Genomic DNA, 45416 nt, shown 5'->3' with positions numbered 1-45416 from the left:
GCCTCGATCTGCATCGTCACCAGCCCGGAGAAGGCCGCCGAGTACGGGCTGCGTCCGCTTCTCGCTCATACCTGGTGAGCGAGAGCGCCGTTCGTGCGTCTCAGGCCAGCCGGGTCATGTGCACCGAGACGTCGAGCGCCTCGGCGCTGCCGCCGGAGTAGATGCCCTTGAGCGGGGAGACGTCGGCGTAGTCGCGGCCGACGGCGACCCACACGTGCCGGTGCCCGATCGGGATGCCGTTGGTCGGGTCGAAGCCCCACCAGCCCCCGGTGCGCGCCTCGATCCACGCGTGCGACTGCCCGGACACCGTCTCGCCGACCGCGACCTCCTGGCGCGGCAGCAGGTACCCCGAGACGTAGCGGGCCGGGATCCCCATCTCGCGCAACAGGACCAGGGTCAGGTGCGCGTAGTCCTGGCAGACCCCCTTGCCCGCCTGCCAGGCCTCGGTGGCCGAGGTGTGCACGCCCGTCGTCCCCGCCTGGTAGGTCATGGTGTCGCGGACCCGCTCGCAGGCGGCGAGCGCGGCGTCGACGGGGTCCTTGCCGCGCTTGAGGGTCCTCGCGATCCGGGCCAGCTCCGCGTCCCGCCCGACGTACTCGGTGAACTCGAGCATCTCGGTGTACCGGTCGCGCACGGCCTCCGACGCCAGGTCCTCCCAGGTCGCCTCGCGGACCGGCTCGCCGGCGTCGCCCGTCTCGACCACCGAGGTCCCGGTGACCAGCAGCTCCGTGTGCGGCGCGTGCAGGTCGAAGGCCGTGACCTGGGTGCCCCAGTAGTCCTCGTAGCGGTACGCGCGGGTCGCCGGCACCGTCTCGACGCGGCTCACGATCACGTTCTGGTGGGTGTCGCTGCGCGGGGTCAGCCGCACCTCGTTGTAGGTCTCGAGCACCGGCGAGCTGTACTTGTAGCCCGTCTCGTGCACCACGCGGATGCGCCAGCCCATCGTCAGACCACCTCCGGCGCGGTCCACGCGACCCAGGGGGCGGCGTGGAAGAACTGCAGCGATACGGCCTCGCCGACCTTCTGGATCGTCTCCTGCAGGGACAGGAGCTGTGCGGGCAGGTCGTCGAGCAGCTCCTCGGGGCGGAGGAACTCCAGCTCGCTGCGCGCCCTGCCGAGCAGCCGCAGGGCCTCGGCCTTCGCGCCGACCCGCGTCGTCGGCCGCTGGTCCAGCTGCTGCAGGCAGGTCTCGGCCTCGCGCAGCGAGTAGAAGACCGACCGCGGGAAGAGCCGGTCCATCAGCATGAACTGCGCGACCCGCACGGCGTCGACGGCGCCGCGGTACGTGCGCAGGTAGGTGTCCTGGGCGCCGGCCGAGCGCAGCACCGACAGCCAGCCCGGCGAGCCCATCCGGTCCGACACACGGGACAGCAGCAGCCGCACCACCATGTCGACCCGCTCGACCGAGCGGCCGAGCAGGTAGAAGCGCCACGAGTCGTCCCGGCTCATCGTGGACGCGGCCAGCCCCGAGAACATCGCCGCCCGGTCCTCGATGTAGCTGAAGAAGGCGTGCGGCCCCACCCAGCGCGCGTAGCGCTGCCGCTCGGGCAGGGCGTTCCAGGTGGCGTTGAGGCACTCGAACATCTCCGACGACACGACCTCGCGCGCGCCGCGGGCGTTCTCCCGGGCGCTGGAGATCGACGAGACGATCGAGCCGAGGGTCTCGGTGGAGTAGCCGAGCACCTCGGTGAGGGAGAAGGCGTCGAGCGGTTCGTCCGTGCCGGGGTCGACGCCCATGACGCCGAGCAGCCGGCGGGCGACCACGTCGACGTCGATCGTGGCGTCCTCGAGCAGCTGGTGGACCGAGACGTCGAGGATCCGGGCGGTGTCGTCGGCGCGCTCGACGTAGCGGCCGATCCAGTACAGCGACTCGGCGTTGCGGGCGAGCATCAGCCCAGCACCTCCGTCCGACGCAGCAGCTGCTCCTGGCGCATCCCGCCGAGCTCCTGGACCTGGCGGCCCTGCTGCTGTTGCTGCTGCTGTTGCTGCTGGCCGAGGGTCAGCTCGGGACCCTGCTCGGCGGCGGGGCCGCGGGCCGGGGCGGACGACGCGATCCCGCGCTCCCCCAGCTCCCGCTCGGCCTCGCTCGACCGGCTCGCCGCCAGCACCCAGGTGTCCTTGGAGCCGCCGCCCTGGCTGGAGTTCACCACGAGGCTGCCCTTCGGCAGGGCCACCCGGGTGAGGCCGCCCGGCAGGACGAAGACGTCCTCGCCGTCGTTGACCGCGAAGGGCCGCAGGTCGACGTGCCGCGGCACCAGCCGGTCGTCGACCTTCGTCGGGACCGTGGACAGCTGCACGACGGGCTGGGCGATCCACCCGCGGGGGTCGTCCCGGATCGCCTTGCGCGCCTTCTGCAGCTCCTTGGCCGTGGCGTTCGGGCCGAAGAGGATGCCGTAGCCGCCCGAGCCCTCGACCGGCTTGAGCACCAGCTCGTCGAGCTCGTCGAGGACGTGCCCGCGCTCCTCGTCCAGCCAGCACCGGAAGGTCGTGACGTTCGGGATGACCGGCTTCTCGTCGAGGTAGTACTTGATCATCTGCGGGACGTAGGTGTAGACGAGCTTGTCGTCGCCCACGCCGTTGCCCACCGCGTTGGCGATCACCACGTTGCCCGCGCGGGCGGCGTTCATGATCCCCGCGACACCCAGCACGCTCGTCGGCGTGAACTGCAGGGGATCGAGGAAGTCGTCGTCGATCCGCCGGTACACGACGTCGACCTGCTGCTCGCCCTCGGTCGTGCGCATGTAGAGGACGTTGTCGCGGCAGAACAGGTCCCGGCCCTCGACGAGCTCGACGCCCATCTGCCGGGCGAGCAGCGAGTGCTCGAAGTAGGCGGAGTTGTAGACGCCCGGGGTGAGCACGACGACCGTCGGGTCGGCGACGTTGGGCGCCGCGGCCGCGCGCAGGGCGTGCAGCAGGTGGGTCGAGTAGTCGGCGACCGCGCGGACCCGCTGGCGCGTGAACAGGTCGGGGAAGACCCGCGCCATGGTGCGCCGGTTCTCCATCACGTAGGACACGCCGGAGGGGTTGCGGAGGTTGTCCTCCAGCACCCGGAACGTGCCCTCCTGGTCGCGGACGAGGTCGATGCCGGCGACGTGGATGCGCACCCCGTTGGGCGGGTTCAGCAGGTGCGCGGCGCGCTTGAAGTGCTCGCAGCTGGTGATCAGCCGGCGCGGGAGCACGCCGTCGCGGACGATCTGCGCGTCGTTGTAGACGTCGGCGAGGAAGGCCTCGAGGGCCTTCACCCGCTGCACGATCCCGCGCTGCAGCCGGCTCCACTCGCTCGCGCTGATCACCCGCGGCACGATGTCCAGCGGGAACGGGCGCTCCTTGCCCGAGAGGCTGAACGTGATGCCCTGGTCCATGTACGCCCGGTCGAGCGCCTCCGAGCGCGCGGCCAGGTCGGCGGCGGCGGTCGGGGCGATCGCGTCGTGCAGGTGCCGGTACGGGGCGCGGACGCTGCCGTCGGCGTTGAACATCTCGTCGAACGCGTCGGGATTGGGCCGGTCCGGCTCCAGGTACCCGTCGAACAGGGCGGAGCCGTCCACGCGGCCGGCCCCGTTGGTCCCCGCACCGGCTGTGGCAGCGGCCCCGTCGTCCTGTGCGGGTTTCCCGCCCGCCCGTGCTGGTCTGCGGTCCACTGCTCGGCTCACGGGGGTCATCTTGACCGTTTCGCCTGGCCGGAGCCAGACGGAGCGGTGCTACGTCCGCGTTACGGACACGACCGGCCCCGATCCGTCGCGGAGCGGCGCGTTCCGCCCGCCGAGAGGGTGTTCGCGGTGCGATCCCGGGTCCGTGGGCCCGCGGAGCGCGGGCCCGTGCAGGGCCGTCCGCGCCGGGTTGTAGCATGGACGACCGAGTGCTCGGCGTGCTCGCTCGCATCGGTGGAGAACCGGTCGGGGTCGCCTGAGCCCCCCGATACGTACCAGCACCAGGAAGACTCGAGGCACACCAGCGTGGCGAACATCAAGTCCCAGATCAAGCGGGTCAAGACCAACGAGAAGCGCCGTCAGCGCAACAAGTCGGTCAAGTCGTCGGTCAAGACCGCGATCCGCAAGTTCCGCGAGGCCGCCGAGGCCGGCGAGACCGAGAAGGCCGTCGAACTGCAGCGCGCCGCCGCTCGCGCCCTCGACAAGGCCGCCAGCAAGGGCGTCATCCACAAGAACCAGGCCGCCAACCGCAAGTCGGCCATCGCCAGGCGCGTCGCCAAGATCGGCGCCTGAGTCCTCGGGCGCGGTCGCGCGCCCGGTGAAGCTCCCGGGTCCGCCCGGTCGAGCGTTCCCGTCGACGGCACTGTCCTTTCCCGTGGGGCAGTGCCGTCGACGTGTTCTCGGATGATGGCGAGGCTGTGGGCGTCATGGCTCCACGACGCGTCGGAGGGGCGCGGCTCCGGGTGACGTGTGTCAGCGGGTGCCGCGGGCGTCGACGACCGCGAGGACCGCGCGCTCCAGGGCGTAGGCGGGGTCGGCGGCCGCACCCTTGACGTCGGCGTTGACCTGCGCGGTCGCGGCGATCGCGGTCGCGAGGCCCGCCGGCCGCCAGGCCCGCACCTGCCCCTGCGCCTTGCGGATCTTCCAGGGCGGCATGCCGAGGCTGCCCGCCAGGCGGTTGGGATCGCCCCGGCCGGCCGCACCGACCTTGGCGAGGGTGCGCACGGCGTCGGCCAGTGCGTCGGCCACCAGGACCGGCGCGACCCCCAGCACGAGCGCCCAGCGCAACGCCTCCAACGCGCCCGCCCGGTCCCCCGCGACCGCCTTGTCCGCCACCGCGAAGCCCGACGACTCCGCCCGGCCCCGGTGATACCGGCGCACGGCCTGGCCGTCGACCTGCCCGCCCGTGTCGGAGACCAGCTGGTTCGTGGCCGAGGCCAGCTCCCGCAGGTCCGAGCCGACCGCCTCGAGCAGCACGCTCACGGCCTCGGCGGTGATCGAGCCGCCGGCCCGCCGAACCTCGGCGCGCACGAAGTCGGCGCGCTCCTCGGCGCGGGTCAGCCGGTCGCACTTGGTGACGGCCGCGCCGGCCTTCCGCAGGTCGTCGGCCAGCTGCTTGCCGCGGGCCCCGCCCGCGTGCACCGCGACCAGCACGATCCCGTCGGCCGGCTCGGCCACGTAGGCCATGATCGCGGCGACCAGGTCCTTGCCCGCCTCGTGCGCCCCCTGGATCACCACGACCCGGCCCTCCGCGAACAGCGAGGGGCTCAGGTGCCCGACCAGCTCGCCCGGGGTGAGCTCGGCGGGTCGGAACCGGCGGATGTCGGCCTCGGGGTCGACCGCCCGGGCGGCACGGAGGATCTCGCTCACGGCCCGCTCGACCAGCAGCTCCTCTTCTCCCACGATGAGCTGCACGGGGGCGGGCGGCTTCGTGGCCGGCATGGCCGGGCTCCTCTCGCACGCGTCGCGCGGTGCCGCGCACCGGGGCCCACCTGCCGGGTCCGCGAGCCATCGTCGCGCACGGCACCGACAGTCCGTGACACGGCTCCCAGATGGTGAGTCCGGCTGGCCCGGAGCGGGGCCGGTGCCGTAACGTGCCTGTCATCCGGATCAATCCGGCCGCCGCGCTCGCTCCACGCACGAAGCCTGCACGGCACAACTGCATATGGCTCATCCAGAGGGGCAGAGGGAACGGCCCGACGAAGCCCCGGCAACCGGCGTCGAACGACGATCCGCGCAGCGCACCGCTCGGTGCGCGCACGTCGACGAACCAGGTGCCAATTCCGGCCCGCGCCAGCGGGACAGATGAGGAGATCTGATGACTCTCACTGCAGACACCCCTGCCAGCACCACCCTCGACCTCGGCTCCGCCCGCGCGCTGTCCTGTCGCGAGTGCGGCCACCAGACGCCGCTCGCCGCGGAGTTCGCCTGTCCGCAGTGTTTCGGCCCGCTCGAGATCGCCTACGACTTCCCGCAGGTCACGCGGGAGTCGATCGAGTCCGGTCCCAAGTCGATCTGGCGCTACAAGGACCTCCTCCCCGTCCCGGCGAACGTCCAGTCCTTCCCGAACACCGAGCCCGGCTTCACCCGCTTGATCCAGGCGGACCGGCTCGCCGCCGAGCTCGGGCTCCGCAAGCTCTGGGTGAAGGACGACACCGGCAACCCCACCCACTCCTTCAAGGACCGGGTCGTGGCCGTCGCCCTCGCCGCCGCCCGCGAGCTGGGTTTCTCCGTCCTCTGCTGCCCCTCCACCGGCAACCTGGCCAACGCCGTCGCCGCGGCGGCCGCCCGCGCCGGCTGGGACTCGGTCGTGCTGATCCCCTCCTCGCTCGAGCAGGCGAAGATCACCACCACCGCGGTCTACGGCGGCACCCTGCTCGCCGTCGACGGCAACTACGACGACGTGAACCGCCTCGCCACCGAGCTCGCCGCGGAGCACGAGGAGTGGGCGTTCGTGAACGTGAACGTCCGCCCGTACTACGCCGAGGGCTCGAAGACCCTGGGCTACGAGGTCGCCGAGCAGCTCGGCTGGCGCCTGCCCGACCAGATCGTCGTCCCGGTCGCCTCCGGCTCGCAGCTGACCAAGGTCGACAAGGGCTTCGGCGAGTTCGTGAAGCTCGGGCTCGTCGACGAGAAGCCCTACAAGATCTTCGGTGCCCAGGCCACCGGCTGCTCGCCCGTCGCCTCGGCCTTCGAGGAGGGCCACGACTTCATCCAGCCGGTCCGGCCGGACACCATCGCCCGCTCGCTGGCGATCGGCAACCCCGCCGACGGCCCCTACGTCCTCGACTCCGTGCGCCGCACCGGCGGCGCCGTCGGCCACGTGACCGACGAGGAGGTCGTCGAGGGCATCCGGCTGCTCGCCCGCACCGAGGGCGTGTTCGCCGAGACCGCGGGCGGCGTCACCGTCGCGACCGCGAAGAAGCTCATCGAGGCCGGCACGATCGACCCCGACGCCGAGACCGTCCTGCTGATCACCGGCGACGGGCTGAAGACGCTCGACGCCGTGTCGGCCCACGCCCGCCCGACCGCCACGGTGCCGTCGACCAGCAAGGCCGTCCGCGAGGCGCTCGAGGGCCGCTGACCCGGCACGCCAGGACCACGACCGGGCCCGGAGGACATGTTCCTCCGGGCCCGTCGTCGTTCCGGAGGCCCGGCGCCGGTTACGGCGGCCCGCGCGGGAGCGCCGGGGGCCCGGGAGCGGGTCCCCGCGCGCGACGAGTTCGTCGTCGCGCGTGAAGGCCACGTCGCCCGACTGGTCGGTCCGTCGCACGACGGCCCCCGACGTCGTCAGGAGGTCCAGCAGGCCCGGGTTCGGGTGCCGGTAGGAGTTGCCCGCACCCACGCTGACCAGGGCGACCCGCGGCGCGACGGCCCGCAGGAAGTCCGGGCTGGTCGAGCGGGAGCCGTGGTGGGGCACCTTGAGCACCTCCGCCCGCAGGTCCGCGCCGCTGTGCAGGAGGTCGGCCTGGGCGTCGAGCTCCACGTCGCCGGCCAGCAGGATGCGGCCGGCCGGTGTGGTCGCGCGGAGCACCACGGACGTGTTGTTCACGGCGGTGCCGTCCTCGCCGTCGACGTACTCCGGCGCGCGGTCCGGGGCCAGGACGTCGAGCGTGAGGGCAGGCCAGGCGAGGCGCCGACCCGCGGTCAGCTCGAGGACGGGCGCGCCGACCTCCGCGGCCTGCTGCGCGATCCGACGCAGGGCCCCGGCCGGCTCGTGCGCCGGTCCCAGCGCGACCCCGCCTGCCGCCCGACCGCGCAGCGCGCCCGCGAGACCGCCCATGTGATCGGCGTGCAGGTGCGTGACCACCACGAGCGCCAGCGCGTCGACGCCGAGCCGGCGCAGACAGGCGTCCGTGGGGCCGTCGTCGGGGCCGACGTCGACGAGGACCGCCTGACCAGGAACGCCGGTGGCAAGGACGAGCGCGTCGCCCTGACCGACGTCGCAGGCGACCACCACCCAGTCCGGGGGTGGCCAGCCGGGGCGGATCACGCGGGTGGGCACCAGGACCAACGCCAGCCCGATCACAACCGCGAGGACGAGCAGCCGGGAGCGGCGGAACCGGAGGAGCACCACCAGCGCCAGCAGCACACCCGCGAGCAGGACGGCGCCGCCCACACCGGCGGGCCAGGGCAGCACCGCTCCGGGGATCGCCGCGGCGCGGTCGGCCACCAGCACGAGCCACGCGACCGCGGGCCCGGCGAGCCACGCGCACGCGGTGGCCAGCCCGGGCGCCGGCGGTGAGAGCACGGCGGCGAGCACACCGAGGACCGTCGCCGGCGCGACCGCCGGTACCACCAGCAGGTTCGCCAGCACGGTCACGAGGCCGAGCTGGCCGCTCAGACCGGCGATGAGTGGAGCCGTGGCGACGCACGCGGCCGCCGGGACCGCGAGCAGCTCGGCGGCACCCTGCGGCACACCGCGCCGCTGCAGCGCGGCGGACCATCCCGGGGCGATCAGGACGAGGGCCGCCGTGGCGAGGACGGACAGGGCGAACCCGATGTCGACCGCGAGCGCCGGATCGACGACCAGCAGCACCAGCACGGCCGCGGCCACCGCCGGGACCGCCGATCGGCCGCGTCCGAGCGCGAGCGCCAGCAGCACGATGCCGCCCATGACCGCGGCCCGCACGACGCTGGGCGAGGGCCGGGCGAGCACCACGAAGCCGAGGACGGCGGCCCCGGCCAGCACCGCGGCGAGGCGAGGGTCGGCCCGGAACAGGCGGAGCAGGCCGAGCACGGCTCCACCGACGATCGCGAGGTTCGCGCCGGAGACCGCGGTGAGGTGGGTGAGCCCGGCGGCCCGGAAGTCCTCCTCCACCTCGGTCGTCTGCTCGCGGGTGTCGCCGACCGCGAGGCCGGGCAGCAGCCCGGCGGAGTCCTCCGGCAACACGTCGGCGGCCCGCCGCAGGCCGTCCCGGAGTGATCCGGCGGCGGTCTGCCACCACGGCGGTGGGGTCGCCGTCGTCGGGGATCCACGCACCCGCAGCACCGCGATGGTGAGGTCGGCACGCTGGGCGGGCAGGAGCAGGCCTTCGGCGGTGACCGTCTGGCCCGGGAGGAGGCCGCTCCACCCCTCTGCGGGCGCCAGCAGCAGGACGCGCCCGCCGGTGTGCCACTCCCCCGCACCGACCGTCGCGGTCTCCAGGTCGGCCTCGACCAGCATCCGGTCGGCTCCGAAGTCCGCGCCGTAGGCGGGGCCGCGCAGGGGTCGTGGGTCGTCCGTGAGCGTGATCCGCAGGACCGCGGCCGAACCGCGCTCGGCGGCGGCGCGCAGCGGGTGGTCGTGGACGTGGAGAGCGTGCAGACCCGCGAGCAGCCCCACGGCCAGGGCACACTCGGAGGCGGCCAGCATCGCGGACCGGGTGCGACCCGGCGCTCGACGAGTCGTCGTGACGAGCGTGGCCAGGGCGACGGTGCAGGCGGCCAGCGCGGCGAGCGGCCCTCCGAGTACCGCGCAGAGCACTGCCGCCCACGCGGCGAGGGCCGCCGGGACCAGGCGCAGGTCCGGCCGGGCCCGTGGTTCCTCGGCGACCGCCCGGCGCTCCTCGCGGGACCTCATACGGTCACCAGCTCCCGGAGCTGGGCGAACCGTCGCTCGCCGATGCCCTCCACCTCGCGCAGCTGGTCGACGCGGGCGAAGCGGCCGTTGCGGGTGCGCCAGTCGAGGATCCGCTGGGCCGTGACCGGCCCGACGCCCGGCAGCCCGTCCAGCTGATCGACGGTCGCGCGGTTGAGGTCGATCTTCCCGGCGGGAGCCGCACCGGCAGCGTCGCCGCCGGTGGGTGCAGGACCGCCTCCGGTACCGCCTGCGTCGGGAGCGGCCGGGACACCGACCGCGACCTGCTCGCCGTCGGCGACGCGGCGCGCGAGGTTGAGGCTCGTGAGGTCGGTGCCGGGCACCGCACCGCCCGCGGCCTCGAGCACGTCGGCCACGCGGGAGCCGTCCGGGACGCGGACGAGACCCGGGCGACGGACCTTTCCCGAGACACTCACGACGAGTTCGGTCGGCGCTGCCGTGGGCAGTGTGGAGGAAGCGGGGCTCGACCCGACCGCCGTGTTCAGCGAGACCGCCGGCAGCGGGGGTACCTGCTCCGCGCGAGGTCGTGCGCTCCACACCCCCACGGCCGCCACCACGGCCGCCACCGCCGCGACCAGGACCAGTGCGAGTGCTCCTGCCCGGCCTGGGTCGAGTCGCGAGCCACGCCACGCGGTCGGGACCCAGCGCGAGGCGACGCGGGTGAGCCGGCTCGGTCGGCTGCCGGGACTCCTCGAACCCTGCTCCTCGCCGGGGAGATCGTCGCGGTACTCGCCGTGGAGGTCGTCGGGGTACTCGTCGGTCGGTGCGAGGTGGGTGTCCGCCGGCTCGTCGACCTCGGCGAGCAGAGCGGCGAAGTGGGGGTTGCCCGAGGCGAAGGGGGTCGGCTCGTCGCGGGTTCGATCCGCCGGTGCGCCGGGCGACAGGGGCAGCGGAAGGGTGGGTGGGTCGTCGGCGGCAGGGTCGGGGCCCAGAGGTATGGCCGGTCGGAAGACCTGAGGAAGTGGGCGGGGGCGAGGGGCGTGCGCAGGCGGCGTCCTCGGTGCCGGGATCTCCTCGCCGCCCCGCTCCCTCACCGGGTAGGGGCGGCCCACGGGTGTCCCGAGCACCGCGGACAGCCGCGCCGCGGATCGGGTGTTCGGGGAGCTCCGTGCCACCCCCGCGACGCTAGGGCCGCCGACACCCCTTTCCCGGACGACTGCGTCGGCTGTGGACGGAGAGGGCGGGATGGGGACAAGGTCACGCACCCGGGCCTTGCGTGCGCCGGTTCGGTCGGGGGTGTCGTGCACGATGAGGCGGGATACGTCGGCGCCGAGGCCGGGCGCGGATGGCTGCGCGGCGTCGGCGGACGAGCCCGGATGCAGCAGTGCGGGGCGCACCATCTCCGGCTGCGTCTGCCCACCGGGACAGCTGGTCGCTGCACCTCACAGCCGCCCTGCCGTCATGTACCGCAGGTGAGGACCACGCTGCGTCGGCGCACGACACGAGCGGCTCTGAGCGATGGCCGTCAGACAAGATCGCCGGTGGTGGAGCATCCCGGCCACCACTGGCCGCCGGCCACCGCAAACGGCGGTCATGCTCATGGCCGGCATCGCAACCCGGACCGTGGCGCTCCGAGCCGCCTCCCGAGATCACCAGCCGCGGGGCATCCCGGCCGCAGGTGGCCGCCACATACCGCAGACGATGATCACGATGAGTCAGCGGAAGCGTGAGCGGGCCTCCCTGCGTCGGACACCGCCCAAGATCGGCGATAGCGCTACTGCACGGCTGCCAGCTGCGCCGTCCTGCTCCGTACATGGTGATCATGTGGCAGCGGAGGGCGCAGACCGGGCGTGCGAAAGTAGAGCGAGATCAGTAGCTGCGGTCGGCCGTCGAGGGCCGCTACCTACCTCGGCCGGCGATCGTGGAAGTGCGCCGCCTATCCCTTCGGCACCACCACGACACCCAGGGCGCCGTTGCCGACGTGGGCGCCGATGACGGCGCTGATCTCGGAGACCACCGGGCGGGGGGAGGCGGGGAGCCGTTCGGCGAGGCGGTCCGCCAGCTCCTCGGCGCGCTCGGGGACGCCGAGGTGGTGCACCGCGAGGTCGGCCTCGGCGCCGGCGGCGGCGACCGCGTGCTCGACGAGCCTCTGGATGGCGCGGGCGGAGGTCCGAACCTTCTCCAGGGCGGTGATCCGGCCGTCGACCAGGTGGAGCAGCGGTTTGACGGCGAGGACGGTGCCCAGCACCGCGGCCGCCGTCCCGATCCGGCCGCCCCGGCGGAGCCGGTCGAGCTCGTCCACGCAGAAGATCACCCGGCACCGGGCGGCCACGGCCGCGGCGGCGGCCTCGACGTCCGCAGGCTCCGCGCCCTCGGCCGCGGCGCGGTCGGCGGCGAGGACCGCGAACCCCAGGCCCATCCCCAACGCCCTGGAGTCGACGACCCGGACCCGGCCGGGGTCGACCTCCTCGGCCGCGAGTCGCGCCGCGTCCCACGTGCCCGACAGCTCGCGGGACAGGTGCACGGAGACGACCGCGGACGCTCCGGCGGCGAGCAGGTCTCGGTAGGTCTCGGCGAACGCCTCCGGGGTGGGGCGCGAGGTCTGGACGTCCAGCCTGCGGTCGGCGATCGCCGCGCTCAGCTCGCCGGGGCCGATGTCGACGCCGTCGCGCACCACGCGGTCTCCCAGCCGCACCTCGAGGGGCACGACGCGCACGGAGCCGGCCAGCGAGGACGGCAGGTCGGCGGTCGAGTCGGTCACCACCGCCACGCGGCCCGCCACCTCCTCGGCGCCGGCCCGGGCCGCTGCGTCCACAGGCGCCTCGGCGCCGTCGGGCGCGGCGCCGTCCGCGCCCTCGGGGTCGGTCGCGCGGTCGGCTCGCTCGGTCACGGCGGCGGACCGCGGGTCGAGTGCGGAATCGGGCACGGGGCCGAACCTAGAACCTCTCCAGTCGATCTCCAACCGGCTGCGCCGGTCGTCGCTTCCCGGCCGCTCACCACCCGCAGGATCGATCGCCACCCGCGAAGCCGACCGCCACTGCGACGCCGGCCGCCGCCCGCACAGTCGATCGCACCCTGCAAAGTCGATCGTCGCCGACGGGACGGATCTCGTTACACAGCAGACCGGGCTCCGCGGAGTCGATCGCCGAGCCCGTCGACGCCCGCGGCGCCACCGATCACGACTCCGCAGCGGCAGGACCGGGCGCCCCGACGACCTTCTCCCCCAGCTCACGCGACCCCGTGCCGTCGGAACCGGGCACCCGGGCCAACTCCCCCCGCACCAGCTCGGCGAGCGTCTCCCCCACCCGCCGGTGCGCCTCCCAGCCCCAGTGCATCCCGTCGGGGTTGCCGCGCCCGCCCAGGACGTGCCCCGCGACCAGCGTGGGGGCGTCGAGCACCCGCACGCCGTGCGCGTCGGCCCAGATCCGGGTCGCCCGCTCGGCCGCCGCCCGCCCGGCGTGCACCCCGCCGTAGACGGCGGCGCGGTGCACCGAGGGCAGCATCGCGACGACCGGGATCCCGGGGCGCAGTGCCGTCACGGCCGCGCGGCAGCGCTCCAGGTAGGAGACCGTGAGCCGCGGGGGCAGCGCGACCGGCCCACCGCCGGGGAGCGCCGCGAACGCCCGCGACAGCCACGGCTGGGCGCGCAGGTAGCCGTCGCGCACCCGCCCGCGCACGGACGCGGGCCGCAGGACCGGGATCAGCTCCCGCACCGCCGTCGGCAACGGCGAGGGCAGCGCGTCCATCCCGCCCACCCCGAGCACCACCGCGTCGATCCGCGGCATCGCCGCCCACACCCGCGGGTCGTGGGTCAGCGCGTGCCAGGCATGCCGCGCCGTCCAGCCGATCCCGGCGACGAGCTCGACCCGCCCGCCGAGCGCCGCCGCGGCGACCTGCGGCCAGATCCGTGGGTGGTCGGCGGGTTCGGCCCGTTCGGGGCCGTGGAAGGCGAGCGAGTCCGCGAGGACGAGCAGCTCAGGAGGTGACACCGATGTTGTACCCGGACAGCCGCCAGCGCGGGTGGTCCGCGCGCCGCGCGACGACCGCCCACTTGCAGTTGCCCATGCCGCCGATGATCGGCCAGACGGCCTCGGGCAGGTCCAGCAGCCCGGACACCAGGCCGCCGATCATCCCGCCGTGCGCCACGATCAGCAGGGACTGTGCGCCGGGCTCCTCGGCCAGGTCGACGTCGATCTCCTCGACGACCGGCAGCGACCGCCGGACGACGTCGACGCGGGACTCCCCGCCCGGGGGCGTCCACCGCGGGTCGCCGCGCCACTCCGCGATCTGTCCCGGGAAGTCGACCTCGACCTCGTCGACCCTGCGGCCCTGCCACTCCCCCAGGTGCGTCTCGCGCAGCCGCTTGTCGAGCTTGACCGGCAGCCCGAGGACGTCGGCGATCGTGTTCGCCGTGTCGACGGCGCGGGCCAGGTCGGAGCTGACGACCCGGTCGAAGGGCATGGCGCCGAGCACCGGGGCGGCCCGCAGCGCCTGCTCACGGCCCTCCTCGGTGAGCTGGGAGTCGATGTGGCCCTGCATGCGGCCGGCGACGTTGTAGTCCGTCTGCCCGTGCCGCAGGAGCACGACCCGCCGCAGTGTCACTCCGACTCCTCGGCCGGGGTGGTACGGGCCTCGGGGAAGTCGAGGGCCGGGCAGTCCTTCCACAGCCGGTCCAGCCCGTAGAACCCACGCTCGTCCGTGTGCTGGACGTGCACGACGACGTCCGTGTAGTCCAGCAGGACCCACCGGCCCTCGCGGGTGCCCTCGCGGCGGGTCGGCTTCACGCCGTGCTCGCGGAGCTTCTCCTCCACCCCGTCGACGATCGCCTGGACCTGCCGCTCGTTGGGCGCCGAGGCGAGGACGAAGCAGTCGGTGATCACGAGCTGCCCCGACACGTCGAGCACGACGATGTCCTGGGCGAGCTTGTCCGCGGCGGCGGCCACCGCCACCCGGGCGATCTCCACCGCCTCTGCCGTTGCCGCCACGCGGCGCCTCCCTCCGCGACAGCCGGACCTCGGCCTCGCCGCCTCAGTGTCGCAGGCCGCGCCGGCCGGGTCCGGTTCAGGCCGGTATACCGGTCCCCGCGGGTGCGTCCGGGGTGTAGAGCCGGCGCTTCGAGATGTACTGGACCACCCCGTCCGGCACGAGGTACCAGACCGGTCGGCCGGCGGCGACGCGGTCCCGGCAGTCCGTCGACGAGATGGCCATGGCCGGCACCTCGACGAGCGTGACCGCGCCCTTCGGCAGGTGCGCGTCGGCCAGCTCGTAGCCGGGCCGGGTCACGCCGACGAAGTGCGCCAGCGTGAACAGCTCCTCGACCTTGTGCCAGGACAGGATCTGGGACAGGGCGTCCGCGCCGGTGATGAAGTACAGCTCGGCGTCGGGCATCGCGGCGTGGATGTCCGCCAGGGTGTCGGCGGTGTAGGTCGGGCCGCCGCGGTCGATGTCCACCCGGCTCGTCATGAACCGCGGGTTCGACGCCGTCGCGATCACCGTCATCAGGTACCGGTCCTCGGGCGGGCTGACCGCCTTCGCCGACTTCTGCCACGGCTGTCCGGTCGGCACGAAGAGGACCTCGTCGAGCGCGAACCGGTCGGCGACCTCGCTGGCCGCCACCAGGTGGCCGTGGTGGACGGGGTCGAACGTCCCGCCCATCACCCCGATCTTGCGCTGCATCGCGGCAGGATATCCCGCCCCGGAGACCGCGAACGGACGAACCGCCGTCTCAGCCGGCGGGCTGAGCAGCGGCGACCCGGCCGCGGGCCCGCTCGCACCGCTCGGCGTAGGCGACGGCCGCGGCGGAGTGCGCCTCGGCGACCTCCGCCGCATCACCCGTGCTGAGCAGGTCGAACTGCAGCCCGCGCCAGAGGGCGACGATCTCGCGGGCGACCGTGCCGGCCTCCGGGTCCGGCACGCCCTCGGCCCGCAGCCGCCCCGCGACCAGGTTGGTCCAGTCGTGCCCGACCCGCGCGAGGAACTCGTCGAACCGGCCCGGCTGGTGCAGCGCCACGCCGTAGACCTCGAAGAACAGCCGGTGGAACGGGTGGTTCTCGCGGGCGGCGATACCCGTCCACACGGCGTCGAGGCGCTCGCGGAGGGGGCCGGTGCCGTCGAGCGCGGACAGCGCGCCGGCGAAGGTCGGGAACCGCAGGGAGGCCGCCGTCAGCGCCTGCGCGATCAACTGTTCCTTGGACCCGAAGTAGTACAGCAGCATCCGGTTGTTGGTGCCGATGGCCGTGCCGAGCCGGCGCAGCGTCAGCTCTGCGATGCCGTGCTCGACGACGTAGTCCGCGATCAGCCCGAGCAGCCGGTCCCGCTCGGACTCCGGTGCCGCCATGGCGTCACCGTACTCATCGAGAAACGGCACGGGCCCGCCAGTAGGGAAGGCCACGGCCTAGCCGGATGCGTACGACGGGTCAGGGGCGCTCGTAGGCGTGCCGGAACTGCACGCTGATCCGCGCGGAGGCCGACCGCACCTTCGGCACGCTGTGCTGCCACCTCCGCTGGCAGGTCCCGCCCATCACCAGCAGGTCGCCGGGCCCGGGGAGGAACCCGACGGACGCGCCGCCGCCGTGCGGCCGCAGCCGGAAGGGCCGCACCCCGCCCAGCGAGATCAACCCGACGAGCGCGGTGTCCATCTCGCGCGCCACCCGGTCCCCGTGCCACGCCACGCTGTCCGCCCCGTCGCGGTAGAGGTTGGCCCCGACCTGCGTGAACTCCTCGCCGTAGCGCCCGCTCAGCAGGTGCGCGGCCTCGGCGAAGACCGGCTCCGGGAGCCCCTGGTCGACGGTCCAGCGGTGCGTGAGCCGCGGTTCGGGCAGCACCCGCTCGTACATCCAGATGTCCCGCTGCGCCCATGGCGTGCTCCGCAGCAGCCGCGCGAACAGCTCGTCCGCCCCGCGCAGCCAGCCGGGGACAAGGTCCACCCACGCCCCGTCGCCGAGCTCGTGCCGGACCAGCCCGTGGAAGTCCGGGTCGACCTCGACGGCCGGCGCGCCCTCGTCGAACAACGACGGCTGCCACACCAGGTCCACTCCCATGGGCCCGACGCTACCCTCTCTCGAACATCAGTTCGAGTATTTCGCCCGATCGGCCGTCCCACGCGATCCGGGGCAGCCGCCGTGCGAGGGTCGAGACACCGCGAAGGGAGACCGCCCTGCCGCCCGTCCCGCTGTCCGTCTGGACACCTCGCCGATCGTCGCCGAGTCGACGGCCGCCGAGGCGCTGCACCGCACCGTCAACCTCGCCCGCCTCGCCGACGACCTGGGCTACCGCCGCTACTGGGTGCCGGAGCACCACGGGATGCGGGGCGTCGCGTGCGCGGCGACCGCGGTCGTCGTCGGACGGATCGGTCGTACGAGATCTGAGCGACCCTTTGATCCCATCATCCGGAACATCTTTCTCAATCACTGGTACCGCAGCGTACGGTCCACCCATGCCCACCACCACCGCCTCCCGCCGCCGCTGGGTGGTGCTCGCGATCGGCGTCCTCGCCCAGACATCGGCCTGCGCGTTCGTCTACGGCGTCCCGTTCCTGGTGCCGGGCCTGCGCGACGCGATGGGTCTGTCGCTGGCCGCCGCGGGCATCTACGTGGCCGCGCCGACCACCGGGCTGCTGCTCACGCTGATCGCGTGGGGCGCGGCCGCGGACCGGTTCGGCGAGCGGAAGGTGATGGCGTCGGGGTTGCTGCTGGCGGGGTTGGTGATCGGCACGGTCGCGCTGCTGCCCCGCCCCGGACACGCCGCCGTGCTGGGCCTGCTGGCCGTGGGCGGGGCGGCGTCGGCCAGCGTGTTCGCCGCGAACGGCCGCATGATCATGGGCTGGTTCCCGCGCACCGAACGCGGCCTGGCGATGGGGATCCGGCAGACCGCACAGCCGCTCGGCGTCGCTCTGGCCGGGCTGGTCCTGCCGAGCCTGGCGGAGCGGACCGGCGCGATCGGCGCGCTGATCGTCCCCGCCGCGCTCTGCCTGCTCTCGGCCCTGCTGGTGGTCGCGTTCGCGCCGGATCCGGCGCGGCCGCCGCGGACCGAGGGCGGCCGCGAGGGCTCGCCCTACGGGGCGCCGGTGCTGTGGCGGGTGCACGCGGCGAGCGCCCTGCTGGTCGTCCCCCAGTTCGCGATCAGCGCCTTCGCCACGGAGTACCTGGTGCGCCAGCAGGGCTGGAGCGCCACGGCGGCCGGCGCGTTCGTCGCGGTGATCCAGATCGCGGGTGCGCTCTCGAGGATCGGCTCCGGCGTGTGGTCGGACCGGGTCGGGTCGCGGCTGCGGCCGATGCGCCAGCTCGCGGGGGGCGCGACGCTCGTCCTGCTCGTCTTCGCCCTCGGCGACGCGGTCGCGCCGTGGCTGGCCGTCGCGGCGCTGGCCGTCGGCGGGATCGTCACCGTCGCCGACAACGGGCTGGCGTTCACCGCGGTCGCCGAGATCGCCGGGGCGACCTGGTCCGGGCGGGCCCTCGGCATCCAGAACACCGGACAGAACGTCGTCTCGTCGCTGACCCCGGTCGCGCTCGGCGCGGTCGTCGGGGCGGCGGGCTACGCGCTCGGGTTCGCGGTGGCCGCGGCGGCGCCGCTGGCCGCGATCGCCCTCACCCCGGTGCGGGACGAGCCCGAACCCAGCTGGTGAGTCAGCCGACGCCGGCGTCGAGGGCCGCGGCGAGGAAGCGCAGCTCGGGCCGCAGGTCCAGACGCGCCGGCGACTCCTCGTCGGCGTGCCGGTAGACCGAGTGCCGGTAGCTCAGCGTCGACGCCAGCAGCCGCGCCGCGCTGTCGACGCCGCTCCCGTCGCCCTCCCGCGCCGCCAGCAGCACCGCCCGGATCTCCTCGACGAACCGGTCGAACCGGCCGTGCAGCGCGTCGCGCACCGCGGGGTGGGTGTCGGCCTCGCGCCAGAGCAGGTGGGAGAGCACGGCTGAGGACTCGAGCCGCTCGTCGAGCACCGCGACGAGCCGGCAGAGGCTCTCCGTGACGTCGCCGGGCACGACCACCGCCGCCCGGTCCACGGTCTCCTCCGGCAGCCGCCCGACCAGCGCGGAGAGCAGGTCGACCTTCTTCGCGAAGTAGTAGTGCACCAGGCCCTTCGGCACGTCGGCGCGCTCGGCGATCCTCGAGGTGGGCGTCGCGTCGAACCCCCGCTCGGCGAAGAGCTCCTCCGCCGCGGCGAGGATGCGCTCGCGAGCCGGTTCCGGTGCGGTCATCGCGTCCCATCCTGCACGGACGAGGGGCCGCGACCCCAACGGGTCGCGGCCCCTCGTCCGTCGATCGGTCAGTGGGTTCCGGCCAGCCCGCGGTGGGCGCTGGTGGCCGCAGGCAGGGCGCTCGCGGCGACCAGCACCGCGAGGACACCGGCGACCCACGAGGTCCACGCGGCCCCGGTGAGGTCGCTGTAGCCCATCACCCACGGGGCGATGAACAGCAGCACACCGAGCACGCCGTGCCCGTACTCGCTCGCCACCGAACCCGGTGCGGCGAGCGACCACAGGGCGGTCAGGGCGAGCACCACGCCGAGGACGACGAGCGTCCACGCCGCGGCCGCGTCCGTGGCCACCACGACGGGCGACAGGGCGGCCAGGACGCCGATCACCAGGGCGACCCAGTCCTGCCACCGTGTCCACGCCTTCGCGGTCATCACGATCACTTCCCTCCAGGAGACTATCCCGATGCCTCCGGTCTACGCCTTGACTGGCCGCCCGGTCAACTTCGTCGGAACGTGATCCGCGCCTCGCCGGCCGGGTACCGCCCCGACCGGCGAACGCGCAGGTCAGCGGCGGCTGCGGGTGGCCGCCTCGGCGAGGATCGGCAGGTAGGCGTCGAGCACCCACGGGATCGACAGGACCGACGGCGACGAGCTCGCCGCCACCCGGTCCGCCCCGATGATCGGCGCGTAGCCCCCGGCCTTCACCGCCGGCATCTCCCGGACCGCGGGGTCGTCGCGGAACGCGGTGTCGAGGTCCGGGGTGCCGAAGAACCCGACGAGCAGGTCGGACTGCAGCCGCGGGACCAGCTCGGCGCTGACCGTGTAGTACACCGCGTCGCCGCTCGGGGCGTTCTGCTCCACGAAGGGCGCGGAGGTCATCCCGAGGTCCTCCAGCAGCCGGACCCGGACGTCCGTCGGCCGGAAGATGCCGAGCTGCCCGCCGTCCATCCCGCCCGTGTAGGCGAACGTGGCCCCCGCCAGCTGCGGGTACTCCGACGTGGCCGCGGCCAGCCGGGACTGCGTGGCCACGACGAGCTCCTCGGCCCGGGTGCTGCGGCCCAGCGCCCGCCCGGCGATCCGGGTCTGCTCCTGCCAGCTCGTGGAGTAAGGCGCGTCCGGGTAGGCGACGACAGGGGCGATCCGGGAGAGCGTGTCGTACTCGTCCTGGGTGAGCCCGGAGTAGGTGGCGAGGATCAGGTCGGGCTGCGCGGCGGCGATCGCCTCGAACGCGATCGGCTCCAGCGACCGCCCGACGACCTGCGGCATCGGCTTTCCGGCCAGCGCGTCCCGGACCCACGGGAGCACGCCCTCGGCGTCGCCGCCGTAGTCGAAGAACGGCATCGCGACGGGCACGACGCCGAGCGCGATCGCCACGTCCTGGTTGGCGGCGCTCACCGTCGCGACGCGGGTGGGCTCGGCCTCGATCGTCGTGGTGCCGAGCTTGTGCGTGATCGTGACGGGGAAGCCGTCGCCGCCGCCCGAGGACGGTACGTCCCCGCCGGCCGCGCACCCGGCGAGGGTCAGCGCGGCGAGGCCCGACGCGGACAGGACGAAGGAACGGCGGGACAGGGTCGGCACGTGCATTGCTCCCGGGACGTCGTGGCAGTACATCGGTGAGCCTAACCTCAGCACTTCCGAGATCCTGCACGAATCGGACACACCCCGCGCACGCCATACTGGGCCGGTGATCGGGCGCGGCAGGCGGGAGCGGAAGGCCAGGGAGAACGCGAAGAGGGCGGTGACCGCGGCGCTCGACCTCGTGGAGGGCCGGGCCCTGCACGCCGACCGGGTCGACTGGGCCACCGCCCGGACCGACGTGCTGGGTGTACTCGACGACCCGGAGCAGCTCGAGCTCAAGCTGTTCCACCTGGTCAGGCAGGCGGGCGGACCACATGGGGGCGTCCGCCGCGCCCGGCCGACGTCCGGTGCGCCCGAGCTGCCGCGGATCGAGGAGCAGGGCGACGCGATCGTCGTCACCTTGCCGGCCTGTGCCGAGCACGACGCCCGGACCTACACCGACGCCGCCCGGGCGGCCCTCGACGGGCGCACCGCCGAGCGCTGGATCGTGGACCTGCGCGGTACCGGCGGCGGGTCGCCGTGGCCGCTGCTCGCCGCCGTGGCGCCACTGCTCGGCGAGGGCGAGGTCGGCGCGTTCGTGGACCGGGAGGGCGGCCGCACCCCGTGGACCGTGCGCGACGGCGTGGTCTCGCAGGGCGGGACCCCGCAGCTCCAGGGCCCGCCCGGCCGGGTCGACGGGCCCGTCTCCGTGCTCACGGACGGGAACACGGCGAACTCGGGCGAGGCCGTGGCCGTCGCCTTCCGCGGCCGCCCCGACGCCCGCTCCTACGGCGCCCCGACCCTCGGCTTCAGCACCGGCGTCGAGTCCGCGCCGTTGCCCGGCGGGCTGGTCCTCACGGTCGCCACCAGCCGCTTCTCCGACCGCACCGGCCAGGTCTACGGCGGCCCGGTCACCCCCGACGTCCCCAGCGACGACCCGCTCAGCATGGCCCTCTGGGACCTGTGAGTGGCGATGGTCGCCAGAGCGACCGTCGCCACTCACGAGCAGGGGTCAGACGGGCAGGAGGGCCTCGACGACGTCGGCCAGCTGGCCCGCGGTGCGGCACTCGTGCATGGGCAGGACGTCGGCGTAGCGGTGCGCCGCCGAGTCGCCGGTCCCCCACTGCCGCTTCGGCTCCGGGTTGAGCCAGTGCGCGTGCCGGGCCTGCCCGACGAGCCGGCGCAGCACGGCGAGGTTGGGGTCGCGATAGTTGGTGCGGGCGTCGCCGAGGATCAGCAGCGAGGTCTTCGAGGTGATCGCCTCGCCCCAGAACTCGGCGAAGCTGCCGAGCGCGTGCCCGTAGTCGGAGTGCCCGTCGAAGGCCGTGAGGTCGGCCTCGCGCAGCACCCGCTGCATGACCCCGGACAGCTCCGCGCCGGGCTCGAACAGGTGCGTGACCTCGTCCGTCTTCTCGACGAACGCGAACACCCGCACCTTCGAGAACTGCTCGCGCAGCGCCTGGACCAGCAGCAGCGTGAAGTGCGAGAACCCGGCGACCGAGCCGGAGACGTCGCAGAGGATCACCAGCTCCGGGCGCCCCGGGCGGCGGGTCCTGTAGGCGGGCTTCATCGGCACCCCGCCGGTCGACATCGACCGGCGCAGCGTGCGCCGCATGTCGAGGGTGCCGCGCTTGGCGTGCTTGCGGCGCACGGCGAGCCGGCTGGCGAGCCGCCGGGCCAGCGGGTGCACTGTGCGACGGAGCTGGGCGAGCTGCTCGGCGTAGGCGGAGAGGAACTCGACCTGCTCGGCCTGCTTCGGCACGGCGGTCTTCGCCACCTGGTCCCGGCCGCGCTGTTCGGCGGTCCGGCGCCGCACCTCGTCCTGCACCATCTTGCGGAACCGGGCGATGCGGTCGCGGATCTCGCGCCGGCGGACCTCGTCGGTGAAGTCGTCCGTCGGGTCGCCGTCCTGGCGCATCCCGTCGAGGATCCGGGCGAGCAGCGTCTCCGGCGACATCAGCCGCAGGGCCTGGTACGCCGACCAGCTGGGCTGGCCGTTGACGCCCTGGACCCCGGTGCCGCTGGCCCCGGCGGTGCCGAGCGCGTCGACGGCCGCGCGGGCCAGTTCGCGGAGCGCCTCCTCGTCGCCGGCCAGGAGGAGGTCGGCGAGGAGGTCGCGCAGGGCGTCGACGTCGACCGGGCCCTCGGACCCGTCGTCCGTCTCCGCGCGGGGCACCTCGACGTCCTGGGCCCCGACGCCGAGCGCGGGCGGGAAGTACAGGTCGAAGAGGGTGTCGAAGACCTCGCGCTGGCCGGAGCGGCGCAGCAGCGCGGAGGCCAGCCCCTCGCGCAGCTCGCGCCGGCGCAGCAGGTCGAGCGCACCGACGACCTCGGCCGCGTCGACCGTCTCACCCGGCCCGACGGCCACGCCGTGCCGGCGCAGCGCGCCGACGAAGTCGACGAGGTGACCGGGCAGCCCGTGCTCGGGTGTCGTGACGGCCATCGGGGCCTCCTCAGTTCAGGCGCAGTTCCGCGCTCGCCTTGACCTGGTCGGACTGGTGCTTGAGCACGACGCCGAGGGTCTGCCGGACGGCGTCGTCGTCGAGGGTGTCGAGGCCGAGGGCCAGCAGGGTGCGCCCCCAGTCGATGGTCTCGGCGACCGACGGGACCTTGCGCAGCTCCATCGCCCGCAGCACGCGCACGGTCCGCACCAGCGCGTCGGCCAGCGCCTGCGGCAGCTCCGGGACGCGGGTCAGCACGATCCGGCGCTCGAGGTCCGGGTCGGGGAAGTCCAGGTGCAGGAACAGGCAGCGGCGCTTGAGCGCCTCCGACAGCTCGCGGGTGGAGTTCGAGGTCAGCAGCGCGAACGGCTTGCGGGTCGCGGTGACCGTGCCCATCTCCGGGATGGAGACCTGGTAGTCCGACAGGACCTCCAGCAGCAGGCCCTCGACCTCGACGTCCGCCTTGTCCATCTCGTCGATGAGCAGGACCGTCGGGTCGTCCCGGCGGATCGCGGTGAGCAGCGGGCGCGGGAGCAGGAACTCCTCGGAGAACACGTCGTCCCGGGTGGCGTCCCAGCTCTCGTGCCCCTGCCCGGCGGTGATCCGCAGCAACTGCTTGGCGTGGTTCCACTCGTAGAGCGCGCGGGACTCGTCGATGCCCTCGTAACACTGCAGGCGCACCAGCCCCGAGCCGGTCGCGGCGGCGACCGCCTTCGCGAGCTCGGTCTTGCCGACGCCGGCGGGGCCCTCCACGAGGAGCGGCTTGCCGAGCCGGTCGGCGAGGTACACGGTCGTCGCGACGGCCGTCGACGCGAGGTAGCCGACGCCCTCGAGGCGCTCGGTGACCTCGTCGACCGAACCGAACAGCGGTGCCTGGGTGGCCTTCACCCGGATCATCCTGCCTTGTGGGCAGGGGCCCCGCCCAGCCGTGTTGCCGATCGGACGTTCAGTAGGGGTGAGTGGTGCGTCACATCGCGCTCGTCAGCCGAGCAGTCGCAGGGCCGTGGAGATCGGGTCGAGGAGCCGCGGCAGGGCCGGATCGAGCCCCTCGTCGACGTCGACGGCCGAGCAGCCGTTGAGCACGACGTCGGCGCCCGCGACCCCGGGTGCCGGAACCGCCGGGTCGAGCACGCAGTCCGGCAGGGTGGCGTCACCCCGGGCGGCGCCGCGGCCAGCGCCTTCCCGACCAGCTCCTCCGACGCCCGGACGTCGGCCTCGATCTAGTGCACGGGGCCCCTCCGGCCCGATGTCGTGCAGCTCGACCCGGACGCCCCGCGGCGCCGGCGCATCGTGGCGGGCCTGGCGCCGGGCGACCTCGGCCGGTCGACGGCCGCGCGGACCTCGCGCTGCCGCACCTCAGGCGCTGGTGGCGGTCGAGCGGGTCGCGGCACCCTCGGCCGTGCGGGCGGGCTCGCGCGGCACCAGCAGCATGAGCAGCGCACCGCCGACGGCGAGCACCGCCATCACGACGAAACCGCTGGTGAACGTGCCGGTGCCGGAGACGATGAACCCCATCACCGACGGGGCCACGATGCCCGACGACGCGAAGGCGGCGTCGGCGAACCCGGCGGCGCTGCCCGGCTGGTCCGGGGCGGCGTCGATGGAGGCCACCCACCAGATGCCGCCGGTGACGAACCCGAAGCCCACGCCGCAGGAGATCGAGATGATCGCCACGGTCAGGCTGGGCACGAGCAGCATCGGGATCAGCGAGCACCCGGCGAGCAGCAGGGCGACGCCCATGACCGCGAACCGGCTGCGGATCCGCGGGCTGCGCCGGTACACCCGGTCGACGACGACGCCGCCGACCAGCGCACCGACCACGCCGGCGGCCCACGGGGCGACCGAGAACGCACCGGCCTGCTTGAGGCTGAGCCCGTAGGCGGTGGAGAAGAAGGTCGGCAGCCAGTACATGAAGGCCCAGAACATGAAGCCCCAGGCGAAGTACCCGCCGGCGACGACCCACAGGTTGCGGTTGGTGAGCAGCGGCCGCCAGCGCACCGGGGCGCGCTCCGACCGGGCGTCGGCCTCCTGGCCCTCGGCGATGTAGGCGCGCTCGGCGGCGCTGACCCGCGGCGACTCGTCCGGCAGGTCGCGGAGCAGGGCGAGCGCGACCAGCGCCCAGACCCCGCCGAGGATCGCCATCGTCCAGAACATCCCCTGCCAGCCCAGCGCCCCGATGAGCCAGGTGAGCAGCGGGCCGGAGATGAGCAGGCTGCCGGACACCGCGACGCCGCCGCAGAGCGCGAGGGCGACGCCGCGCTCGCGCACCGGCAGCCAGCGGCTCACGGCGCGGGTGGCGGCCGGGAAGGCCGGGGACTCCCCGATCCCGAGCAGCAGCCGAACGATCAGCAGTCCGGCGAAGGAGCCCGCCACCGGGATCAGCGCGACGGAGACGGAGAACAGCATCACCGCGGCCAGCAGGACCTTGCGCGTGCCGAACCGGTCGACCAACGGCCCCGACACGAAGGCGAAGACCATGTACCCGACCGAGAAGACGCTGCTGATGATCCCGTACTGCGCGGTCGTGATCCCGAACGCCTGCTCCAGCGGTTGGACCGCGTAGGAGATGGCGCTCCGGTCCACGTAGTTGATGACGATCAAGGCGATGACCACCCCGATCGTCACGAAGCGGAAGCGACTCTGCATCTCGTGTTCCTCGGATTTCCCGGCGCGGTCCGAGGACCGGCCGATGTCCGCGTCATTGCGTTCCTGCCAGCGGAACAATTCTGACGCTCCTTTGTCCGGAAATACTCCACTTGTTGCGGCACTCCGTCAATGATCAGGCGTGTTACGAGCAGATCTCGTGATGAATTGTTCCGTTCAGAGGAACAATTCCGGGCGACGGAGAATTGCGAGGGCGTCGCGGACGGACCGGCCGTCGCGCAGGCCCCACACCGCGGCCACGACGTCCGCGGCGGCACCCGGCACCAGGGCGCGGTCGGCGTTCCCGGTGAACTTCGTCGACAGCTCGTCGGCGGAGAGGGGGTTGGCCGGCCCGCCGCGGTTGGCCCGGACCCGTTCGGTGACCGTGCGGCCGCCGGCGATCTCGGCGGTCAGGACCGCCGGGAACTGGCGCGGGAACAGTGCCGTCGACTCGTCGTCGGCGACCACCCGCACGCGGCCGGCCAGGTCGAGCCGCCGCGGGTCGGCGGCGGCCGCGTCGGTGAAGTCCTCGTGGAACACACCGAGCCCGCCGCCGCCCAGCAGAGCGGCGGCCACGGTGTAGGGCCCGCTGAACGCCGCGTGGTAGCCCGACCGCGGCCGCGCCTTCTCCTCGGGAGGCTCGGCGATGGTGCGCAGCACGGGGGCCGGGACGCCGAGGGTGAGGGCCCGGACGTCGTCCGGCTCCACCCCGCGGGCCCGCAGCGCGAGCGCCGCGTCGATCCCGGCGTGGGTGAAGTGGTTGCAGGGGTAGGGCTTGAAGAAGATCCCCGGCGTCTCCCACTCCTCGCCGAACCCGTCGGTGACGCGCTCGACGTGCACCCGGTCGCCGCAGAAGGCCTGCAGGAACCCGAACCGCCCCTCGATCACGGTCGGCGGCCCGGTCAGGCCGTGCCGGGCCAGGTCCGCGGCGGCGACGCCGGCGTGCGCGGCCCAGCCGCAGTGCACCCGCTTGATCGTGCCGCCGGTCCGGTTCGCCTCGATGACCCCGGCGCCCATGCTGGCGGCGATCCCGACGACCGAGGTCAGCTGCTCGGCGTCGAGCCCGGACAGCATGCCCGCGGCGACGGCCGCGCCGACCGCGCCGCAGATCGCCGTGGCGTGCTGGCCGCGCTCGAAGAACACGGAGTTGCCCAGCTCCTCGTCGTACCCGGCCATCCCGAGCCGGCACGTCACCTCGATGCCGACGGCGGCCGCGGCCAGCATCGCCGGCCCGGACGCGCCGACCCGCTCGGCCGTCGCGAGCGCCGCCGGGATCACCGACGACGACGGGTGCAGCACGGACGGCAGGTGCGTGTCGTCGAAGTCGAGGGAGTGCGCGAGGGTGCCGTTGACCAGCGCCGCCGAGGGGGCGGGCAGCGGCTCGGCGCGACCGACCGCGGTGGCCGCGCCGCCCCCGCCCCACTCCCCCACGACCGCGCCGACGATCCGGGCCGGCTCCTCACGGGTGGCAGCCAGGCAGTTGCCGAGGACGTCGACGGTGCGCGCGACGACGTCGTCGGCCAGCTCGGCGGGGATGCCGTCGGCGGCGACCCGCGCGGCGACCTCCCCGATCCGCTGGGCCGGGGTTCGGGTGGCGGTCGGGGCGCTCACGCGGCCACCACCGCGAGCGGGCGGACGGGCGCACCCGTGCCCCCGACGATGCGCAGCGGCGCGAACACGGCCAGGAACTCGCCGAGCCCGGCCGCGGCGGCGTCCTCGAGCGCGAGGTGTTCCACGATGTGGATGCCCTGCTCGACCAGCAGCACGCGGTGCACCGGCAGGACGCGGTGCCCGGCGCCGGCGGGGATCTGTTCGTAGGCGGTGGTGTCGGAACCGGTCGCGACCACGCCGCGCCCGGCGAGCCAGCGCGCCCCGTCGACGGTCACGCCGGGCACCCCGGACTCCCTGCCGAGGTAGGCCGCCGTGTCGCCGAACAGGCGGCCCCAGCCGGTCCGGACCAGCGCGACGTCGCCGCGGCCCGGCTCGGCGCCGGCCCGCGCGGCCGCGGCCTCGAGGTCCTCGGCCGTGACGCCGTAGCCGCCCTCCAGGATGTCGACCCCGTGCACCGCGGCCACGTCGAGCAGGACCCCGCGGGTCACCATCGGCGGGATGGTCTCGGCCCCGTGCGCGGTGTGCTTCCCGCCGCGCTGCGCCTCGGCGGCGTCGATCCCGCCGTGCAGCAGGCCCTCGTGGCTGACGTGGGACAGCGCGTCGACGTGGGTGCCGACGTGCCCGCCGGTCACGATGACCTCGTTCGAGGCCGAGCCGCCGTCGGGCCGGACCGCGTCGCCGTGCCGGCGCTCGAGCGTCATCCGGAAACCGGGGTGGTTGGGCGAGCTGGGCATGCCGGTGTAGAGCGGGTGCCCCAGCTCGATCACGCGGGTGCCGGCGCGGACCGCGTCCAGCAGCGCGGAACCCGTGGTCGTGGCGGTCATGGGAGCTCCTTCCCGGCGCGCGGGCGGCGCTGCGCCGGTTCGTGGGGGTCGGGGAGGGTGTCCGCGAGCTCGACGACCCAGCGCGCCCCGGACACCACCGCGGGGTCGACGAACCGGCCGCGCGGGTCGACCCAGGCGGACTCGCCGGCCGCCGCCAGCGACCCGAGCAGCGCACGCGCCCCGGCCACCTCGTCCGGGTCGGGGGTGAAGGCCCGGTGCACCGGGCCGATCTGGGCGGGGTGGATCACCGAGCGGCCGAAGAAGCCGGCGTCCCGGGCGGCGGCGGAGTCGGCCGCGAGGCCCTCCGGATCGCCCAGGTCGGTCCAGACGCTGGCCACCGGGCTCGGCAGGCCGGCGGCCCGGGCGGCGACGACCACCCGGCCGCGGGCCCAGTCCAGCCCGGACCCGCGGACCCGGAGGTCGGCGGCGAGATCGGCCTCGCCGAGCGAGAGGCCGGCGACCAGCGGGTGGCAGGTGGCGAGCGCGAAGGCCCGTTCCACCCCGAGGGCGGTCTCGACCAGCAGGTGCAGCGGTCGGCCCAGCCGCTCGGCCAGCGCGGCGACGGCCGCGGGATCGTCCGCCTTGGGCACCCGGATCCCGTCGATCTCCGCACCGGCGAGGGCGGCGATGTCGTCGGCGGCCCAGGGCGTGTCGGTGCCGTTCATCCGCACCCACACCGGGAGCCGGCCCCGGGAGACGGCGGCGGCGGCCTCCCGCGCGGCGCCCTTGGCGTCGGCGGGGACGGCGTCCTCGAGGTCGAGCACCACGGCGTCGGCCGCCCCGGCCAGCGCCTTCGCGACGACGTCGGACCGGTGGGCGGGGACGTAGAGCCAGCTCCGCGCGCGGCCGAGCGCGGTGTGCGGGGCGGCGCCCGCCCGCGTCGGCTGGGTGGCCGTCACACGACCCCCGCCGCGCGCAGCCGCTCCAGCTCGGCGGTGTCGACGCCGTAGCGGCCCAGGACCTCCGCGGTGTCGCGGCCCAGGCGCGGGCCGGCGCTGCGGACCCGGCCGGGCGTCTCCGACAGCCGGAACGGCACGTTCTGGAACCGGATCGGGCCGAGCTCCTCGTCGTCGACCCGGACGATGCTGCCGAGCGCGGCGAACTGCGGGTCGGCCAGCACGTCGGCGGCGGTGTAGATCGGGGCGACGGCGGCCTCGGCCTTCTCGAAGGCCTCGATCACCTCGTCCCGGTCCCGCGCGGCGATCCAGGCGCCCACCGCCGCGTCGAGCTCCTCGACGTGCTCGGCGCGCGCGGCGCCGGAGGCGAACCACGGCTCGTCGATCAGCTCGGGCGCCCCGACCAGCCGCATCACGCGCTCGGCGATCGACTGGGCGCTGGTGGACACGGCGACCCAGCGGCCGTCCGCGCAGCGGTAGGTGTTGCGCGGCGCGTTGTTGGTGGACCGGTTGCCCGTGCGCGGCTGCAGCACGCCGAGCTGGTCGTACCCGATGACCTGAGGGCCGAGCAGGTGCAGCAACGGCTCGATGATGGCCATGTCGAGCACCTGCCCGCGGCCGGTGGTCTCCCGCGCCCGCAGCGCGGTCATGATGCCGAACGCCGTGGTGAGGGCGGCGACACCGTCGGCGAGGCCGAAGGGCGGCAGGGTGGGCGGGCCGTCCGGCTCGCCGGTGATCGCGGCGAAGCCGCTCATGGCCTCGGCGAGCGTGCCGAACCCCGGGCGCGACGCGTACGGGCCGAACTGCCCGAAGCCGGTGACCCGGGCGAGGACGAGCCGCGGGTTGCGGGCGGAGAGCTCCTCCCAGCCCAGCCCCCAGCGCTCCAGGGTCCCCGGGCGGAAGTTCTCGATCACCACGTCCGCGTCGGCCGCGAGCTCGCGGAACAGCTCCTGCCCGCGGGGCGTGGACAGCATGAGCGTGACGGACTTCTTGTTGCGCGCCAGCATCTTCCACCAGAGGCCGACACCGTCGCGCTGCACGCCGTGGGTCCGTGCGGGGTCCCCGCGCGGGTGCTCGATCTTGATCACCTCGGCGCCGTGGTCGCCGAGCAGGGTGGCGGCGAGGGGCCCGGCGAACAGCGTCGACGCGTCGAGGACCCGCAGGCCCTCCAGCGCGTCCGGGCCGGCCCCGGGCAGGGTGCCTGGTGCGGTCATGACGTCCTTCCGGCTGCGGCGGGCGCAGCGCTGCGTGCGGGGGTGCGGGGCGGTCGGGCGGGGGCGCGGTCGGCGAGCCGCGCGGAGACCCGGGCCGCGGCCGCGACGACCTCGGGCGCGGTGGCCGCGACGAACTCGTCCGTGACCCGGAACCGGGGCCCGCAGACCGAGACCGCGCCGACGACGTCGCCCGACGGGCCGAAGACGGGGGCGGCGACGGACCCGGCGTCGGCCTGCCGCTCGCCGGCGGAGGCCGCGTAGCCGCGCTCCCGGATCCGGTCGAGCTCGGCGTGCAGCACGTCCGGCTCGGTCAGCGTGGCGGCCGTCAGCGACGGGAGCGCGCCGGCGAGCACCGCGTCGATCTCGTCGGCCGGGGCGAACGCGAGCATGCACTTGCCGGACGAGCCGGCGTGCAGCGGGAACCGGCGGCCGAGCTCGACGGACATGGTGATCTCGTGGGTCCCGACGACCTGGTCGAGGTAGACCCGGCCGCCGTGCACCTTCGCGCTCACCGTGGCGGTCTCCCGCAGCCGGTCGCGCAGGTCGACCAGCTGGGGCAGCGCCGCCGAGCGCAGGTCCGAGTCGCGCAGGGCGCGGCCGCCGAGGGCCGCGGCCGCGGGCCCGAGCCGGTACTCGCGGCTGACCGGGTCGTAGGCGATCAGCCCGCGTCCGGTCAGCGACTGCAGGATGCGGTGCACGACCGCCTTCGACAGGTCCAGCTCGCGGGCCACCCGGGTGACCCCGAGCGTGGGCGGGCCGTCGGTGAAGAGCAGCAGCACGTCCGCCACCCGCTCGGTGGCACCGGTGCCGCCCGTCGTCTCGGCCATCGACCCTCCAGTCGTCCCGCTCGACGGAACACAGAGTGGCCGGGCACGGCGATGATGTCAAGGGAAGCGCCGCAGGGCCTTGCAGAAGTGCTGGTCGGATGGTCTCATCGCTACACCTTGCGAGGTACACAGCTGTTTCTCTCAGCGGAACGGAGGTCCGGGTGACGGAGGTCGACCTGGTGATCGCCGGCGCGGGCGGGGGCCTGGCCGGCGCGGTCCGCGCCGCCGAGCTGGGGCTCGACGTGCTCGTGGTCGAGGCGAACCCGCACTACCTGCGCGGCAACAACACGTCGATGTCGACGGCGATGGTCCCCGGCCCGGGATCGCGGTTCCAGGCCGCGGCGGGGATCGAGGACTCCCCCGCCCGGTTCCTCGCCGACGTCGAGGGCAAGACGCACGGCACGGCCGATCCCGTGGTCGCAAGGGCGCTCGCCGGGGTGGGCGCCGAGCTGGTCGAGTGGCTCGCCGACCACGTCGGCATGCCGGTCGAGCTGCCCACCGACTTCGGCTATCCGGGGCACTCCGTCCCGCGGGTGCACACCGTGCCCGGGCGACACGGCTCCGCCCTGCTGAAGTACCTGTCCGACGCCGTGGCGGCCTCGCCGCGCATCGACGTGCTCGTCCCCTGCCGGCTCGTCGACGCCCCACCGGGGCCCGACGGGACCCGCGTCGCCGTCGTCGAGCACCCCGACGGGATCCGCGAGGAGATCCACGCCCGCGCGGTCCTGCTGGCCACCAACGGCTTCGGGGCCGACGCCGGGCTCGTCCGGACCCACCTGCCGGAGATCGCCGGCGCCCGCTACCACGGCAGCGAGCACTCGCGCGGCGACGCGCTGCGGATCGGCACCGCGCACGGGGCGGCGGCCGGCTGCCTGGACGCGTACCAGGGGCACGCCGCGCTCTCCGCCGCCGCCCAGACCCTCCTGACCTGGACCGCGGTGATGCACGGCGGAGCCGTGGTCGACGGGTCGGGCCGCCGCTTCGGCGACGAGACCACGGGCTACTCGGAGTACGCCGCGGCCCTCGCCGCGCAACCGGGCGGACGGGGGTGGATGGTGTACGACGGGCGGATCGACGCCCTGTGCCGCACCTTCACCGACTACCTCGACGTCCGCTCCGCCGGGGCGGTCCGCACGGGCGCGACCGTCGCGGAGCTCGCCGCCGCCACCGGGCTGCCGGCCGGGCCCCTGGCCGAGGAGGTCGACGCGCTGGCCGCCGTCGCCCGGGGCGAGGCCGCGGACCGCTTCGGCCGCACGGTCGAGGCGCCGCTCTCGAGCCCGTTCCACGCGGTGGAGATCGTTCCCGCGCTCTTCCACACCCAGGGCGGCCTGCGCGTCGACGCCGACGCCCGGGTCGTCGACGCCGGCGGCGCGCCACTGCCGGGCCTCTACGCCTCCGGCGGGGCCGCGGTCGGGATCTCCGGCCACGGCGCCGCCGGCTACCTCGCCGGGAACGGGCTGCTGCCCGCCCTCGGCCTCGCCTACCTGGCCGCCGGGCACGTCGCCCGCGCGGCCGTTCCCTCCGTCGAAGAAGGTGCAACCCGATGACCCAGCCCGACCTGATCATCCGCGACGTCCGGGTCGTCCGGCCCGGCGGGAGCGAGCCGCAGCACGGCGACATCGCCGTGGCCGACGGACGGGTGTCCGAGGTCGCGCCCCGGATCGAGGTGCCCGAGGGCACCGCGGTGCACGAGGGCCGGGGCCGCCTGGCCTTCCCCGGCGTGGTCGACGCGCACCAGCACTGGGGCATCTACAACCCGCTCGCCGAGGACACCGCGACCGAGAGCCGCGCCTGCGCCCAGGGCGGCGTGACGACCTCGCTGACCTACATGCGCACCGGGCAGTACTACCTCAACCGGGGCGGCAGCTACGCCGAGGTCTTCCCCGAGGTGCTGGCCGCGGCGGAGGGCCGTTCGTACGTCGACTACGCGTTCCACCTCGCCCCGATGCAGCGCTCGCACATCGACGAGATCCCGGCGCTGGTCCGCGAGCACGGCGTGACCTCGTTCAAGATCTTCATGTTCTACGGCAGCCACGGCCTGCACGGCCGCTCGGCGGACCAGAACTCCTTCCTGATGATCCCCGAGGGCGAGCGGTACGACCTGGCGCACTTCGAGTTCGTCATGCGCGGCATCCAGGCCGCCCGCGAGGCGAACCCGGACATCGCCGACCAGATCTCGCTGTCGCTGCACTGCGAGACGGCCGAGATCATGACCGCGTACACGAAGCTCGTCGAGGAGGAGGGGCGGCTCACCGGGCTCGAGGCCTACAGCGCCTCCCGGCCGCCGCACTCCGAGGGCCTCGCGGTCACCATAGCCTCCTACCTCGCGCACGAGACGCAGCTGCCCACGATCAACCTGCTGCACCTGTCGTCGGCCAAGGCGATGGAGGCGGCGACGACCATGGCGCGCGCCTTCCCGCACGTCGACTTCCGCCGCGAGGTGACGATCGGGCACCTGCTCACGGACGTGACCACGGCGGACGGAATCGGCGCCAAGGTGAACCCGCCGATCCGGCCGCGCGCGGACGTCGAGGCGCTGTGGGAGCACCTGCTCTCCGGGGACGTGAGCTGGGTCGTCTCCGACCACGCGTGCTGCAAGGAGGAGCTGAAGTTCGGGGAGGACAAGGACGACGTGTTCGCCGCGAAGTCCGGCTTCGGCGGCACCGAGTACCTGCTGCCCGGCCTGGTCGGCGAGGGCCGCAAGCGGGGGCTGTCGATGTCCCGGGTCGCCGAGCTGACCGCCTGGAACCCGGCGCAGCGCCTCGGGCTGCCGACCAAGGGCGACATCGCCCCCGGCTTCGACGCCGACATCGCGCTCGTCGACCCGGACCGGTCGTACGTGGTCGACCCGGCGGACTCCGAGTCGACGCAGGAGTACACGCCCTTCCGCGGGCTGGAGATCGGGTCGACGGTCACCACGACCTTCCTGCGGGGGCGGCCGGTCTACGACGACGGGCAGGTCGTCGGCGAGCCGACCGGGCGCTACCTGCACCGGCCGACCGGCCGGGCCTGAGCGGCGCCGGCACCCCGGCCCCGCGGTTCCGCGCGCCGGATCCGCGGGGCCCCGTCGGTTCCTGTCGGGGGTTGCCGCCACCATGGGGGCGTGACCACGACGGAACAGGACCTGCGCCCGCGCGCCGAGGAGCTGCTGCAGACCCTCGCCGGCGAGGGCGCCCGGCTGCGCGAGGACCAGTGGCGGGCGATCCACGCCCTCGTCGCCGAGCACCGGCGCGCGCTCGTCGTGCAGCGCACCGGCTGGGGCAAGTCCGCGGTGTACTTCCTGGCCACGGCGCTGCTGCGGGAGCAGGGCGCCGGGCCCACGGTGATCGTCTCGCCGCTGCTCGCGCTGATGCGCAACCAGATCGACGCGGCCACCCGGGCCGGGATCGTGGCCGTCACGGTCAACTCCGCGAACCTCGACGAGTGGGAGCAGACCTACGCCGAGATCGCCGCCGGCGAGGTCGACGTCCTGCTCGTGAGCCCGGAACGGCTCAACAACCCGGACTTCCGGGACCGGGTGCTGCCGGAGCTGACCCGGACCGCGGGGATGCTGGTGGTCGACGAGGCGCACTGCGTGTCCGACTGGGGGCACGACTTCCGGCCCGACTACCGGCGGCTGCGCGCGCTGATCGCCGAGCTCCCCGAGGGCATCCCGGTGCTGGCCACCACGGCCACGGCCAACGACCGGGTGGTCACGGACGTGACCGAGCAGCTGGGGTTGCAGTCCGGCGAGCCGCTGGTGCTGCGCGGCTCGCTCGACCGGGCCTCCCTGCGGCTGTCCGTGGTGTCGATCGACTCGCCGGCCGACCGGCTGGCCTGGCTCGCCTCCCGGCTCGACGAGCTGCCCGGCGCGGGCATCGTCTACACGCTCACCGTGCAGGCGGCCGAGGAGATGGCGGAGTTCCTGCGGGAGCGGGGCTTCGCGGTGCGCGCCTACACCGGCAAGACGGACGCGGAGGAGCGGCTCGACGCGGAGGCCGACCTGCTCGGCAACCGGGTGAAGGCGCTGGTCGCGACGTCGGCGCTCGGGATGGGCTTCGACAAGCCGGACCTCGGGTTCGTCGTCCACCTCGGCGCACCCTCCTCCCCCGTGGCCTACTACCAGCAGATCGGCCGTGCCGGGCGCGCGCTCGACCGGGCCGAGGTGGTGCTCCTGCCCGGCCGGGAGGACCGGGAGATCTGGGCGTACTTCGCCTCGCTGGCCTTCCCGCCGGAGCCGCTGGTGCGGCAGACCCTCGCCGCGCTGTCGGACCAGCCGCTGTCCACGGCCGCGCTGGAGACCCGCGTCGACCTGTCGCGCACGCGGCTCGAGATGCTGCTCAAGGTCCTCGACTCGGACGGGGCGGCGAAGCGGGTCAAGGGCGGCTGGATCGGCACCGGCGCGGAGTGGGTGTACGACCGGGAGCGGCACCAGCGGATCGCGGCCGCCCGCAAGGCCGAGCAGCAGGCGATGCTCGACTACCTCTCCACGGAGGAGTGCCGGCTGGTCTTCCTGCGCCGCCAGCTCGACGATCCGGACCCCACACCGTGCGGCCGGTGCGACGTCTGCAGCGGCACCGTCTGGTTGCCCGAGGTCTCCGCCGAGGTGTCGGCGGCCGCAGCCGAACGGCTGCAGAAGCCGGGCGTGGAGATCGCGCCCCGCAAGATGTGGCCGAGCGGCATGAAGGAGCTCGGCATCCCGGCGTCGGGCCGGCTGAAGGCCGACGAGCTGGCCGAGCCCGGGCGGGCCGTCGGGCGGCTGTCGGACATCGGCTGGGGCACGCGGCTGCGCGAGCTGCTGGCCGGACCGGACCAGCCGGTCCCGTCGGACCTGCTCGACGCCGTGGTCCGCGTGCTCGCGGGTTGGGACTGGGCGCAGCGGCCGGTCGGCGTCGTCGGCATCGGGTCGCGCACCCGGCCCCACCAGCTCGAGCACCTGGCCCGCCGGATCGCCGAGATCGGGCGGCTGCCGTTGCTCGGCACGCTGCCCCCGGCCGGCGACCGCCCGGGCCCGCACGAGAACTCGGCGCAGCGGCTCGCCGCGGTGTGGGAGGGGTTCGACGCGGCCGCGCTCCCCGACCTCGGCGGGCTCGACGGCCCGGTGCTGCTGGTCGACGACCTGGTCGACTCGGGCTGGACGATGACCGTCGCCGCCCGGGCCGTCCGCCGCGCGGGCGCCCCCGCGGTCCTCCCGCTCGCCCTGGCCCTGGCGGGCTGACCACCTACCGCACCCACCGTGGCCGCGCGCTCACGGGGCCCGTCAGGGTGAATCACACGCGTGTAATACCTTCCGGACTCGCCCGCACCGACTCCCCGTGAGAGAGGACGAGCCCCCGTGACGCAGAACCTCGAGACCATCCTCACCGACCCCGCGCGCCGGCCCGCCGTCGTCGCCGACCTGAACGAGCTCGTCGGTCAGGAGGTGAAGGACAAGGGCGGCATGTCCGGCGCCGCCGTCAAGCTCGGCTACCAGACGGTGTCCAAGATCCGGCCCGGCGTGGTGCCCGCGGCGGTCGACCGCATGCTGCCGCAGTTCGCCGGCGCGCTGCAGCCGTTCTACGCCGACTACACGGCCGCCGCGGCCGGCAGAGACTTCGGCGCCTACCTCGCCGGCCGTCCCGAGGCCGCCGACGCGCTCCTCGGTGTCACCGACCGGCGCGCCGAGAGCTCCAGCTCGGACGCGCTGAGGAAGGCCTACGCCAAACTGCGCCCGAACGCCCGCAAGAACGTCGAGGAGGCCCTCCCCCGCCTCGGCACCCTCATCGGCAAGCACGCCGCCTCCGCCGGCGTCTGAGCCGACCCCGACGCCTGCCGCGGCAGGCCGACGAGGCCCGGGGCGCCGACGACGTCGCCCCGGCCCGTCCGGGCACAGCCGCCCGGCGGAGCCCGCGCCTCAGTTCTGCGTCGCCTCGCCGAGCAGGTCGGCCACCATCCTCTCGGACAGCCCCTCCGCGGCGCCGCGCCAGCCCTGGTCGGCGTAGTCCAGCAGCTCCGCCGCGATCAGCTGGCCCACCGGCCCCGGATAGCGGTCGAGCGCCACGCTCACCGCGCGCCGGATCCGCAGCACGTCCTCGGTGTCGAGCGGCGCGGACGCGGGTCGCTCAGTCCAGGGCCGCCGCGTCCGGATCGGCCCGGCCGCCCACCGCCCCGCCGGCGGTTCCAGCACCACGCCCCCCGGCCGGTCCCGCCCGCTGTCCCCGACATCCACGCCCTGCCGTTCGCCCCGCCCCCGGCCGCCGTTACCCCTAGGCCGTGTCTCTCAACCTGGCGCCGCCGGGCCCGGTGATCCACGTCGTTCCAGGCAAGGCAGCCGGGCCGCCCTCATACCGGGCGTATTCGGGTGGCCCGGCAACGCCGGCGGGGACGGCGTGGGCGCCGGGAGCGGTGGTGACGGGTTGGGAGACACGGCCTAGGCTCGGGTGGTGCCTCATGATCTCGTGCTGAAGGGCATGAACGCCGCACACCGCCTGCTGCTCAGGGCGACCGGCGGCCGGATCGGCCACGACGCCGCGGGAATGCCCGTCCTCGAGCTGACCACGGTCGGCCGGCGCAGCGGCGAGCCCCGCTCGGTCCTGCTCACCGCGCCGCTCGTGGAGGGCGACACCCTCGTGGTGGTCGCCTCGCGCGGCGGCGACGACCACCACCCGGCCTGGTTCCTCAACCTGCGCGACCACCCGGACGTGCAGGTCTCGGTGCGCGGCGGGCCGCGCGAGCCGCGCCGCGCCGAGATCGTGGGGCCCGACGAGCGGCCCGCGCTGTGGGAGCGCGTCGCGTCGCGCTACCGCAACTACGCCGGCTACCAGCGTCGGACCGAACGGGAGATCCCGCTGGTCAGACTGGTGCCGGTGCCACCACCAGCCGGCTGAGCTCCTTCTCGACGACCGCGCCCTCTCCGGGCAGCGCCGCCCCGGCGGGCACGGCGAGGATCCGCAGGTCCGCGGCGTGCGGCCGGCCGGCGGCGTGCCAGGCGTCGACCCCGGCCCGCAGCAGGCGCACGGCCTTCTCACCCTCGGGCCCGAAGGCGCGCACCCCGGCGGGCTCGGTGACCAGCGCGGCGAGCCCGCCCGGCACCGCGACCGCCACCGTCGCCCGCCCCTGCCCGGTCGGGACCAGCCAGTACCCGGGCGGGTCCTCGGCGTCGCCGGTCAGCAGCCGCAGCGCCCCCGGGACCGTGAGCATGAGCCACAGCCCCAGCCCGTCCCACACGTCGGCGCGGTCGAGGGAGCCCGTCGACCGGTGCAGCTTCCGCGGCTCGTCGAGCAGCGCGGCGACCGCCTCGAGGTCGGGGCTGTCGCCCTCCGGCACCTGCGCGGCCCACCCGGGGCCGATCCGCTCGACCGCCTCCGGCCCCGCACCGGCCCCGCGCAGCCGGATGAAGGCGCAGCTGCGGATCGACCGGCTCTCCAGCACCCCGTCGGGACGCAGGTCGAAGGCCACCGACAGCTGGCTGCCCCGGACCGTGAGCGGCAGCAGCAGCCGCCCGCCCGGCACGAGCTGGGCCACCCACTCCGGCCGGACGTCCCAGCTGCCGACGGTGAGCACGATGCGGTCGTACGGGGCGGCGTCGGGGACGCCGAGTGCGCCGTCGCCGACCCGCAGGTCCACGCCCGTGATCCCGGCCTGCGCGAGGTGCTGCGCGGCCAGCTCGACCAGCTCCGTGTCGATGTCCACGGACACCACCCGCCCCGCGGGGCCGACGAGCCGGGCGAGCAGCGCGGCGTTGTACCCCGTGCCCGCCCCGACCTCCAGAACCCGGTGCCCGGGCGCCGGGGCGAGCTGCTCGAGCATGATCGCCATCATCGAGGGCTGCGACGCGGAGCTGGTCGCGATCCCGTCGACGACCTGGGTCGGGACGGCCTCGTCGGCGTAGGCCTCGCCGATCGGGATGCCGGGCAGGAACAGGTGCCGCGGCACGGCCAGGAAGGCCTCGACCACGGCGGGCGTGATCGCGCACCCGTGCACGTGGAGGCCGTGCACCAGCCGCGCGCGGGCCCGCGCCGGATCCGTCGCCGGGTCGGTCATCCGCAGAGTCTGCCCCTGCCGGACCGTCGGCCGCATCTGCGTAGCCGACCGGCCCTGCCGGCGTCAGAGGATCACGAGGTCGTCCGCGTGCACGATCTCCCGCCGGTAGTGGCGGGGCAGGTCCGCGGAGCGCCGCCCGATGATCCCCGGCAGCTCGGCGGCGTCGTAGTTCACCACGCCCCGGGCCACGACCGCGCCGTACGGCCCGACCAGGTCGACCACGTCCCCGGAGACGAAGTCGCCGTCGAGGCCGTGCACGCCCGGGGCCAGCAGCGACCGCCGCCGCTCGACCACGGCGGTCACCGCGCCCGCGTCGAGGTCCAGGCGTCCGCGGACGTCCGCCGCGTGCTTCATCCAGAACAGCCGCGCGGACATCCGCCGGCCGGACGCCCGGAACGCCGTGCCGACCTTCGGCCCGCCCGTGTCGAGGGCGTCGGCCACCTCGTCCGCCGCGGCGAGCAGCACCGGGATACCCGACGCCGACGCCATCGCCGCCGCCGTGATCTTCGTGGACATTCCCCCGGTGCCGAGGCTGCCCTGGCCGGGCTTCGCCACGGTGACCGCCTCGAGGTCGGAGGGGGCGTCGACCTCGGCGAGCAGGGTGGAGCCCGGGCGGCGGGGGTCGCCGTCGTAGAGCCCGTCGACGTCCGAGAGCAGGACCAGCGCGTCCGCGCCCACGATGTGCGCGACCAGGGCCGCGAGCCGGTCGTTGTCGCCCACGCGGATCTCGTCCGTGGCCACGGTGTCGTTCTCGTTGACGACGGGGATGACGTCGAGCCCCAGCAGCCGCTCGAGGGTGCGCTGGGCGTTGCGGTAGTGCGAGCGCCGGATCATGTCGTCCGCGGTGAGCAGGACCTGCCCGATCCGCTGGTCGTGCCGCAGGAACGAGGCCGAGTAGGCGTGCGCGAGCAGCAGCTGCCCGACGCTCGCGGCGGCCTGCTGGGTGGCCAGGTCCCGGGGCCGGCGGGCCAGCCCGAGCGGCGCCAGGCCGGCGGCGATCGCCCCGGAGCTGACCAGCACGACCTGCGAGCCGGCCGCGCGACGGGCGGCGAGCGCGTCGACCAGCCGGTGCAGCCGGGCGGGATCGAGTCCGCCCGCGAGACTGGTCAACGACGACGACCCCACCTTGACGACCACCCGCCGGGCGTCGCCGAGCAGCCTGCGGGTGTCGGTCACCGGAAGATCGTCCCGCGAGTCGGCAGTTCCGGGCGACCGAGTTGCACAGTCCCGTCCGCGCCCGCGCCCGCGGTCCCGAGACCGCGAGGCACGCCCCCGCTCATCGGGGGTCGTCCTCGTCCGACCAGACCTCCAGCTCGTCGTCCCCGAGCTCGAAGAGCTCCCCGTCGTCCTCGTCGGCCGCGTCGTGGGTCCAGCGGGCCTCGTTCGCGTAGCTCGCCCCGGCGGCCAGATCCGCGTCGGTGAGGTGGCGCCGGCGCGCGAGCCTCGCGAGCTTGCGCTCCGCGGCAGAGACGCGGGCGGAGCCGCCCTCCACGCGGGCGTCCGTGCCGCGGCCGGACATGACCCGGGCGATCCCTGCCGGGGTGCTGGGCTGCCAGTCGAAGGTGACGTCCCCGATCGTGACCGGGCAGCCCGGGACGGCCCCGGCCTCGGCCAGCGCGTCCTCCACGCCGAGCCGGGCGAGCCGGTCCCCGAGGTAGCCGACGGCCTCGTCGTTGTCGAAGTTCGTCTGCCGGATCCAGCGCTCGGGCCGGGCGCCGCGCACCAGGAACCCGCCCTCGAGCTGCGGGTCGGGCTCGACGGTGAAGCCGGCGTCGTCGACCGCCTGCGGGCGCAGCACGATCCGCGTGGGCTCGACGACGGGCTGGGCGGCGCGGTAGGCCGCGACCTGCTCGCCCATGGCGAAGGCCAGCTCGCGCAGGCCCTTCCGGCTGGCGGTGGAGATCGGGAAGATCGGCCAGCCGAAGCGCTCCCGCAGGTCCGCGGTCACGATCTCGACCATGTCCGCGGCGTCCGGGACGTCGATCTTGTTCAGCGCGATCAGCCGGGGCCGGTCGGCGAGGTCGCCGCCGAGCGCCGGGGTGTAGCGGGCGAGCTCGTCCTCGAGGGCCTGGACGTCGGCCACGGGGTCGCGGCCGGGCTCGAAGGTGGCGCAGTCGACGACGTGCACCAGCACCGAGCACCGCTCGATGTGCCGCAGGAAGTCGAGGCCCAGCCCGCGGCCCTCGGAGGCACCGGGGATGAGGCCGGGGACGTCGGCGACGGTGAAGACCTCGCTGTCGGACCCGCTGCCGGCGGTGACCACGCCGAGCTGCGGGACCAGCGTGGTGAACGGGTAGTCCGCGATCTTCGGCCGCGCCGCGGACAGGGCCGCGACCAGCGACGACTTGCCGGCGGACGGGAACCCGACCAGCCCGACGTCGGCCATCGACCGGAGCTCGAGGGTGAGGTCGCGGGACTCCCCCGGCTCGCCGAGCAGGGCGAAGCCGGGCGCCTTGCGCGCCGACGACGCGAGCGCCGCGTTGCCGAGCCCGCCGCGGCCGCCCTCGGCGGCGACGAACCGGGTGCCCGGCCCGACCAGGTCGGCGACGATCTCGCCGCGCCGGTCGAACACCACGGTGCCGTCCGGGACCCGCAGCTCGAGATCCTCCGCGTTGGCACCGGCCCGGAACCCGCCCTGGCCCTGCTTGCCGTTCTTCGCGACGGCGTGCGGGCGGTGGTGGAAGTCGAGCAGGGTGTGCACACCCGGGTCGACGACGAGCACCACCGAGCCGCCGCGGCCGCCGTTGCCCCCGTCGGGGCCCCCGAGCGGCTTGAACTTCTCGCGATGGATCGACGCGCAGCCGTTGCCGCCCGCCCCCGCGGTGGCGTGCACGACGACCCGGTCGACGAACCGCGACATGTCTGACTACTCCTCTACACGCGAAAGCGGCGGACCCCAGCCCGGGGCCCGCCGCTCGCGAACTGCCTGTGGTGGTCGGGCCTCAGGCCTCGACCGGCACCACGTTGACGACCTTGCGGCCGCGCTTGTGGCCGAACTGGACGGCACCCTCGACGAGCGCGAACAGCGTGTCGTCGCCACCGCGGCCGACACCGTCGCCCGGGTGGAACTTGGTGCCGCGCTGGCGGATCAGGATCTCGCCGGCGTTGACGGTCTGACCGCCGAACCGCTTGACGCCCAGCCGCTGCGCGTTCGAGTCGCGCCCGTTGCGGGAGCTGGACGCACCCTTCTTGTGAGCCATGGCGCAGGTCTCCTTACGCGCTGATGCCGGTGACCTGGACCTTGGTCAGCGGCTGACGGTGGCCCTGACGCTTGTGGTACCCGGTCTTGTTCTTGAACTTGTGGATGCGGATCTTCGGGCCCTTGGTGTGCTCGACGACCGTGGCGGTCACCGAGGCCTTGGCCAGCGCATCCACATCCGTGGTCAGCTTGTCGCCGTCCACGAGCAGCACGGCGGGCAGGCTGATCTCGGCGCCGGGCTCACCGTCGATCTTCTCGACGGTCAGCACGTCGTCGACGGCCACCTTGTACTGCTTACCGCCGGTCTTGACGATCGCGTACATCGTTGACGCACGACTCCTGAAACTCTCGGGGGGACTCATGGGCGCCCAGTCCCCGACGGACGGGGCGTGGCGCGCACGCCGACTCCCTCAGCACAGGCCGAGGGCGCGGCTCCTTGACTCCCAGGGTACGGAAGGGGAAATCGCAGGGTCAAACCGGGTCCCCCCCGGCCGATCCGGCGGGGTCGTCCTGCGTGCCGGCCCCCACGGACGAGGTCACCGGGACGGTGACCGTACCGGCGGCGTCGCCCTCGCTCGGCGGACCCGCCGGACGCGAGGCCGCCCGCCGCGACCTGCGCGGACGCGAGGTGACGGCCGTGTCGTTCGCGGGTTCCGGCTGCACCGGCGCCGCAGCGTCGGCGCCGGTCTCCGGCAGCGGTGCCGTGACGACGACCGGCTCGGCCGCCGTGCTCGGCGCGCCGGCCGAGCGGGTGACCCGGCGACGCTTCTCCGGCCTGGCCGGGGCGTCGGCCGCCCCGGTGGGCTCGGACGACTCGGCCGGCTCCGACGGCTCGGCCTGCCCGGTGGGCTCGGTGCCGGTGGTCTCGGTCACCTCGGGGGTGTCCGCCGTCGCCGGGACCGCCGGCGCGTGTCCGTTCGACGTGACGACGGGAGCCACGTCCTCGGCCGCGGCGCCCGGAGCCGGCGCGGCCTCGGCCGGCGCCTCCGAAGCCGGGGCCTCCGAACCTGAGGCCTCCGCAGCAGAGGCCTCCGCAGCAGGGGCCTCCGCAGCAGGGGCCTCCGCAGCAGGGGCCTCCGCAGCAGGGGCCCCCGAAGCCGGCGCCCCCGAAGCCGGCGCCTCCGGGGCGGGCGCCTCCGCGGCCGCTGCCGGAGTCTCCTCGGGCACCTCGGCCGTGACGACGACGGCTTCGGCGGTGCCGGAGCTGCCCGCCGGACGCTCGGCCCGGCGCCGCCCGCGCCGCCGGGCGGGACGGCCGGAGTCCGGCTCGTCCATGCCCGTCGGCGCCTCGGGGGTGTCGGCGACCGGGGCCGGGGTGGTCTCGACCACCTCGGTGACCGCGGCCGCACCGGCGACACCCGCCGGGGTGTCCGCGTCCTCGACGTCGGCGACGTCGGCCGGGGCCGCCTCGCCCGTCGTGTGCCGCGCCGCCGCCACGATCTCGGCGACGGCCGCCGCGGCGCTGCGGACGTTCGGCCCCTGCTGCTCGGCGCGCTCGGGGTGACGGTCCTCGCCGCGACGCCGGCCGCGCTTCCGGCCGCCGGTCTCGCCGCCGCCACCGTCCCCGCTGCCGTTCACGGGGTGCACGTGGTCGCCGTCCGTCGAGACGATCACGCCCCGGCCGCGGCAGTGCTCGCACGGCGTGGAGAAGTGCTCCAGCAGCCCGCCGCCGACCCGCTTGCGGGTCATCTGGACCAGGCCCAGCGAGGTCACCTCGGCGACCTGGTGCCGGGTGCGGTCCCGGGCCAGGCACTCGGTCAGCCGCCGCAGCACCAGGTCCCGGTTGGCCTCGAGCACCATGTCGATGAAGTCGACCACGATGATGCCGCCGATGTCGCGGAGCCGGAGCTGGCGGACGATCTCCTCCGCCGCCTCCAGGTTGTTCCGCGTGACCGTCTCCTCGAGGTTCCCCCCGGAGCCGGTGAACTTGCCGGTGTTGACGTCGATGACCGTCATCGCCTCGGTCCGGTCGATCACCAGCGTGCCGCCCGAGGGCAGCCAGACCTTGCGGTCCAGCGCCTTGAGCAGCTGCTCGTCGATCCGGTACTCGGCGAAGACGTCCTTCGGCCCGATGTGCCGGTGCAGCCGGTCGGCCAGCTCCGGCGCGACGTGCGCGACGTAGTCCGAGACGGTCTCCCACGCGTCGTCGCCGGACACGATCAGCGAGGCGAAGTCCTCGTTGAACTGGTCCCGGACGACCTTGACCAGCAGGTCAGGCTCCTCGTAGAGCAGCGCGGGGGCCTTGGGCGCCTTGGGGCCGGTCTTCTCGGACTTCTCCTTGACGACCTCCCACTGCGCCTGCAGCCGGCGGACGTCCCGCTCCAGGGCCTCGTGGCTGACGCCCTCGGACGCCGTCCGGATGATCACGCCGGCATCGGCCGGGACGATCTCCTTGAGCATGTCCTTGAGGCGCTTGCGCTCCACGTCGGGCAGCTTGCGGGAGATGCCCGCCGCGCCGCCGCTCGGCACGTAGACCAGGAAGCGGCCGGCCAGGCTGATCTGGGTGGTGAGCCGGGCGCCCTTGTGCCCGACCGGGTCCTTCGTGACCTGGACGAGCACGCTGTCGCCGCTGCTCAGGGCCTGCTCGATGCGGCGGGCCTTGCCGTTGAGCCCGGCGGCGTCCCAGTCGACCTCGCCGGCGTAGAGCACGGCGTTGCGGCCGCGGCCGATGTCGACGAACGCCGCCTCCATGCTGGGCAGCACGTTCTGCACGCGGCCGAGGTAGATGTTGCCGACCATCGACGCCGGGGCGGACTGGGCCGCCGACCCGGTGCCGGTGCCGGCGACGAAGTGCTCGACGAGCACGCCGTCCTCGAGCACGCCGATCTCGGTGCGCGGCCCGCTCTGCCGGACCACCATCGACCGCTCGACGGACTCGCGGCGGGCCAGGAACTCGGCCTCGGACAGGATCGGGGGGCGCCGGCGGCCGGCGTCACGGCCGTCCCGACGGCGCTGGCGCTTGGCCTCGAGCCGGGTGGAGCCGCGCACGGACTGCACCCCGTCGTCCCCGGAGTCGCGGGTGTCGCGGGTGTCGCGGGTGTCGCGGGTGTCGCGGGTGTCGCGGGGGTCCTTGTCCCGGCCCTGGCGGACCCTGGTGACGGTGTGCGGCGGGTCGTCGTCGCCGCGCTCGTCCGACGCGTCGCCCGCGCCGCGGCGACGACGGCGGCGACGGCGGCGCCGCGAGCCGCCGGCCTCGCCCTCGTCGGTGTCCTCGTCGTCCGCGTCGGCGTCCTCGGCCGAGTCGTCGGACTCGTCGGCGTCGCTCGCCGCGGTGTCCGGGACGTCCGTGTCCTCGGCACCGTCGGTGCCCTCGGTGTCCTCGGTGTCCTCGGTGTCCTCGCCGTTGTCCCCACGACCGCGGCCCCGGCCACGCCGACCCCGGCGCCGACGGCGGCGGCCCGCGCCCTCGTCGTCGCCCTCGTCGGCGGTGTCGGTCTCGTCGGCGGTCTCGGCGTCCCCGGCCACCTCGGCGGGCGTCTCGGGGGTCTCCTCGGCGGCCTCCGGCTCGGTCTTGGCCGAGCGGCGCCGGGTGCGGCGGGGCTTCGCGGCGCCCTCGTCCCCGG

Annotated in this window: 40 protein-coding genes, 1 pseudogene and 1 riboswitch; of the genes and pseudogenes, 9 read left to right on the top strand and 32 right to left on the bottom strand. The window is 74.7% G+C overall.

The genetic code is table 11. From position 1 onward, the window contains the following. Positions 1-100 precede the first annotated feature (100 nt). From AB0B41_RS25815 to AB0B41_RS25805, 3 genes are read right to left on the bottom strand one after another with little or no spacing between them, the layout of a single operon-like run. On the bottom strand, positions 101-943 hold the full coding sequence (locus AB0B41_RS25815; protein ID WP_358207670.1) for a transglutaminase family protein: 843 nt from the start codon (positions 941-943) through the stop codon (positions 101-103). Between the two features lie 2 nt (positions 944-945). Further along, complete coding sequence (locus AB0B41_RS25810; protein ID WP_358207668.1) at positions 946-1890, bottom strand: alpha-E domain-containing protein; 945 nt, start codon at positions 1888-1890, stop codon at positions 946-948. Beyond that, positions 1890-3545, bottom strand: coding sequence for a circularly permuted type 2 ATP-grasp protein (locus AB0B41_RS25805; RefSeq protein ID WP_358207665.1), 1656 nt, complete (start codon positions 3543-3545; stop codon positions 1890-1892). Before AB0B41_RS25805 ends, AB0B41_RS25810 begins: the two co-directional genes overlap by 1 nt. Before the next feature lie 408 nt (positions 3546-3953). Between AB0B41_RS25805 and rpsT the strand changes: the two genes are divergently transcribed. Beyond that, the gene (gene rpsT, locus AB0B41_RS25800) at positions 3954-4220 is read left to right on the top strand and encodes a 30S ribosomal protein S20 (protein WP_358207663.1); all 267 of its coding nucleotides are present in this window, start codon (positions 3954-3956) and stop codon (positions 4218-4220) included. A 180-nt stretch (positions 4221-4400) separates the two neighbouring features. On the opposite strand, the gene holA is transcribed toward rpsT, so the two are convergent. Continuing rightward, positions 4401-5369: a DNA polymerase III subunit delta gene (holA, locus tag AB0B41_RS25795; protein WP_358207660.1), complete on the bottom strand. Its 969-nt coding sequence runs from the start codon at positions 5367-5369 to the stop codon at positions 4401-4403. A gap of 225 nt (positions 5370-5594) precedes the next feature. Then, positions 5595-5739, top strand: a riboswitch (SAM riboswitch). Between the two features lie 6 nt (positions 5740-5745). On the opposite strand from holA, the gene thrC reads away from it, so the two are divergent. After that, positions 5746-7011: a threonine synthase gene (gene thrC / locus AB0B41_RS25790; RefSeq protein ID WP_358207659.1), complete on the top strand. Its 1266-nt coding sequence runs from the start codon at positions 5746-5748 to the stop codon at positions 7009-7011. A 339-nt stretch (positions 7012-7350) separates the two neighbouring features. Here thrC and AB0B41_RS25785 read toward each other — a convergent pair. From AB0B41_RS25785 to AB0B41_RS25745, 9 genes and pseudogenes are all read right to left on the bottom strand, one after another. Then, positions 7351-9093, bottom strand: a pseudogene (locus AB0B41_RS25785) (ComEC/Rec2 family competence protein); the annotation flags it as partial. A 392-nt stretch (positions 9094-9485) separates the two neighbouring features. Beyond that, positions 9486-9923: a ComEA family DNA-binding protein gene (locus AB0B41_RS25780; RefSeq protein ID WP_358207656.1), complete on the bottom strand. Its 438-nt coding sequence runs from the start codon at positions 9921-9923 to the stop codon at positions 9486-9488. A 1460-nt stretch (positions 9924-11383) separates the two neighbouring features. Next, positions 11384-12217 (bottom strand): DegV family protein, encoded by an 834-nt coding sequence (locus AB0B41_RS25775; protein WP_358207672.1) that lies wholly within the window; start codon positions 12215-12217, stop codon positions 11384-11386. Positions 12218-12623: 406 nt separating this feature from the next. Continuing rightward, positions 12624-13436, bottom strand: a complete 813-nt coding sequence (octT, locus tag AB0B41_RS25770; RefSeq protein ID WP_358207654.1) for a diglucosylglycerate octanoyltransferase — start codon at positions 13434-13436, stop codon at positions 12624-12626. Beyond that, a complete protein-coding gene (locus AB0B41_RS25765; RefSeq protein ID WP_358207652.1) occupies positions 13423-14049 on the bottom strand; it encodes a histidine phosphatase family protein in 627 nt (208 codons plus the stop codon). Before AB0B41_RS25765 ends, octT begins: the two co-directional genes overlap by 14 nt. Further along, the gene (rsfS, locus tag AB0B41_RS25760; protein ID WP_037043406.1) at positions 14046-14432 is read right to left on the bottom strand and encodes a ribosome silencing factor; all 387 of its coding nucleotides are present in this window, start codon (positions 14430-14432) and stop codon (positions 14046-14048) included. The genes AB0B41_RS25765 and rsfS overlap by 4 nt, the downstream gene beginning before the upstream one ends. 76 nt (positions 14433-14508) lie before the next feature. Beyond that, entirely contained in the window at positions 14509-15123 is a 615-nt protein-coding gene (gene nadD, locus AB0B41_RS25755) for a nicotinate-nucleotide adenylyltransferase (RefSeq protein ID WP_358207650.1), read from the bottom strand. 49 nt (positions 15124-15172) lie between these two features. Beyond that, on the bottom strand, positions 15173-15784 hold the full coding sequence (locus AB0B41_RS25750) for a TetR/AcrR family transcriptional regulator (RefSeq protein WP_358207647.1): 612 nt from the start codon (positions 15782-15784) through the stop codon (positions 15173-15175). A 79-nt stretch (positions 15785-15863) separates the two neighbouring features. After that, positions 15864-16487 carry an alpha-ketoglutarate-dependent dioxygenase AlkB gene (locus AB0B41_RS25745; protein WP_358207645.1) on the bottom strand — a complete coding sequence of 208 codons (624 nt, stop codon included), beginning with the start codon at positions 16485-16487 and terminating at the stop codon, positions 15864-15866. Between the two features lie 395 nt (positions 16488-16882). On the opposite strand from AB0B41_RS25745, the gene AB0B41_RS25740 reads away from it, so the two are divergent. After that, positions 16883-18070, top strand: a complete 1188-nt coding sequence (locus AB0B41_RS25740) for an MFS transporter (protein WP_358207643.1) — start codon at positions 16883-16885, stop codon at positions 18068-18070. A gap of 1 nt (position 18071) precedes the next feature. Here the strand turns inward: AB0B41_RS25740 and AB0B41_RS25735 are convergent, their stop codons facing one another. The 3 genes from AB0B41_RS25735 to AB0B41_RS25725 all read right to left on the bottom strand — a co-directional run bounded on the left by AB0B41_RS25735 (position 18072) and on the right by AB0B41_RS25725 (position 20218). Then, entirely contained in the window at positions 18072-18641 is a 570-nt protein-coding gene (locus tag AB0B41_RS25735; protein WP_358207641.1) for a helix-turn-helix domain-containing protein, read from the bottom strand. Positions 18642-18709: 68 nt separating this feature from the next. Beyond that, positions 18710-19072, bottom strand: coding sequence for an SPW repeat protein (locus AB0B41_RS25730; RefSeq protein WP_358207639.1), 363 nt, complete (start codon positions 19070-19072; stop codon positions 18710-18712). 132 nt (positions 19073-19204) lie between these two features. Further along, positions 19205-20218 (bottom strand): iron-siderophore ABC transporter substrate-binding protein, encoded by a 1014-nt coding sequence (locus AB0B41_RS25725; protein WP_358207636.1) that lies wholly within the window; start codon positions 20216-20218, stop codon positions 19205-19207. Positions 20219-20324: 106 nt separating this feature from the next. On the opposite strand from AB0B41_RS25725, the gene AB0B41_RS25720 reads away from it, so the two are divergent. Next, the gene (locus AB0B41_RS25720; RefSeq protein ID WP_358207634.1) at positions 20325-21164 is read left to right on the top strand and encodes a S41 family peptidase; all 840 of its coding nucleotides are present in this window, start codon (positions 20325-20327) and stop codon (positions 21162-21164) included. A gap of 45 nt (positions 21165-21209) precedes the next feature. Here AB0B41_RS25720 and AB0B41_RS25715 read toward each other — a convergent pair whose 3' ends face one another. The 9 genes from AB0B41_RS25715 to AB0B41_RS25675 form a co-directional block, all read right to left on the bottom strand. Next, positions 21210-22640: a VWA domain-containing protein gene (locus AB0B41_RS25715; RefSeq protein WP_358207632.1), complete on the bottom strand. Its 1431-nt coding sequence runs from the start codon at positions 22638-22640 to the stop codon at positions 21210-21212. A gap of 10 nt (positions 22641-22650) precedes the next feature. Continuing rightward, positions 22651-23526 (bottom strand): MoxR family ATPase, encoded by an 876-nt coding sequence (locus AB0B41_RS25710; protein ID WP_358207629.1) that lies wholly within the window; start codon positions 23524-23526, stop codon positions 22651-22653. Positions 23527-23619: 93 nt separating this feature from the next. Beyond that, positions 23620-23769, bottom strand: a complete 150-nt coding sequence (locus AB0B41_RS25705; protein WP_358207627.1) for a hypothetical protein — start codon at positions 23767-23769, stop codon at positions 23620-23622. Between the two features lie 225 nt (positions 23770-23994). Beyond that, on the bottom strand, positions 23995-25284 hold the full coding sequence (locus tag AB0B41_RS25700; RefSeq protein ID WP_358207625.1) for an MFS transporter: 1290 nt from the start codon (positions 25282-25284) through the stop codon (positions 23995-23997). 174 nt (positions 25285-25458) lie between these two features. Further along, positions 25459-26892 carry an MmgE/PrpD family protein gene (locus tag AB0B41_RS25695; protein WP_358207623.1) on the bottom strand — a complete coding sequence of 478 codons (1434 nt, stop codon included), beginning with the start codon at positions 26890-26892 and terminating at the stop codon, positions 25459-25461. Continuing rightward, positions 26889-27716, bottom strand: a complete 828-nt coding sequence (locus AB0B41_RS25690; protein ID WP_358207621.1) for a cyclase family protein — start codon at positions 27714-27716, stop codon at positions 26889-26891. Before AB0B41_RS25690 ends, AB0B41_RS25695 begins: the two co-directional genes overlap by 4 nt. Beyond that, the gene (locus AB0B41_RS25685) at positions 27713-28615 is read right to left on the bottom strand and encodes a CoA ester lyase (RefSeq protein ID WP_358207618.1); all 903 of its coding nucleotides are present in this window, start codon (positions 28613-28615) and stop codon (positions 27713-27715) included. Before AB0B41_RS25685 ends, AB0B41_RS25690 begins: the two co-directional genes overlap by 4 nt. Beyond that, positions 28612-29826: a CoA transferase gene (locus AB0B41_RS25680; RefSeq protein WP_358207616.1), complete on the bottom strand. Its 1215-nt coding sequence runs from the start codon at positions 29824-29826 to the stop codon at positions 28612-28614. The genes AB0B41_RS25685 and AB0B41_RS25680 overlap by 4 nt, the downstream gene beginning before the upstream one ends. Next, positions 29823-30653 (bottom strand): IclR family transcriptional regulator, encoded by an 831-nt coding sequence (locus AB0B41_RS25675; protein ID WP_358207614.1) that lies wholly within the window; start codon positions 30651-30653, stop codon positions 29823-29825. The genes AB0B41_RS25680 and AB0B41_RS25675 overlap by 4 nt, the downstream gene beginning before the upstream one ends. Before the next feature lie 161 nt (positions 30654-30814). Between AB0B41_RS25675 and AB0B41_RS25670 the strand changes: the two genes are divergently transcribed. The 4 genes from AB0B41_RS25670 to AB0B41_RS25655 all read left to right on the top strand — a co-directional run bounded on the left by AB0B41_RS25670 (position 30815) and on the right by AB0B41_RS25655 (position 36426). After that, a complete protein-coding gene (locus tag AB0B41_RS25670) occupies positions 30815-32200 on the top strand; it encodes an FAD-binding protein (RefSeq protein WP_358207612.1) in 1386 nt (461 codons plus the stop codon). Next, positions 32197-33666 carry a dihydroorotase family protein gene (locus tag AB0B41_RS25665; protein WP_358207610.1) on the top strand — a complete coding sequence of 490 codons (1470 nt, stop codon included), beginning with the start codon at positions 32197-32199 and terminating at the stop codon, positions 33664-33666. The genes AB0B41_RS25670 and AB0B41_RS25665 overlap by 4 nt, the downstream gene beginning before the upstream one ends. Positions 33667-33756: 90 nt before the next feature. Next, on the top strand, positions 33757-35850 hold the full coding sequence (locus AB0B41_RS25660) for a RecQ family ATP-dependent DNA helicase (RefSeq protein ID WP_358207607.1): 2094 nt from the start codon (positions 33757-33759) through the stop codon (positions 35848-35850). Positions 35851-35967: 117 nt separating this feature from the next. After that, positions 35968-36426: a hypothetical protein gene (locus AB0B41_RS25655; RefSeq protein WP_358207605.1), complete on the top strand. Its 459-nt coding sequence runs from the start codon at positions 35968-35970 to the stop codon at positions 36424-36426. A gap of 99 nt (positions 36427-36525) precedes the next feature. Here the strand turns inward: AB0B41_RS25655 and AB0B41_RS25650 are convergent, their stop codons facing one another. Continuing rightward, entirely contained in the window at positions 36526-36840 is a 315-nt protein-coding gene (locus tag AB0B41_RS25650) for a hypothetical protein (protein ID WP_358207603.1), read from the bottom strand. Positions 36841-37054: 214 nt separating this feature from the next. On the opposite strand from AB0B41_RS25650, the gene AB0B41_RS25645 reads away from it, so the two are divergent. Continuing rightward, positions 37055-37498 (top strand): nitroreductase/quinone reductase family protein, encoded by a 444-nt coding sequence (locus AB0B41_RS25645; protein ID WP_358207601.1) that lies wholly within the window; start codon positions 37055-37057, stop codon positions 37496-37498. On the opposite strand, the gene AB0B41_RS25640 is transcribed toward AB0B41_RS25645, so the two are convergent. The 6 genes from AB0B41_RS25640 to AB0B41_RS25615 all read right to left on the bottom strand — a co-directional run. After that, positions 37464-38654 (bottom strand): methyltransferase domain-containing protein, encoded by a 1191-nt coding sequence (locus AB0B41_RS25640; protein ID WP_358207599.1) that lies wholly within the window; start codon positions 38652-38654, stop codon positions 37464-37466. The genes AB0B41_RS25645 and AB0B41_RS25640 overlap by 35 nt on opposite strands. 63 nt (positions 38655-38717) lie before the next feature. Next, entirely contained in the window at positions 38718-39830 is a 1113-nt protein-coding gene (proB, locus tag AB0B41_RS25635; protein ID WP_358207597.1) for a glutamate 5-kinase, read from the bottom strand. A gap of 100 nt (positions 39831-39930) precedes the next feature. Then, positions 39931-41514: a GTPase ObgE gene (gene obgE, locus AB0B41_RS25630; RefSeq protein WP_358207595.1), complete on the bottom strand. Its 1584-nt coding sequence runs from the start codon at positions 41512-41514 to the stop codon at positions 39931-39933. An 82-nt stretch (positions 41515-41596) separates the two neighbouring features. Further along, a complete protein-coding gene (gene rpmA / locus AB0B41_RS25625) occupies positions 41597-41854 on the bottom strand; it encodes a 50S ribosomal protein L27 (protein WP_037043345.1) in 258 nt (85 codons plus the stop codon). 13 nt (positions 41855-41867) lie between these two features. Further along, positions 41868-42176: a 50S ribosomal protein L21 gene (gene rplU / locus AB0B41_RS25620; RefSeq protein ID WP_037043344.1), complete on the bottom strand. Its 309-nt coding sequence runs from the start codon at positions 42174-42176 to the stop codon at positions 41868-41870. Positions 42177-42324: 148 nt separating this feature from the next. After that, positions 42325-45416 (bottom strand): Rne/Rng family ribonuclease (locus tag AB0B41_RS25615; RefSeq protein ID WP_358207591.1); only part of this gene is annotated, 3092 nt, incomplete at its 5' end.

It is taken from the genome of Pseudonocardia sp. NPDC049154 (assembly GCF_040648315.1).
Lineage (GTDB): Bacteria > Actinomycetota > Actinomycetes > Mycobacteriales > Pseudonocardiaceae > Pseudonocardia.
Note: the sequence above shows the minus strand (reverse complement) of the source record. Positions and strands in the feature narration are given on the sequence as shown.

What these genes read in the sequence shown, in the direction of transcription:
- AB0B41_RS25815 (WP_358207670.1), bottom strand. Translation starts at nt 943, where the DNA reads ATGGGCTGGCGCATCCGCGTGGTGCACGAGACGGGCTACAAGTACAGC.
- AB0B41_RS25810 (WP_358207668.1), bottom strand. Translation starts at nt 1,890, where the DNA reads ATGCTCGCCCGCAACGCCGAGTCGCTGTACTGGATCGGCCGCTACGTC.
- holA (WP_358207660.1), bottom strand. Translation starts at nt 5,369, where the DNA reads ATGCCGGCCACGAAGCCGCCCGCCCCCGTGCAGCTCATCGTGGGAGAA.
- thrC (WP_358207659.1), top strand. Translation starts at nt 5,746, where the DNA reads ATGACTCTCACTGCAGACACCCCTGCCAGCACCACCCTCGACCTCGGC.
- nadD (WP_358207650.1), bottom strand. Translation starts at nt 15,123, where the DNA reads ATGCAGCGCAAGATCGGGGTGATGGGCGGGACGTTCGACCCCGTCCAC.
- AB0B41_RS25750 (WP_358207647.1), bottom strand. Translation starts at nt 15,784, where the DNA reads ATGGCGGCACCGGAGTCCGAGCGGGACCGGCTGCTCGGGCTGATCGCG.
- AB0B41_RS25745 (WP_358207645.1), bottom strand. Translation starts at nt 16,487, where the DNA reads ATGGGAGTGGACCTGGTGTGGCAGCCGTCGTTGTTCGACGAGGGCGCG.
- AB0B41_RS25740 (WP_358207643.1), top strand. Translation starts at nt 16,883, where the DNA reads ATGCCCACCACCACCGCCTCCCGCCGCCGCTGGGTGGTGCTCGCGATC.
- AB0B41_RS25735 (WP_358207641.1), bottom strand. Translation starts at nt 18,641, where the DNA reads ATGACCGCACCGGAACCGGCTCGCGAGCGCATCCTCGCCGCGGCGGAG.
- AB0B41_RS25730 (WP_358207639.1), bottom strand. Translation starts at nt 19,072, where the DNA reads ATGACCGCGAAGGCGTGGACACGGTGGCAGGACTGGGTCGCCCTGGTG.
- AB0B41_RS25715 (WP_358207632.1), bottom strand. Translation starts at nt 22,640, where the DNA reads ATGGCCGTCACGACACCCGAGCACGGGCTGCCCGGTCACCTCGTCGAC.
- AB0B41_RS25700 (WP_358207625.1), bottom strand. Translation starts at nt 25,284, where the DNA reads ATGCAGAGTCGCTTCCGCTTCGTGACGATCGGGGTGGTCATCGCCTTG.
- AB0B41_RS25690 (WP_358207621.1), bottom strand. Translation starts at nt 27,716, where the DNA reads ATGACCGCCACGACCACGGGTTCCGCGCTGCTGGACGCGGTCCGCGCC.
- AB0B41_RS25680 (WP_358207616.1), bottom strand. Translation starts at nt 29,826, where the DNA reads ATGACCGCACCAGGCACCCTGCCCGGGGCCGGCCCGGACGCGCTGGAG.
- AB0B41_RS25675 (WP_358207614.1), bottom strand. Translation starts at nt 30,653, where the DNA reads ATGGCCGAGACGACGGGCGGCACCGGTGCCACCGAGCGGGTGGCGGAC.
- AB0B41_RS25665 (WP_358207610.1), top strand. Translation starts at nt 32,197, where the DNA reads ATGACCCAGCCCGACCTGATCATCCGCGACGTCCGGGTCGTCCGGCCC.
- AB0B41_RS25640 (WP_358207599.1), bottom strand. Translation starts at nt 38,654, where the DNA reads ATGACCGACCCGGCGACGGATCCGGCGCGGGCCCGCGCGCGGCTGGTG.
- obgE (WP_358207595.1), bottom strand. Translation starts at nt 41,514, where the DNA reads ATGTCGCGGTTCGTCGACCGGGTCGTCGTGCACGCCACCGCGGGGGCG.
- rpmA (WP_037043345.1), bottom strand. Translation starts at nt 41,854, where the DNA reads ATGGCTCACAAGAAGGGTGCGTCCAGCTCCCGCAACGGGCGCGACTCG.
- rplU (WP_037043344.1), bottom strand. Translation starts at nt 42,176, where the DNA reads ATGTACGCGATCGTCAAGACCGGCGGTAAGCAGTACAAGGTGGCCGTC.